Origin of the sequence: Croceicoccus estronivorus (assembly GCF_001625325.1) — a bacterium.
In the GTDB taxonomy this organism is placed as follows: domain Bacteria; phylum Pseudomonadota; class Alphaproteobacteria; order Sphingomonadales; family Sphingomonadaceae; genus Caenibius; species Caenibius estronivorus.
Genome location: NZ_JRQQ01000012.1, coordinates 1 through 56,841, shown reverse-complemented (window position 1 = coordinate 56,841; position 56,841 = coordinate 1). Strand labels below are relative to the sequence as shown.

49 protein-coding genes are annotated in these 56,841 nt (G+C 58.9%); 30 read left to right on the top strand and 19 right to left on the bottom strand.

What is annotated here, in order from left to right:
- Positions 1 to 47: 47 nt before the first annotated feature.
- The 3 genes from MB02_RS16020 to MB02_RS16010 are packed head-to-tail and all read right to left on the bottom strand — an operon-like array spanning position 48 to position 2,889.
- The gene (locus tag MB02_RS16020) at positions 48 to 851 is read right to left on the bottom strand and encodes a fumarylacetoacetate hydrolase family protein (protein ID WP_067540144.1); all 804 of its coding nucleotides are present in this window, start codon (positions 849 to 851) and stop codon (positions 48 to 50) included.
- Entirely contained in the window at positions 848 to 1,663 is an 816-nt protein-coding gene (locus MB02_RS16015; protein ID WP_067540140.1) for an alpha/beta fold hydrolase, read from the bottom strand. The genes MB02_RS16020 and MB02_RS16015 overlap by 4 nt, the downstream gene beginning before the upstream one ends.
- 11 nt (positions 1,664 to 1,674) lie before the next feature.
- A complete protein-coding gene (locus MB02_RS16010; protein ID WP_067540158.1) occupies positions 1,675 to 2,889 on the bottom strand; it encodes an acyl-CoA dehydrogenase family protein in 1,215 nt (404 codons plus the stop codon).
- A gap of 182 nt (positions 2,890 to 3,071) precedes the next feature.
- Here MB02_RS16010 and MB02_RS16005 point away from each other — a divergent pair, with 182 nt between their 5' ends.
- The 20 genes from MB02_RS16005 to MB02_RS15910 all read left to right on the top strand — a co-directional run bounded on the left by MB02_RS16005 (position 3,072) and on the right by MB02_RS15910 (position 21,935).
- Positions 3,072 to 3,839: an SDR family oxidoreductase gene (locus MB02_RS16005; RefSeq protein WP_067540136.1), complete on the top strand. Its 768-nt coding sequence runs from the start codon at positions 3,072 to 3,074 to the stop codon at positions 3,837 to 3,839.
- Positions 3,840 to 3,843: 4 nt separating this feature from the next.
- A complete protein-coding gene (locus MB02_RS16000; protein ID WP_067540133.1) occupies positions 3,844 to 4,752 on the top strand; it encodes a VOC family protein in 909 nt (302 codons plus the stop codon).
- 64 nt (positions 4,753 to 4,816) lie between these two features.
- Positions 4,817 to 5,680 carry a CoA transferase subunit A gene (locus MB02_RS15995; RefSeq protein WP_235829549.1) on the top strand — a complete coding sequence of 288 codons (864 nt, stop codon included), beginning with the start codon at positions 4,817 to 4,819 and terminating at the stop codon, positions 5,678 to 5,680.
- The gene (locus tag MB02_RS15990) at positions 5,680 to 6,471 is read left to right on the top strand and encodes a CoA-transferase subunit beta (protein ID WP_067540130.1); all 792 of its coding nucleotides are present in this window, start codon (positions 5,680 to 5,682) and stop codon (positions 6,469 to 6,471) included. Before MB02_RS15995 ends, MB02_RS15990 begins: the two co-directional genes overlap by 1 nt.
- Positions 6,468 to 6,899: a Zn-ribbon domain-containing OB-fold protein gene (locus tag MB02_RS15985; protein WP_067540126.1), complete on the top strand. Its 432-nt coding sequence runs from the start codon at positions 6,468 to 6,470 to the stop codon at positions 6,897 to 6,899. Before MB02_RS15990 ends, MB02_RS15985 begins: the two co-directional genes overlap by 4 nt.
- A complete protein-coding gene (locus tag MB02_RS15980; protein ID WP_067540123.1) occupies positions 6,896 to 8,077 on the top strand; it encodes a lipid-transfer protein in 1,182 nt (393 codons plus the stop codon). Before MB02_RS15985 ends, MB02_RS15980 begins: the two co-directional genes overlap by 4 nt.
- 67 nt (positions 8,078 to 8,144) lie before the next feature.
- The gene (locus MB02_RS15975; protein ID WP_067540153.1) at positions 8,145 to 9,059 is read left to right on the top strand and encodes an enoyl-CoA hydratase; all 915 of its coding nucleotides are present in this window, start codon (positions 8,145 to 8,147) and stop codon (positions 9,057 to 9,059) included.
- Entirely contained in the window at positions 9,059 to 10,135 is a 1,077-nt protein-coding gene (locus MB02_RS15970; RefSeq protein ID WP_067540119.1) for an NAD(P)H-dependent flavin oxidoreductase, read from the top strand. The genes MB02_RS15975 and MB02_RS15970 overlap by 1 nt, the downstream gene beginning before the upstream one ends.
- 10 nt (positions 10,136 to 10,145) lie before the next feature.
- Positions 10,146 to 10,895, top strand: a complete 750-nt coding sequence (locus MB02_RS15965; protein WP_067540116.1) for an enoyl-CoA hydratase family protein — start codon at positions 10,146 to 10,148, stop codon at positions 10,893 to 10,895.
- Positions 10,895 to 12,052, top strand: a complete 1,158-nt coding sequence (locus MB02_RS15960; RefSeq protein WP_067540113.1) for an acyl-CoA dehydrogenase — start codon at positions 10,895 to 10,897, stop codon at positions 12,050 to 12,052. Before MB02_RS15965 ends, MB02_RS15960 begins: the two co-directional genes overlap by 1 nt.
- 10 nt (positions 12,053 to 12,062) lie before the next feature.
- Positions 12,063 to 13,094: an acyl-CoA dehydrogenase family protein gene (locus MB02_RS15955; protein WP_067540109.1), complete on the top strand. Its 1,032-nt coding sequence runs from the start codon at positions 12,063 to 12,065 to the stop codon at positions 13,092 to 13,094.
- Positions 13,087 to 14,238, top strand: coding sequence for an acetyl-CoA C-acetyltransferase (locus MB02_RS15950; RefSeq protein WP_067540106.1), 1,152 nt, complete (start codon positions 13,087 to 13,089; stop codon positions 14,236 to 14,238). Before MB02_RS15955 ends, MB02_RS15950 begins: the two co-directional genes overlap by 8 nt.
- Before the next feature lie 39 nt (positions 14,239 to 14,277).
- Complete coding sequence (locus MB02_RS15945; RefSeq protein WP_067540102.1) at positions 14,278 to 15,186, top strand: SDR family oxidoreductase; 909 nt, start codon at positions 14,278 to 14,280, stop codon at positions 15,184 to 15,186.
- A gap of 3 nt (positions 15,187 to 15,189) precedes the next feature.
- The gene (locus MB02_RS15940; RefSeq protein ID WP_067540098.1) at positions 15,190 to 16,245 is read left to right on the top strand and encodes an acyl-CoA dehydrogenase family protein; all 1,056 of its coding nucleotides are present in this window, start codon (positions 15,190 to 15,192) and stop codon (positions 16,243 to 16,245) included.
- A complete protein-coding gene (locus MB02_RS15935) occupies positions 16,242 to 17,420 on the top strand; it encodes an acyl-CoA dehydrogenase family protein (RefSeq protein ID WP_067540095.1) in 1,179 nt (392 codons plus the stop codon). The genes MB02_RS15940 and MB02_RS15935 overlap by 4 nt, the downstream gene beginning before the upstream one ends.
- 25 nt (positions 17,421 to 17,445) lie before the next feature.
- A complete protein-coding gene (locus tag MB02_RS15930) occupies positions 17,446 to 18,228 on the top strand; it encodes an SDR family oxidoreductase (protein WP_067540092.1) in 783 nt (260 codons plus the stop codon).
- A gap of 3 nt (positions 18,229 to 18,231) precedes the next feature.
- Positions 18,232 to 18,693, top strand: coding sequence for a MaoC family dehydratase (locus tag MB02_RS15925; RefSeq protein WP_067540089.1), 462 nt, complete (start codon positions 18,232 to 18,234; stop codon positions 18,691 to 18,693).
- Between the two features lie 114 nt (positions 18,694 to 18,807).
- On the top strand, positions 18,808 to 19,185 hold the full coding sequence (locus tag MB02_RS15920) for a steroid Delta-isomerase (protein ID WP_170304768.1): 378 nt from the start codon (positions 18,808 to 18,810) through the stop codon (positions 19,183 to 19,185).
- Between the two features lie 9 nt (positions 19,186 to 19,194).
- Positions 19,195 to 20,397 (top strand): acetyl-CoA C-acyltransferase, encoded by a 1,203-nt coding sequence (locus MB02_RS15915; protein ID WP_067540083.1) that lies wholly within the window; start codon positions 19,195 to 19,197, stop codon positions 20,395 to 20,397.
- A 2-nt stretch (positions 20,398 to 20,399) separates the two neighbouring features.
- Positions 20,400 to 21,935, top strand: coding sequence for a FadD3 family acyl-CoA ligase (locus tag MB02_RS15910; protein ID WP_067540079.1), 1,536 nt, complete (start codon positions 20,400 to 20,402; stop codon positions 21,933 to 21,935).
- Positions 21,936 to 21,948: 13 nt separating this feature from the next.
- Here MB02_RS15910 and MB02_RS15905 read toward each other — a convergent pair whose 3' ends face one another.
- From MB02_RS15905 to MB02_RS15890, 4 genes are all read right to left on the bottom strand, one after another.
- Complete coding sequence (locus MB02_RS15905; protein WP_067540075.1) at positions 21,949 to 23,307, bottom strand: spinster family MFS transporter; 1,359 nt, start codon at positions 23,305 to 23,307, stop codon at positions 21,949 to 21,951.
- A gap of 188 nt (positions 23,308 to 23,495) precedes the next feature.
- On the bottom strand, positions 23,496 to 26,138 hold the full coding sequence (locus MB02_RS15900) for a TonB-dependent receptor domain-containing protein (RefSeq protein WP_067540072.1): 2,643 nt from the start codon (positions 26,136 to 26,138) through the stop codon (positions 23,496 to 23,498).
- Between the two features lie 448 nt (positions 26,139 to 26,586).
- Complete coding sequence (locus MB02_RS15895) at positions 26,587 to 27,495, bottom strand: hypothetical protein (RefSeq protein WP_082826261.1); 909 nt, start codon at positions 27,493 to 27,495, stop codon at positions 26,587 to 26,589.
- A gap of 22 nt (positions 27,496 to 27,517) precedes the next feature.
- Positions 27,518 to 28,684: a Gfo/Idh/MocA family protein gene (locus MB02_RS15890; RefSeq protein WP_067540068.1), complete on the bottom strand. Its 1,167-nt coding sequence runs from the start codon at positions 28,682 to 28,684 to the stop codon at positions 27,518 to 27,520.
- A gap of 222 nt (positions 28,685 to 28,906) precedes the next feature.
- Between MB02_RS15890 and MB02_RS15885 the strand changes: the two genes are divergently transcribed.
- Complete coding sequence (locus MB02_RS15885) at positions 28,907 to 29,650, top strand: helix-turn-helix transcriptional regulator (RefSeq protein WP_156495557.1); 744 nt, start codon at positions 28,907 to 28,909, stop codon at positions 29,648 to 29,650.
- A gap of 38 nt (positions 29,651 to 29,688) precedes the next feature.
- Here MB02_RS15885 and MB02_RS15880 read toward each other — a convergent pair whose 3' ends face one another.
- Positions 29,689 to 31,812: an oxidoreductase gene (locus MB02_RS15880; RefSeq protein ID WP_067540062.1), complete on the bottom strand. Its 2,124-nt coding sequence runs from the start codon at positions 31,810 to 31,812 to the stop codon at positions 29,689 to 29,691.
- A 113-nt stretch (positions 31,813 to 31,925) separates the two neighbouring features.
- Here MB02_RS15880 and MB02_RS15875 point away from each other — a divergent pair, with 113 nt between their 5' ends.
- Positions 31,926 to 32,573: a TetR/AcrR family transcriptional regulator gene (locus MB02_RS15875; protein ID WP_170304767.1), complete on the top strand. Its 648-nt coding sequence runs from the start codon at positions 31,926 to 31,928 to the stop codon at positions 32,571 to 32,573.
- 9 nt (positions 32,574 to 32,582) lie between these two features.
- On the opposite strand, the gene MB02_RS15870 is transcribed toward MB02_RS15875, so the two are convergent.
- Positions 32,583 to 33,398: a sterol desaturase family protein gene (locus tag MB02_RS15870; protein WP_170304766.1), complete on the bottom strand. Its 816-nt coding sequence runs from the start codon at positions 33,396 to 33,398 to the stop codon at positions 32,583 to 32,585.
- Between the two features lie 99 nt (positions 33,399 to 33,497).
- Here MB02_RS15870 and MB02_RS15865 point away from each other — a divergent pair, with 99 nt between their 5' ends.
- From MB02_RS15865 to MB02_RS15855, 3 genes are all read left to right on the top strand, one after another.
- A complete protein-coding gene (locus MB02_RS15865; RefSeq protein WP_067540052.1) occupies positions 33,498 to 34,388 on the top strand; it encodes a LysR family transcriptional regulator in 891 nt (296 codons plus the stop codon).
- 90 nt (positions 34,389 to 34,478) lie between these two features.
- Complete coding sequence (locus MB02_RS15860; RefSeq protein WP_067540049.1) at positions 34,479 to 35,249, top strand: SDR family NAD(P)-dependent oxidoreductase; 771 nt, start codon at positions 34,479 to 34,481, stop codon at positions 35,247 to 35,249.
- Between the two features lie 122 nt (positions 35,250 to 35,371).
- Positions 35,372 to 36,853, top strand: coding sequence for a flavin-containing monooxygenase (locus tag MB02_RS15855; protein ID WP_067540147.1), 1,482 nt, complete (start codon positions 35,372 to 35,374; stop codon positions 36,851 to 36,853).
- Between the two features lie 121 nt (positions 36,854 to 36,974).
- On the opposite strand, the gene MB02_RS15850 is transcribed toward MB02_RS15855, so the two are convergent.
- The 4 genes from MB02_RS15850 to MB02_RS15835 all read right to left on the bottom strand — a co-directional run bounded on the left by MB02_RS15850 (position 36,975) and on the right by MB02_RS15835 (position 41,261).
- Entirely contained in the window at positions 36,975 to 37,628 is a 654-nt protein-coding gene (locus tag MB02_RS15850) for a TetR/AcrR family transcriptional regulator (protein WP_067540045.1), read from the bottom strand.
- Between the two features lie 144 nt (positions 37,629 to 37,772).
- Positions 37,773 to 38,861, bottom strand: a complete 1,089-nt coding sequence (locus MB02_RS15845) for a helix-turn-helix transcriptional regulator (RefSeq protein WP_067540042.1) — start codon at positions 38,859 to 38,861, stop codon at positions 37,773 to 37,775.
- Between the two features lie 29 nt (positions 38,862 to 38,890).
- The gene (locus MB02_RS15840) at positions 38,891 to 40,057 is read right to left on the bottom strand and encodes an LLM class flavin-dependent oxidoreductase (RefSeq protein WP_067540038.1); all 1,167 of its coding nucleotides are present in this window, start codon (positions 40,055 to 40,057) and stop codon (positions 38,891 to 38,893) included.
- A 214-nt stretch (positions 40,058 to 40,271) separates the two neighbouring features.
- Positions 40,272 to 41,261 (bottom strand): quinone oxidoreductase family protein, encoded by a 990-nt coding sequence (locus MB02_RS15835; protein ID WP_067540035.1) that lies wholly within the window; start codon positions 41,259 to 41,261, stop codon positions 40,272 to 40,274.
- A 148-nt stretch (positions 41,262 to 41,409) separates the two neighbouring features.
- On the opposite strand from MB02_RS15835, the gene MB02_RS15830 reads away from it, so the two are divergent.
- Positions 41,410 to 42,348, top strand: coding sequence for an alpha/beta hydrolase (locus MB02_RS15830; RefSeq protein ID WP_067540032.1), 939 nt, complete (start codon positions 41,410 to 41,412; stop codon positions 42,346 to 42,348).
- 93 nt (positions 42,349 to 42,441) lie between these two features.
- Here the strand turns inward: MB02_RS15830 and MB02_RS15825 are convergent, their stop codons facing one another.
- Complete coding sequence (locus tag MB02_RS15825) at positions 42,442 to 44,373, bottom strand: flavin-containing monooxygenase (protein ID WP_156495556.1); 1,932 nt, start codon at positions 44,371 to 44,373, stop codon at positions 42,442 to 42,444.
- A gap of 209 nt (positions 44,374 to 44,582) precedes the next feature.
- Between MB02_RS15825 and MB02_RS15820 the strand changes: the two genes are divergently transcribed.
- The 3 genes from MB02_RS15820 (at position 44,583) to MB02_RS15810 (ending at position 47,375) form a co-directional block, all read left to right on the top strand.
- Positions 44,583 to 45,227 (top strand): TetR/AcrR family transcriptional regulator, encoded by a 645-nt coding sequence (locus MB02_RS15820; RefSeq protein ID WP_067540025.1) that lies wholly within the window; start codon positions 44,583 to 44,585, stop codon positions 45,225 to 45,227.
- Positions 45,228 to 45,342: 115 nt separating this feature from the next.
- Complete coding sequence (locus MB02_RS15815; protein WP_067540022.1) at positions 45,343 to 46,116, top strand: TIGR01458 family HAD-type hydrolase; 774 nt, start codon at positions 45,343 to 45,345, stop codon at positions 46,114 to 46,116.
- Between the two features lie 188 nt (positions 46,117 to 46,304).
- Positions 46,305 to 47,375, top strand: a complete 1,071-nt coding sequence (locus tag MB02_RS15810; protein WP_067540019.1) for a DUF1214 domain-containing protein — start codon at positions 46,305 to 46,307, stop codon at positions 47,373 to 47,375.
- A 73-nt stretch (positions 47,376 to 47,448) separates the two neighbouring features.
- Here MB02_RS15810 and MB02_RS15805 read toward each other — a convergent pair whose 3' ends face one another.
- The 3 genes from MB02_RS15805 to MB02_RS17740 form a co-directional block, all read right to left on the bottom strand.
- Positions 47,449 to 48,696 (bottom strand): MFS transporter, encoded by a 1,248-nt coding sequence (locus tag MB02_RS15805; protein ID WP_067540016.1) that lies wholly within the window; start codon positions 48,694 to 48,696, stop codon positions 47,449 to 47,451.
- A gap of 141 nt (positions 48,697 to 48,837) precedes the next feature.
- Positions 48,838 to 49,911: a TonB-dependent receptor gene (locus tag MB02_RS17745; protein ID WP_268872982.1), complete on the bottom strand. Its 1,074-nt coding sequence runs from the start codon at positions 49,909 to 49,911 to the stop codon at positions 48,838 to 48,840.
- 54 nt (positions 49,912 to 49,965) lie between these two features.
- Positions 49,966 to 51,027 carry a TonB-dependent receptor gene (locus MB02_RS17740; protein ID WP_156495554.1) on the bottom strand — a complete coding sequence of 354 codons (1,062 nt, stop codon included), beginning with the start codon at positions 51,025 to 51,027 and terminating at the stop codon, positions 49,966 to 49,968.
- Positions 51,028 to 51,206: 179 nt separating this feature from the next.
- On the opposite strand from MB02_RS17740, the gene MB02_RS15795 reads away from it, so the two are divergent.
- Positions 51,207 to 52,070, top strand: coding sequence for a helix-turn-helix transcriptional regulator (locus MB02_RS15795; RefSeq protein WP_067540012.1), 864 nt, complete (start codon positions 51,207 to 51,209; stop codon positions 52,068 to 52,070).
- A gap of 24 nt (positions 52,071 to 52,094) precedes the next feature.
- On the opposite strand, the gene MB02_RS15790 is transcribed toward MB02_RS15795, so the two are convergent.
- Together MB02_RS15790 and MB02_RS17860 are read right to left on the bottom strand one after the other, a co-directional pair.
- Entirely contained in the window at positions 52,095 to 53,171 is a 1,077-nt protein-coding gene (locus MB02_RS15790; RefSeq protein ID WP_067540009.1) for a DUF1214 domain-containing protein, read from the bottom strand.
- Between the two features lie 258 nt (positions 53,172 to 53,429).
- Positions 53,430 to 56,841 (bottom strand): beta strand repeat-containing protein (locus tag MB02_RS17860; RefSeq protein WP_067540007.1); only part of this gene is annotated, 3,412 nt, incomplete at its 5' end.

Sequence of the window (56,841 nt, the reverse complement as noted above, 5' to 3'; positions counted from 1 at the left end):
TTACCAGAACCAATTATCGCAGCCTTTATCCGTGCCATTGCCTGTCCTTACACAAAACGGGCGACGCAATTGCCGAGAGTGCGGCCGCCGTCGCCCGGATTTTTATCGCTCAAGATCATTTCGAAAGTATCGCCCTTCACGGCCGGAGCGAGGGGAACGAGCGAGCCTGACAGAATGATATCACCGGCATCGAGCGTCACTCCGTAGGCACCAAGCGTATTGGCCAGCCAGGCAACCGCCTGTGCCGGATCACCCTGGACTGCGTTGCCGTAGCCTTCGGAGAGTGGCTCGCCATTCTTCGTCACGGATACATGCAGGCCGGGCAGATCGAAATCGCGTGGATCGAGCCGTGCATCACCGACCACATATACTCCGCAGGAGGCGTTATCAGCCACGGTATCGACAATGCTGATCTTCCAGTCGGTGATGCGGCTGTCGACAATTTCAAAGCAGGGCGCGATGCTTTCCGTGGCGGCAACCACATCGGCGGCGGTCACGCCCGGACCATTGAGGCTGTCCTTGAGAATAAAGGCAATTTCCGCTTCCGCACGGGGTGCGATCAAGGCCTTGCTATCGACATCGATATCGCCTTCGACGAACATCCAGTCGGTCAGAAAGCCGAAATCGGGCTGATGCACACCGAGCATGTCCTGCACGGCTTTTGAAGTCACGCCGATTTTCTTGCCGATGACCTTCTCGCCATCCTTCGTCCGGCGGGAGAGGAAATCCAGGCTGATGCCGTAGGCGTCGTCGATCGTCAGCGTGGAATCACGCTCGATCAACGGGGCCACAGTGCGGCGGCCGCGCAGGGCATCGTAAAGTTCACGTCCGTATTGTTCAGCTTTGCTCATTGGAGAAAATCAATCGAATAGTGGTTGAACTCATCCGCCCGTTCGACCTGTACCCAGTGGCCGGTCCGGCCAAAGGTGATTGTGCGCACGTCCTGACATGCATCCAGAAACAGGCGGGTGTGGCTTTCAGGGCAGAACTCATCGTTCAATCCCCATAGCACAAAAATCGGCTGTGTGATTTCGTGCAACCGTGGCCCCAGATTGGGCGTTTTCATCCTGACGATGACGTCTTTCGGCTGAGTGCGGGCGACGGCGAAGCGTTCGGCAACCAGCTGCTCCGACACCAGCCCGGCAGAATCCGGGTGCATCAGGTTTGCAATCAATCTGCGCTGTTCGTCGATATTGAAGTCGGGGCCGCCGAACCCTGAACGCATCTTGGCGATTCCAGGCAGGGTGAAGTAGCTTTCCTGTTCCGCCACGCAGCCGGGAGCCATCAGGATCAGTTTTTCGGAAAATTCCGGATGGTCGAGCGTCATCTGCAGGGCGATGGCACCCCCCAGCGAGTTGCCGACCAGCGAAGCCTTTTCAATCCGATGTTGTTGTAGCGCGTCGTACAGCGTGTCTGTGAACAGCTGCAGCGTGTAATCGATGCCTTCAGGCTTCGACGACCCGCCGTAACCTATGAGGTCGGGCAGGATCACGCGGAAACCGGCTGCAACGAATGCATCGACATTGAGCCGGAAATTCGAGGCGCCGGATGCCCCCGGGCCACTGCCGTGGATGAATACCACGGCAGGGCCGGAGCCAGCCTCTTTCAGATGGATGTCATATCCGCCGGCAACCTTGTAGATTGCCTCTCTGAAGTCGGCCATTTTTGCGTTCCTTAGAGGAAGGTGAAGCTAGGATCGTTGCCCAGAATTCCCCCGACAAGGTCGGCAGTACGATTGTTGGGATCGTTTGCAACGTGGGCGCGGCCGGCGTTGAGATCCAGCCAGGGCTGGATGATATCGCTCGACATGTAGATCGCCCGTCCGCCGAGAAGCTGGACCATTCCGTCAACCATTTCGGCCAGGCGGCGTACCACGGAAGCCGAGTTGTAGGCATACAGAGTGCGCTTCTCCATCGGAATGGGCTCGCCGCGCTCGGCATAACCCATAAGATCGTCGAAAGTCAGCCGAAGCGTATTTTCCATCTCGATCATCTGCGCATGGGCCTTGGCGATGGCTGCATGGAGGAACGGATCCGCCTTGGAAGCCTTGCCGGTATTGGTCGATATGCGGCTCTGCATGATGTCGATTGCCGCGTTCACAGCAGCCCGAGCGCCACCGAAAGCCGCCGTGGAGACCGAGCGGGTAAATACCTGCGCCCAGGGGAGTGTATAAAGCGGGCCGTCGTTTTCTTTCTGGCCAGGATTGTTGCACAGGAAACCGTCCACCGCGCGGTGCGTGCGATATTCCGGAACGAACACATCCTCCACGATCACATCGTGGCTGCCGGTGCCCTGAAGGCCGAATACGTGCCAAGCGTCACGGTCGATGGTGTAGTCGCTGCGCGGCAGGAGAAAGGCGCGCATATCGGGCGGATCGCCTTCGTTCTTCGGGGGGACCATTGCGCCCAGGATTACCCACTGACAGTGAATGGATCCGGTCGAAAAACCCCAGCGTCCCGACAGACGGAAGCCGCCATCGACATGAGTGACCTTGCCGACAGGCTGATAGCTGGACGAGACGAGAGTGGAGGTATCCTCACCCCAGACTTCCTGCTGCGCTTCGTTATGGAACAGAGCGAGTTCGTAAGGGTGGCAACCGACCACGCCATACATCCAGCCCGTGGACATGCAGCCTTCAGCGAGAGTCTTCTGCACATCGAAGAAGACGTTCGGGTGCATTTCAAAGCCACCCCATCGCTTCGGCTGGAGGATTCGGAAGAAGCCAGCCTTCTGAAAATCAGCGATAGTTTCGGTGGGAACATCCCTGTCGGCGACGCATTTGCGTGCGCGCTCCTTGAGTACGGGAACCATTGCGCGGGCTCGCGCAACCATTTCCTCGTGCGTCGGGATGGATTCGGGGGCGGTGGTTGACGGCACGGCGCTAGCCATCTTAGCGTTCTCTCCCTTAAATTCGAATCGGAATGGCTTGTTATCGAAGCATTCGTAATTTTTCCTGCCATGCGATACGCAAATCGTCAATTGAAAAGCATCATGGCTTTGGATATGGGCATTTCGAATCTGCTTGTTCAGTGTCATTCTGTTCTAATTGTACAAAGTTGGGAGAGTAGCTTTTGTCGGGCAAGTTTGCCGTCGATCTGACTGGATGCGTGGCTATCGTCACAGGGGGTACGCGCGGGCTGGGCCGCATCGTTGCCGCAACCATGGCCGGGGCCGGCTGCAAGGTGGCCGTCTGCGGGCGTAACGAGCCTGAGGACCTGCCTGAAGGTGTCAGCTTCCATGCTGCTGACATTCGCGATCCCGATCAGGCCAAGGCTTTCGTCGATGCTGTGGTTGAACAGCATGGCAGGCTCGACTTCCTGATTAACAATGCGGGTGGTTCGCCGCCGGCGGATGCTGCGACGGCAAGCCCGCGGTTCTTTGATTCCATTCTCAAGCTGAACCTGCATTCCGCCATGTATATGGCGCAGGCGGCCTATCCCACCATGAAGGCGGCCGGCACGGGAAGCATTGTCAATGTCGCCAGTGTATCGGCCATTCGCCCATCGCCCGGCACTGCCGCTTATGGCGCCGCGAAGGCCGGTTTGCTTAACCTGACGCAGAGTTTGGCGCAGGAATGGGGCCCCGACAATATCCGGGTCAATGCGATCATTCTTGGCTTGATGACGACTGAAACGGCCGAGGCGACCTATGGCGACGCCGAAGCGCAGGCCGCTGTCGGGCGTTCCATCCCGCTTCAGCGGATGGGAATGGGCGAGGATCTGGCTGGTGCCGTGTTGTGGTTGTGCTCTGACATGGCGAGCTGGGTCAGCGGGTCGCGCATGAATGTCGATGGCGGGGGTGAGCGCCCCTATTTCCTGGATCTGGTAAAAGGAGGCTAGGCTCATGACTGTAAAAGCGCTTGGCTATGTAATCGTTACGACCGAGAAGATGGCGGAATGGGACAGCTATCTGGCCGATGTGGTCGGAGTTATGCGTGGTGAGGGAGCTCCGGAGGGAACCGCCTTCTATCGTATCGATGACCGTCCGTTCCGTTTCTGGGTGCGTCCGGGAAATGAAGAGCGTCTTGCTGCGGCAGGATACGAAGTCGAGGATGCTGCCGCTCTCGATGCGTTGAAAGCGGCCATTTCCGCCGCTGGTCGGCCGGTTGAGGACGGGACTGCCGAAGAAGCGAAGGCGCGCGGCGTTGCAGCTTTTTTCAGGACCAGTGATCCGGATGGCAATGGCCTGGAATTCTTCCACGGCGACACGCGCGACAATGTCGCATTCGTTTCCCCTGCCGGGGTGAGCGGCTTTGTCACCGGCGATATGGGAATGGGGCATGCGGTTTTCGCGGCTCCCAGTTTCGAAGCGACCCATGCCTTTTACAGGGACGTGGTCGGTTTCCATGATACGGACATTCCGCGCTTCCAGTTGACCGGGGCGGAAGACGATCCGGGGATGGGTTTCGCTTTCATGCATGCGGAAAACGGTCGCCATCACTCGATTGCGATCGGGGAAATGCCCATTCCGCCTTCGGGATGTGTGCACCTGATGCTTGAGATGAAGACGATTTCGGATGTGGGCAAGTGCCATGATCGCATGCGCGCGGCCAAGGTTCCGGAAAGCGCTTCGATCGGGCGGCATGTCAATGACCAGACCTTCGGCTTCTACATGCAGACGCCGAGTGGGTTCGATTTGGAGATCGGTTGCGATCCGCTGGTGATCGACCCAGAGTCGTGGGAACCCACCGCTCATCTGGTACCGAGCGAGTGGGGGCATGTCTGGGCGTGGCAGAAGGCCATGGAAGACTGAAAATACGACACTAGTAGTATTGATCGTGTCGTCTGAAGAAGGTTGAGCAATGTTGGATAAGCGGATGAGTGCGGCGGATGCCGTCGCACAAATAAAGGATGGGATGACCATCGGTATTGGCGGCTGGGGGCCGCGTCGCAAGCCCATGGGGCTGGTACGCGAGCTGCTGCGTTCTGACGTCAAGGATTTGACTGTCGTTGCATATGGCGGCGCGGATGTCGGCATGCTGTGTGCTGCCGGCAAAGTGAAGAAGCTGATCTTCGCGTTCGTTTCGCTTGACGCGATCCCGCTCGAACCCTGGTTCCGCAAGGCGCGCCAGGCGGGTGAGATCGAAGTGCTCGAACTGGACGAAGGTATGTTCCAGTGGGGCCTGAAGGCGGCGGCACTCGGCCTTCCGTTCCTGCCGACCCGGGTCGGTCTGGGTACTGACCTCGCCGAACTGGGCGGGCTCAAAACTGTCCAGTCACCGTATGACGATGGCGAGACGCTGATCGCCATGCCCGCGCTCAAACTGGACGTGGCGCTGATCCACGCCAATCGCAGCGATTGGCGTGGCAATGTCCACCTGTTCGGGCCGGACACCTATTACGACGACTGGTTCGCCAAGGCTGCGGCAAAGACTTTCGTATCTTGTGAAGAACTGGTCGATCGCATGGAAGACCATTATCCCGGCGAAGCGCACGCCAACATATTCGAGCGCTGCTTCGTGAGCGGTGTGGTGCATATGCCCTATGGCGCGCATCCGAGTTCGATGCCGCCTTCCTATGGCTGGGACATGAAGGCGTTCAAGGCCTACGCCGCTGCGGCGAAGGATCCGGGCGACTGGGCCGCTGTGGCCGACCGTTTCGTCGGTTCGAGCGAAGAAGCATATCTTGAAAGCATTGGCGGAAAGGAGGCGGTAGCGGCTCTCCCGTTGCCGATATTCTGATGAGTGAAGTAACCCTGACAGAACTGTGCATCTTTGCGTGCTCGGAAGCCTTCCGCAACAATGGTGAGATCGTGGCGACTGGCGTTGGCCCCGTGCCACGTCTGGGCGCGAGCCTTGCCAAGCTGACTCACACGCCGGAACTGATGATGACCGACGGCGAAGCCTATCTGGTCGAACAGCCGGTGCCGATCGGCCCGCGTGGTTACGACGACCGGAAGCCGGCAGGCTACCTGCCATTCTCGCGCTTCTTCGACAGTGCGGTGTGGACAGGACGCCGTCATGCAATGGTGACACCGACCCAGCTCGACCGTTTCGGCCAGATCAACCTGTCCTACATGGGCGGCACATATCAGCAGCCGAAGACCCAGATGCTGGGCGTGCGCGGTTTCCCGGGCAACACCATTTATCATACCAACTCCTTTTTCTTCCCCGCACACTCTCCGCGGGTGTTTGTGGAAGGCGAAGTCGATATGATTTCGGGTGTCGGATACAATCCGGCGAAGCGTGTGGCTGGCGGCAATTATTCGGGCGTCGACCTGCGCGTGATTGTCACCAACCTGTGCGTCATGGACTTTGGCGGCAAGGACAATGCGATCCGTGTCGTCTCCCTTCATCCCGGCGTGACTTTCGAGGAAGTGGAAGAAGCGACCGGCTTCCCGCTGGAGAAGGGTGATCTGGTCGAAACGCCCATGCCGACGGCAGAAGCGCTTGAGATCATTGCCCAGCTTGATCCGCACAATATCCGTGCAAGCGTGATCAAGGATAACCCGCCGGCCAAGAGGACTGCATGACCCAAGCAGCGAAGCCCGTCATCGAGGGATTCTTCACGACCGGCGACAAGCCTGCCTTGCTAGGCTCGCGCTGTGTCAAATGCGGCACGTTCTACTTTCCTTCAGTGGAAGGTTTCTGCCGTAACCCGGACTGCGACTGTTCGCAGTTTGAAAGTGTGGAACTGTCGCGGACGGGCAAGCTGTGGTCATTTACCAATGCTTGTTACAAGCCGCCGGAGCCGTATGTCGCGCAAGAGCCGTTCGAGCCTTACGCGATTGCGGCTGTTGAACTCGAAAAAGAGAAAATGATTGTCCTCGGCCAGGTGGCCGAGGGCATCGGCGTCGAACAGCTCAAGGCCGGACTGGCGATGGAGCTTGTTCTTGAGACGATCCCCGATGCCGTGGAAGCGGAAGGGAAGCTCGTTTGGAAGTGGAAGCCTGTGGCATGACACAAGAGATCGCAATCATCGGCGCAGGTATGCACCCGTGGGGAAAATGGGGCCGCAAGTTCGTGGACTACGGCGTCGAAGCCGCGCGCGAAGCTTTGGCCGATGCCGGTATTTCCTGGCGCGATGTGCAATTCGTATCGGGCGCGGCGACAATGCGCTGCGGGTATCCCGGTTATGTCGCTGGTGCGACTTTCGCGCAGGCGCTCGGTTGGCAGGGTGCGGAAGTCAACACCAGCTATGCGGCGTGCGCTTCCGGTTCGCAGGCACTTGCCGCCGCTCGGGCCAAGATTTTGTCCGGCCAGGCGGAAGTCGCGTTGGTGATCGGTGCAGATACGACGCCAAAGGGTTTCCTCGCGCCGGCGAAGGGCGAGCGGCCGGATGACCCCGATTGGGTCCGTTTCAGGGTCGGTATCACCAATCCCACTTATTTCGCTCTCTATGCGCGCCGTCGCATGGAAGTGTATGGCGATACGCAGGATGATTTCGCGCAAGTGAAAGTGAAGAATGCCGAGCACGGCTTCTCCAATCCGAAAGCGCGTTATCGCAAGAAATTCACGATGGAAGATGTCGCCGCTTCGGCCATGGTGGCCGATCCTTTGCGGCTGATGGATATCTGCGCAACCTCTGACGGTGGCGCTGCGTTGATTGTCTGCAGCCTCGATTACGCGCGCAAGATCGGCAAGGCGAGTGCTCCGCGGGTTGCTGCGATCTCGACGGTTACACCGACCTTTGCCTCCGCGGTCATCGAAATGCCCGATCTTGCTACGGATAGCGCTGTGGCGATGGAAGCACATAGCTTCCGCGCGGCTCTGCCACGCAAGGCATATGAAGAGGCCGGTATCGGACCGGAGGACGTTTCCGTGGCCGAAGTGTACGACTTGTCCACCGCGCTCGAACTGGATTGGGTGGAAGATCTGCAACTTTGCCCGCGTGGCGAAGCCGCTGCGTTGGTGCGGGAGGGCGCGACGCGCATTGGCGGGCGTATTCCGGTCAATCCTTCAGGCGGCTTGGCCTGCTTTGGCGAAGCCGTGCCGGCTCAGGCGATTGCACAGGTCTGCGAACTGACCTGGCAGCTTCGCGGCCAGAGTGGATCGCGGCAGGTCCAGGGTGCGAAGGTTGGCATCACCGCGAACCAAGGCCTGTTCGGGCACGGGTCTTCGGTGATTGTGAAGGCGTGATCATGCGCATGTGCGCGATGATCACGGCCGTGGCGGATTCGGAACTACGCGCGGCCAGGAGGAATTGATGAATGAACTCGACCGCTTGGTGGATCCCCCCCAGGCTGAAATTGTTTACGAAACTGACGAGCCTGTCCGCTACGAGGTAGTCGGGCCGGTTGCGCACATCATTCTGAATCGACCGAAATACAATAACGCCCAGAACAGTCAGATGACCTATGCTCTGGATGCGGCCTTTCGCCGGGCGGTGGACGATGACGATGTTCGCGCCATCGTCCTGCGTGGCGAAGGCAAGCATTTTTCCGCGGGGCATGACATCGGCACTCCCGGCCGGGATATTACCGCCAGCTGGGATCGTCAGGCGCTGGTGCCTGATCACACCAACAAGCCCGGTGTGGAATTTCTCTACACGCGTGAGCATGAGGTTTATCTCAACATGTGCCGGCGTTGGCGCGATGTTCCCAAGCCGACGATTGCGGCGGTGCAGGGCGCGTGCGTTGCTGGCGGCCTGATGCTGGCCTGGGTGTGCGACATCATCGTGGCGACCGACGATGCCTTTTTTCAGGACCCCGTAAATCGGATGGGTATTCCTGGCGTTGAATACTTTGCGCATGGTTTTGAACTTCCACCGCGCATCGCCAAGGAGTTCATCCTGTTGGGTGAGCGGCTCCCGGCGGAGCGGGCATACAATTTCGGCATGGTAAACCGTCTGAGCACCCGCGAAAACCTGTTGGATGATGTCCAGAAGCTGGGTGAGGACTTGGCGAGCCGTCCGCGTCTGGGCAATTGGCTGACCAAGCAGGCGCTTAACCACGTCGAGGAACTTCGCGGCAAGCGCAGCGCCACCGACGCTCACTTCCACATGCACCACTTCGCTCATGCGCAAAGCGACCTCCTGTCATCGAACAGTCTGGGCGGGATGGATGCGAAGGCGATGGCTTCAGCGAACAAGGCCGCAGCGGCCAAGACGGATAAAAAATAATGAGTAATGCATTGAACACAATCATGGTCGAGCGGCTGGGTTGCCGGGTGCCGATCATTCAGACGGCGATGGGCTGGGTCGCGGAACCCAGCCTTGTCATCGGATCTTCCAATGCCGGGGCATTCGGTTTCCTCGGGGCTGCGGTGATGACGCCCGACGAAGCGCGTGAGAAGTTGTTGCAGGTGCGGCGGGGGACGGACCGGCCATTCGGTGTGAACTTCCACTCGTTTCAGCCAGGTGCAGACAAGATCGTCGACCTGATTATCGAGAACAAGGATCAGGTTCGCGCGGTCAGTTTCGGGCGTGGACCGAATGCGAAGATGATCGGTCGCTTCAAGGATGCAGGCATTCTCTGCGTCCCCACTGTCGGTGCGGTCAAACACGCGCGCAAGATGGTCGAACTGGGCGTGGACATGGTCAGCGTGCAGGGCGGGGAAGGCGGTGGTCATACCGGTTCCGTGCCGACAACAGTCCTGCTGCCACAGGTTCTCGATGCAGTGGACGTGCCGGTAATCGCCAGTGGCGGCTTTGCCGACGGGCGCGGCCTTGTCGCTGCGCTGGCATATGGCGCGGTCGGCATCGCGATGGGTACGCGTTTCCTGCTCACTCAGGAGAGCCCGGTTCCCGATACGACCAAGGCAGAATATCTGAAGGCGTCGACGGATGGGATCGTGTTGACCACGAAGCTCGATGGTATCCCGCAGCGCATGGTTCGTTCGCCTTTGATGGATCGGATTGAAAAGTCCGGCAAACTCGGCATGTGGGCGCGGGCTATCGAAGCCAGCATGAGCATGAAGAAGCAGACGGGTGCGTCATGGTTCGACATGCTCAAGTCTGCTCGCGGAATGACGTCTCATGGCGCCATGCCGCTCAAGCAGGCGATGATGGCCGCGACCATGCCGATGTTGATCCAGAAGGCCGTTGTCGACGGCGATATCGAAAATGGTGTCATGGCCACCGGTGTGGTGGGCGGACGCATAAACGAAATACCCACCTGCCAGGAATTGATCGATCGTATCGTAGCCGAAGCGCAGGGACGCTTAGAGGCACTGTGCGCGTCGCACGCCGGAGCCTGAGGAGACTGAAATGCCGATTACCACAACCATCAAGGACCGGATCGCAGAGATCGTTTTCGATACACCGCCGGTCAATGCGTTCGACAGCGAAACCTGGATGTCGCTTCCCACCATTATCACGGAAGCGGCGCGTAATCCCGAGGTCAATTGCGTCCTCATCCGGGCCGAAGGGCGGGGCTTCTGCGGTGGTGTCGACATCAAGGAAATGCAGGCTCACCCAGAGCGGATCACTATTCTGAACCGCGGCAATTATCTGACTTTCAAGGCAATTCATGAAGCCGAAGTCCCGGTGGTTTCGGCAGTGCACAAATTCGTGATAGGCGGCGGCATCGGGATCTGCGGTGCATCCGATACCGTTATCGCGGCCGATGATGCCTATTTCTCGCTGCCCGAAGTGGATCGTGGCGCCATGGGTGGCGCCAGCCACATGTCCCGCATGCTGCCGCTGCACAAGGTACGGGCGGCCTTCTTTACCGGCGGGAACATTCCGGCCCAGGAAGCCTATCGTCTGGGCGCGGTTGAAAAGGTTGTGCCGCGGGCGGACCTGGAAACCGAAGCACGGGCATTTTGTGAAGTCATCGCTTCCAAATCGCGCAAGGCACTGGTGATCGCCAAGGAAGCGCTGAATGGTCTGGAAGCACGCGATGTCGATCGTGGCTACCGCTGGGAACAGGGCTTCACGCTCGAAATGTACATGCATGAGGATAGCCAGAAGGCGCGCGATGCCTTTGTTGAAACCGGCAAGGCGGCAAAGTTCTGATGGACCTGACGTATACTCCCGAGCAGCAGGCGTTCCGTGCTGAAGTGCGGGCATGGCTGGATGTGCACGTTCCTTCCGAGCCGCTGGAACATTTTGATGCCACTCGCGAAGGCTTCGAAGCGCACCGCGAGTGGGAAAAGACCCTGAAATCGGGCGACTGGGGCATGGTCACCTGGCCGAAGGAATATGGCGGCCGTGGCGTAGACCTGATCCAGTGGCTCATCTTCGAGGAAGAATACTACCGGGCAGGTGCGCCGGGGCGCGTCAATCAGAACGGTATTTTCCTTCTCGGTCCGACGCTGATGGAATTCGGAACGCATGAACAGAAGGTTCGCTTTCTGCCGAAGATGGCCTCAGGCGAGGAAATCTGGGCGCAGGCATGGTCTGAACCAATGGCCGGAAGCGATCTTGCCGGGGTTCGTTCGACGGCCGTACTCGATGGCGACGAATATGTGCTGAACGGTCACAAGATCTGGTCGAGCCGCGCGGTCTTTGCTGACTGGGCGTTTGGCCTTTTTCGCGCGCCTGGCAGCGAACGGCACCAGGGTATGAGCCTGATCTTCTTTCCGCTGGATGCGCCGGGTGTAACGGTCAATGCGATCAAGAAGATCAACGGGCATGTCGGGTTTGCCGAAATCTTTCTGGAAGATGTCCGGGTTCCGGCGTTCAACCGCCTCGGTGACGAGGGGCAGGGGTGGCACATCTGCATGGCGACCGCTGGTTTCGAACGTGGGCTCATGCTCCGTTCACCGGCCCGTTACCAGGTGGCTGCGTCCAAGCTTGCCGATCTGTGGGAACAGCACAAGGATGCTGCGGATCCGGCGCTGGAGGCGGAGGTCGTCCGTGCTTTCATGAATGCGGAAGCCTATGCATTGAATATCTATCAGACGGCGTCCCGCCTGATGGCTGGTGCGAAGATCGGGCCGGAAGCCTCGACGAACAAGATCTTCTGGTCGGAGCTGGATATCCACCTGATGGAAACCGCGCTCGCAATTCTGGGCCCCAAAGCCGAACTGACGCAGGAAGCGCCAGACGCATATCCATACGACTGGATCGACGACTACATCTTCGCATTGGCCGGGCCGATTTACGCCGGTTCAAACGAGATCCAGCGCAACATCATTGCCGAGCGTATGCTTGGCCTGCCGCGCAAGTAGGAGGGGCACGATGGATTTTACCCTCAATGACGAACAGCGGATGTTCGCTGAAACAGCGCAGACCCTGTTTGCTGACACTTGCACGCCTGATCATTGGCGCAAGCAAATGGAAACGGGCGAAGCGCGTGATGATGCACGTTGGCAGGCGATCGTGGAGACCGGCTTTACCCTGCTGCTGCTGCCTGAAGCAGTCGGCGGGCTGGGGCTGACCGAACTCGATTTCGCGTTGATCGCCGAACAGGCGGGCTATGTCGCCTTGCCGGAGCCGTTGGTTGAAAGTGCCGGCGTTGCGGCGCCGATGCTGGCCAGCCTTGCGCCGGACCATGAAGCTCTGAGCGACCCGTCCGCGACGATTGCGATACAGCATCCGTCCAATCCCTTCGTGCTTGATGCGGATCTTGCCGCAGCGATCCTTCTGCACAAGGATGGTGAGGCCTATCTTGCAACGCCGGATCAGGTTACTCTGACCCGGGAGCAGAGCATCGATCCATTCCGTAGGCTGTTTCGCGTGGATTGGGATCCTGCCAAAGCGACTGCGTTGGGTAAGGTGGACTGGGATCTTGCGCTGGACCGTGCGGCCCTGTTCTGCGCGGCGCAGGGGCTGGGTCTGGCTCAGCGTGCCGTGGATATGGCGGTGTCCTATGCGCAGGAACGGCAGCAGTTCGGCAAAGCGATCGGCACTTATCAGGCGGTGAAGCACCATCTGGCCTCGGCACAGGTCGCCATCGAATTTGCCCGTCCGGTCGTCGTGGCCGCAGCGGCCGACATCGGAAATTGCGATGTGCAGGCCCGCGCCCGTGTCAGCCATGCAAAGCTGGTTGCGCTCGAAGCGGCGGAAAAGGCTGCCCGCGCGTCTATCCAGGTGCATGGCGCTATGGGTTACAGCTGGGAAGTGGATGTCCACCTGTTCCTCAAGCGCGCGCTTGCCCTGACTCAGAACTGGGGCACTCCGAATTTTCATCGCAGCCGCATTGCAACGCGGATGTTCACTCAGCCCACCGGTCCCGATCAGACTTTTGCCCGTGAGACAGAAAATGCCTGAAGCCTATATTATCGACGCCGTCCGCAGCCCGATCGGGCGCAAGAAGGGCAGCCTGGCCCATATTCACCCTGCGGATCTCGGGGCCCATCCGATCCGTGAACTGGTGAAGCGCACCGGTATCGACGCCTCTTTGGTCGACGATGTTGTCTGGGGTTGTACCGATACAATCGGCGGTCAGGCGGGTGATATCGGCCGTACGGCGTGGCTGGTAGCTGGAATGCCGGAAGAAGTCCCCGGTGTCACCATCGATCGGCAATGCGGCAGCTCGCAACAGGCAGTTCATTTCGCGGCCCAGGGCGTGATGAGCGGAACGCAGGATATTGTCGTTGCAGGCGGCAGCCAGGCGATGAATGTCATTCCGATTTCGGCTGCAATGGCCGTTGGGACGCAGTTTGGTTTCAACACGCCGTTTGACAGTTCGCCGGGGTGGATCGCCCGGTACGGAGACGAGGAAGTCAACCAGATCAAATCTGCGGAAATGATCGCCAACAAGTGGAATATCAGCCGCGAGGCAATGGAAGAGTTCGCGCTCGCCTCGCATCAACGTGCGCAGGCGGCATGGGATGCCGGCTGGTTCGATGCGGAAGTGGCGCCGCTTGAAGGCCTGGAACGTGACGAAACCATTCGCCCGACCACTTCTCTTGAAGGGCTGGCCGGGCTCAGGCCGGTTAATGAGGGCGGGATCGTCACCGCCGGTATCGCCAGCCAGAATTGCGATGCCGCTGCTGCGCTTCTGGTGGCTGGTGAGAAGGCGGTGAAGGAATACGGTCTGAAACCCCGTGCCCGCATTCATCACCTTTCCGTGCGCGCCGCCAACCCGGTGTGGATGCTGACCGGCCCGATTCCGGCAACGCAATATGCGTTGAAGAAGGCGGGTATGACGGTCGACGATATCGACCTGTTTGAATGCAACGAGGCTTTCGCATCAGTACCGATGGCCTGGATGCAGGAACTGGGCATTCCGCATGAGAAAGTGAATGTGCAGGGCGGGGGGATTGCGCTTGGCCACCCGATTGGCGCCACGGGTGCCCGTCTGATGACGACCTTGCTCAATGCGCTGGAACGTACAGGCGGCCGTTACGGCCTGCAGACGATGTGCGAAGGCGGCGGTCAGGCCAACGTGACGATTATCGAACGGCTTTGAAGCCGCGGATCAGGACAAGAGAAAGAAGGGTAGCCTAAAATGGCGGGAATTTGCGAAGGACGCGTGGCAATCGTTACCGGGGCCGGCAACGGTCTGGGCAAGGCCTATGCGCTGGGACTGGCGGCTGAGGGCTGCAAGGTCGTCGTTAACGATCTTGGCGTCGGTACGCACGGTGAAGCGGGTGAAACCAAAGGCGCGGCGGAACAGGTCGTCGATCAGATCCGTGCGATGGGTGGCGAAGCCGTTGCCAACACCGACGATGTCGCGGACTGGGATGCGGGCAAGCGCATGGTCGAAGCGGCACTGGACAATTTCGGCGCGCTGCATGCCGTGGTCAACAACGCCGGCTTTGTGCGGGACCGCATGTTCTTCACCTGCTCGCCCGAAGAATGGGATGCGGTTATTCGCGTCCATTTGCGCGGTCATTTCTGCACCAGCCGTCATGCCGCCGAATACTGGCGTAGTGAATCGAAGGCGGGTCGTCCGGTCAACGCACGTATCATCAACACCACGAGCGGTGCGGGCCTGCAGGGCTCCATTGGGCAGTCGGCCTACTCCACGGCTAAGGGCGGGATTGCTTCGTTGACACTGGTGCAGGCGGCGGAGATGGCACGCCTCGGCGTGACGGCGAATGCGCTTGCCCCGAATGCCCGGACCCGGATGACCAACACGGGTGCTTTCGACATGGATGTGAAAGAAGGTGAGTTCGACGTCTTCGCTCCTGAGAACATGGCGCCGCTGGTGGCCTATCTCGTGTCGGAACAGTCGGATGGCGTGACCGGGCAGGTATTCGAGCTGAAGGGTGGCGAAATCTTCCTGTCGCAAGGCTGGAGCGACAGCCCGTCATACGACAAGGGCGCGCGCTTCGAAGCGGGTGAACTGGACCCGATCGTTCGCAAGCTGCTGGAACAGCGGGAACCGGCCAAGCCGGTTTACGGAGCCGGCTAAGCCATGGAATTCGCCTTCACCGACGAACAGGGTATGATTGCGGAGACGGTGCAAGCCTTCTTCCGTGAAAACGCCACCAGTGAGAAGACCCGTGCCGCCATGGAAGGCGACGGGGTTGATCGTGAGCTATGGACTTCGTTCTGCACCGAACTCGGGCTGGCCGGGATCGGCCTGCCTGAGGAATTTGGCGGAGCGGGGCTTGGCATGGTGGAATTCGCCATCGTTGCCGAAGCGGCCGGTGCTCAGGTCGCCGCATTGCCTTTGCTGGGGCTGGCGACTGCCGCGCAAGCGATTGCCGCGGGCGGGAGCGATGCGCAGAAGGCGGAATGGCTACCCAAACTGGTGAGCGGTGAGGCGATTGCGGCTGCCCAGGGTATTCACACTCTGGACGTAGCTGGCAATGTATTGTCCGGTGATGTCAAATATGTCCCGCATGGGGCGGTCGCTGACGTGTTCGTATTTATCCGCAAGGATGGCGCATGGCTTGTCCGTCGGGACATGCCAGGTGTTTCAGTTGCCGGTCATACCACGATGGACCAGACGCGTCCGCTGGCGACAGTAAGCCTGGTGAATGTGGAGGCTGAGCCTCTTGCCGACGCGCAAGCTGCTCGTGATGCGCTTCATGCTGGTGGCTGGATATGTCTCGCGGCAGAGGCTCTGGGAGGCGCGCAGGAAGCGTTGGATCGTACGGTTGCCTACTCGAAGGAGCGTGTGCAGTTCGGACGCCTTATCGGCTCGTTCCAGGCTTACAAGCATCGTCTGGCGGACATGATGATCGACATCGAGCAGGCTCGCTCGGCGGTTTACTGGGCGGCTTGCGCAGTGGACGAAGCGTCGGATGAGGCACCTCTCGCGCTCCATGCGGCGAAGAGTTTCTGCGGTGACACTTATTTCATGTGCGCCGGCAATATGATCCAGCTCCACGGCGGCATCGGTTTCACTTGGGAGCACGATGCGCATCTGTTCTTCAAGCGGGCACGTTCGATCCTGACAATGCTGGGCAACGGGGATTGGCATCGTGAACAGATTGCCGGACTGGTCGTAGGAGAAGCGGCATGAAGCTGGGCTTTTCGCAAGCGGAAGAGGACTTCCGCACCGAATGCGCAGACTGGCTCCAAGGCCAGATGGCTGGCGAATTCGCTGACATCAAAGGCATTCCGGGCCTTAACGACGAGATTGAGCGCCGCAAGGAATGGGAACAGCAGCTTGCTGCCCATAAGTGGTCGTGCATCGGCTGGCCCGAGGAGTGGGGCGGTCGAAATGCGACGCTGGGTCAGCAGGTTATCTTTGCGGAGGAATATGCACGGGCCGGCGCGCCGGGGCGTGTGAACCACATCGGTGTCGAACTCGCAGGGCCGACCATCCTTGCTTTTGGGACCGAAGAACAGAAAGCCAGGTTCCTGCCGGGTATTGCCGGAGGGACACAGATCTGGTGCCAGGGTTATTCGGAGCCGAATGCCGGTTCTGACCTTGCCAATGTTCGCACCAAGGCGCGGCTCGATGGCGACGAATGGGTGGTCAATGGCCAGAAGGTCTGGACTAGCCTTGCGCATTATTCCGACTGGATCTTCGTCGTGGCGCGGAGCGAGGAAGGATCGAAGGGGCCGAAGGGCATTACCTTCCTGATGATGGATATGCACACGCCGGGAATAGAGGTCCGCCCGATCCGGCAGATTAACGGCGATGCCGAATTTAACGAGACGTTCTTCGAAGATGCCCGTTGCCCGGCAGACAGCCTGATTGGGACACCCGGCGATGGCTGGCGTGTTGCGATGGGCCTGCTGGCTTTCGAACGCGGCGTTTCGACGCTTGGTCAGCAGATGGGCTTCCGCAACGAGCTGGATGCGATCGTCGAGGCGGCCAGAGCCAATGGGCTGGCGAACGATCCGCTGGTCCGGCAGCGCATTGCCAAGGCGGAAATCGGCTTGCGTCTGATGCGTTACGGCGCCTTGCGCATGCTTTCGAATACCGATCCTTCACAGATCGATGGTGCGGCTCTCACGTACAAGATCCAGTGGGCTTCCTGGCGCCGCGATCTTGGTGAACTGGCCATGGATGTGCTTGGCCAAGAGGGTGAGATTACCGAAGGTGAAGATTACGAATGGAGCATGTTGCCAAACATGTTCCTGTTCAGCCGCTCGGACACCATTTATGGCGGCACCAATCAAATCCAACGCAATATCATCGCGGAACGCGGACTGGGCCTGCCCCGGGAGCCGCGAGGCGACCGATGATCAAGCTCGAATCGAGGGGAAATATATGAGTACCGTTGCTGTCTATCCCGAACCGCGCGGCCTGCTGAAAGGCAAGACCGTCGTCGTTACCGCAGCTGCCGGCACCGGCATCGGCTTTGCTGTTGCAAAGCGGGCGGTGGAAGAAGGCGCGAAATTGCTGATCAGCGATTTCCACGAACGGCGCCTCAACGAAGCGGCCGATCGGATTGCGGACGAAGTAGGCGTGGAACGCCCGGCGACGTTCATTTGCGACGTCACGAGCGAAGAAGCTGTGCAGGGGCTGCGTGATGCCTCGCTTGCCGCGCTTGGCAGGGTCGATGTGTTGATCAACAATGCCGGTCTTGGCGGTGAAGTCGATGTTGTCGACATGACGGATGAGCAGTGGAGCCGCGTGCTCGACGTTACATTGACCAGCCTGTTTCGCATGACGCGGGCCTTCCTGCCTTCCATGTATGCCAACAAGTCCGGTGTGATGGTCAACAACGCCTCGGTGTTGGGCTGGCGGGCGCAGAAGGGGCAGGCGCATTATGCTGCGGCAAAGGCTGGCGTGATGGCTTTCACCCGTTGTGCGGCAATCGAAGCGGCCGAGCACGGTGTGCGCATCAATGCGGTTTCGCCCTCGCTGGCGATGCATCCGTTCCTGGCCAAGGTGACGACGCAGGAAGCGCTCGACAAGCTGGTTGAGCGAGAAGCGTTCAAGCGCCCTGCGGAAGTCTGGGAAATCGCCAATGTCATGCTGTTCCTGGCATGCGACCTGTCGTCCTATATGACGGGTGAGATTGTTTCCGTTTCCAGCCAGAGAGCCTGAGCCATGCCCACGATTTTCGAAAGCCCGCGTGATCTTCTGGGAAAGGAAGGCACGAAGCTTGAGGCGAGCGAATGGCTGACTGTCGAACAGGAACGGATTGATGCGTTTGCCGATTGCACCGGCGACCACCAGTGGATCCATGTCGATCCGGTCAAGGCCAAGGACGGCCCGTTCGGTGCGACGATTGCCCATGGCTATCTGACGCTCAGTCTCGTCAACATGTTCATGCCGCAAATGGTCGAAGTGCGCGGGTTTTCCGCTGGCGTAAATGTCGGGATGGACAAGACGCGCTTTCTCAATCCGGTCGTTGTCGGCTCGCGTATTCGCGGCACGGCAGAGATCGTTTCGGCTGAAGAAGTGAAAGGCGGCGCGATTCAGGCGGTCATCCGTGTCACTGTCGAAATTGAGGGCAAGGATCGTCCGGCCTGCGTAGTCGATACGATCAATCGTTATTTCCCCGAATAGGGCCTTGGGCACAGCACGTATTGCCAGACTGCCGCTTGGCCGAATACGGTGTGGGCGATACGATGATATTTGATCCGATGGATGCGACTTCCTCGGTTTTTGGAGAGTATGACAATGCCTGATCCAATGAAAATGACTGCCGCCGTGCAGGAATACGTTGCTGCGTTTGATGCAGGCAGCCCGGATCGGGTTGCGGCTCTGTTCGCCGAGGACGCGACGGTTGAAGATCCGATCGGGACGCCGAAGCATGTCGGGCGTGATGCCATTCGCGCTTTCTACGCTGAATCGATGAAAACCGGTGCGAAGCTCAAGCTTGAAGGGCCGGTTCGCGTGGCAGAAGACTATGCTGTGTTCCCCTTCTCGGTTAATCTTCATTTTGAAGGTTCGGACAAGCGGATCGACGTGATCGACACCTTCCGCTTCAACGAAGCCAACGAAGTGATCGAAATGCGGGCTTTCTGGGGCCCGACCAACATGCACGGATTTGAATAGGAATTGCACATGCGCGAAGCAGCTATCGTTTCCACCGCACGTACTGGCGTAGGCAAGGCGTATCGCGGTGCGTTCAACGACACCGAAGCCCCGTTGATGGCGGCACACGTCGTCAATGCAGCGATTGAACGCGCAGGAATCGACCCTGCCCGTATCGACGACGTCTACATGGGTTGCGCCAATCACTGGAACACGCAGAGCTACAATCTCGGTCGTCTCGCAGTGCATGGCTCGGTCCTGCCGGACACGACCGCCGGCTTCACGATGGACCGCAAGTGTTCGTCGGGCCTGAATGCGATCGCTTTCGCCGCGCGCGGAATCATGACGAACGAGATCGATGTGGCACTCGCGTGCGGCACCGAGAATGTTTCGCTGACGATCAACAAACATGCGCCGCAGTGGCGCAATCGTTCCGAATTCGTGAAGGAACACGATCCCTACGCCTACATGGTGATGATCGAAACGGCCGAAGTGGTTGCGGACCGTTACAGCGTCAGCCGTGAAGATCAGGACCGTTTTGCCGCACAGAGCCAGCAGCGTGCCGCTGCCGCGCAGGAAGCGGGCAAATTCGATGACGAAATCGTGCCGATCACCGTCAACAAGGCGTTGTTCGACAAGGAAGGCAACGAAACCGGCAAGGAAGAGGTCACGCTGACGAAGGATGAAGGTGTTCGTCCCGGCACGACCTTCGAAAAGCTTCAGGAGCTCAAACCGGTCTTCAAGAACGGTATGATGATTCAAGAAGGCAAGCACGTGACTGCGGGCAATGCCAGCCAGCTTTCCGATGGTGCCTCTGCTCAGGTCGTGATGGATCTTGCCACTGCGCAGAAGGAAAACCTGCCGGTTCTGGGCATCTATCGGGGCTTCCAGGTTGCGGGTTGTGGCCCGGAAGAAATGGGCATCGGCCCGGTTTTCGCCATTCCGAAGCTGCTTGAGCGTAGCGGCCTGAAGGTGGACGACATCGGCTTGTGGGAAATCAACGAAGCTTTCGCTTCGCAGGCCGTTTACTGTCAGCAGAAGCTCGGCATCGACCCTGAAAAGCTCAACGTCAATGGCGGCGGCATCGCTATCGGCCACCCCTTCGGCATGACCGGGAGCCGCTTGGTCGGCCACGCCCTGATCGAAGGCAAACGGCGCGGCGTTAAATACGTTGTCGTTTCGATGTGCGTTGCCGGTGGCATGGGTGCTGCAGGGCTGTTCGAAGTCGCCTGATCATGGCCGAAGGGCTGCCGCTGACTATTCCGCACGCGGCGGCCTTGGCCGCCCGGCGCTGGGGCGATGCCCCGGCGCTGGTAGAACATGGAGAGACCTGGAGCTTCAATGAGCTCTGGGCACGGTGCAGGGCGGCTGCGTCTGCCCTGCTGGCCCGTGGCGTGGAAAAGGGCGACCGTGTCGCCATATGGGCGCCCAACAGCCGGGAATGGATCGTCGCGGCTGTTGGGCTGATGACCTGCGGCGCCACCCTGATTCCCATCAACACGCGTCTGAAGGGGCACGAAGCGGGCGATATTCTGCGTCGGACGCATTCCCGGCTGCTGTTCACCGTCAAGGGATTTCTGGACATCGATTATCCCGCCTTGCTCGCGGCGGAGGATCTGCCCGAACTGGCAGAGACAGTGCTTCTGGACAGCGAATTTTCGGAATTCGTCGCCAGCGGGAATGGGGCCGATGATCCTGCCGTTGCCGCCGCATTCGATGCGCTGACGCCGGATATTGTCTCCGACATGATCTTTACGTCCGGTACGACTGGTGCCCCGAAAGGCGTGATGATGACCTATGGGCGGGTCATTCCCCAGTGCGAGGTCTGGATCGAAAACACCGGCCTCTCGCGGGGCGAACGCTACCTGATCGTCAATCCGTTCTTTCACAGCTTCGGCTTCAAGGTCGGCTGGGTAGCCAGTCTGATCGCGGGCGCGGTCATGTATCCACTGGCTCAGTTCGACGTTAAGGAAGTGATCCGCCTGATCGAGCAGGAACGCATCAATTTCTTCCCCGCGCCTCCGACGGTCTTCCAGACATTGCTGGCGGAACGGGAACGGCATCCGTTCGATTGCAGTTCCCTACGTGGAGGGACCAGCGGTTCGACCACGGTTCCGCCCATACTGATCGAGCGGATCCGTAGTGAACTGGGGATGCAGGACATCACCACTGCTTATGGAATGAGCGAATATACCGTCATAACCAGTTGCCGGCGCGGCGATCCGGCAGATGTAATCGCGAATAGTGTCGGGTGTGCTTTGCCTGGCACCGAAGTGAAGATCGTGGACCCGGGCGGGCAGGAAGTGCCGCGTGGTGATACGGGAGAGATTTGGGTTCGCGGGCCGAGCGTAATGCTCGGTTATCTGGACGATCCAGTGGCAACAGCGGAAGCCATTGATGGGAATGGATGGCTTCACACGGGTGATGTCGGGACGATGGATGAAACGGGCTATGTCCGCATCACCGACCGGTTGAAGGACATGTATATTTCCGGCGGATTCAACGTCTATCCAGCGGAAGTGGAGGCATTGCTCTCTCGCCATCCGGCAATCGCGACAGTGGCGGTGGTCGGCATTCCGGATGAACGATTGGGTGAAGTCGGCAAGGCTTTCGTGATCCTGCGCCCCGACATGCAGGTGGATCAGCAGGATCTGCTGGCCTGGGCAAAGGATAACATGGCCAATTACAAGGTACCGCGCAGTGTTGCTTTCGTTGCCGATTTTCCCCGCAATGCGGCGGGGAAAGTTTTGAAGGACAAGCTACGGGACTGACTGGCAAACGCCGTTAGGCCATTGCCGCCGCTTCCTTTGCAAGGCTCGCCTGCCTTTTCGCGAGATCCCCATATTGTTTCAGGCCGGAACGAGCGATCAACCCGGCCAAGGTGCAACCGACAGCCGCGATGACGCCAAGCGCCGGACCCAGTTCGCCGGTGCCGCCAAACATGTATTTGTCCGTCATCGGCACGGCCAGCATGCCGATGGTGAGGCCGACGAAGCTGTTGGTCAGCAGGAATAGCGCGGCGTTGGTGCCGCGCATGGAGGGAGGCGAGGCCAGCTGGATCGCGGCAACCGAGCACCCGAAGTAGCCGTTAAAGAGGAACACTGCCGGAGCGAGCATAATCAGCAGCAGCGTGATATTGGGCATGAGCGGAGTGAGAGTTGCGGGAATGACCACTGCTGCGGCAATCCAGGAAATGACCCGCATATTGGAATCAAACCGCCCCTTGGCTGCCAGTTTGTCTGCCAGCATGCCGCCACAGATCGAGCCGAGGCTGCCCAGAAAGAGGTGATAGAGGCCGAGCGTCGTTCCGGCCTGTCCGGGGGTGAGGTCGAAGCTGCGGATCATCAGGGTCGGGTACCAACCGATCAGGCTGTAGCCGTAGATTCCGAATACGGCAGAGCTGAAGTGAATGCTGGCGAAGGCCCGGCGATGGGCCCAGAGGTTACGGAACACGTCACCGAGCGGCGGAACCTGTTTTTCCGTATCGGCCACTCGGGGGCGGGGTGGTTCCTTGGTTGCCAGTGCCAGCAATGCGATGAAAATGCCGGGCAGCGATACGGCCAGGAATGCCGTTTGCCAGGAACGCAATTCGCCGAAGAACGGAAGCTCGATATTGCCGCTCCGTGCGATGAGAGCGACAACGGAACCTCCGATAATCAGCGCCATACCGCCACCGAGCGTGATGCCGAGATTGTATATTGCCATCGCCCGGGCGAGCTTTTCCCGTGGGAAGGCATTGCTGAGATAGGAATGCGCAGCCGGTGACAGGGCGGCTTCGCCTACGCCCACGCCGATGCGTGCGATAAACAGATGCGCAAAGCTTCGCGCGAGGCCGCACATGGCGGTGGCGAAGCTCCAGAATACGATACCTGCGGCGATCAGCTTACGTCGCGATGCCCGGTCGGCGAGCATTCCGAAAGGAACGCCCATGGTCGCATAGAGAATGGCGAAGGCAAATCCCTGGAGCAATCCGATCTGAATATCGCTGAGGCCAAGATCCTGCCGGATGGGATCGACCATCAGGCTGAGGATCTGCCGGTCAACAAACGACAACACATATGCCAACAGGAAGACGGCCAGTGCAAAGTTGGCTTGCCCTGATGTCAGCGTGGTCGATGGCGGGCTCGCCTCTGATTGCTTCATGAAATCAACCTATCCCAATGGCTGGCCTTGCAGGCTTTGCGTGTGGATTGCCTATGCACGATTGCACCGCTTGGGAATATCCAATGATGCCAAAAATTGGGGAAATGCGGGGCTGTGCTGCCAACCCACCCGCAGGCAGGAAGCTTCCACCCCCGCTGATGCAGCGAGGGTGGAGCAGATCAACGGTCTTAGAGTTTCTGGTTGATGCCGACGTAGATCACACGGCCACGCGGGTCGTGCACCGTCGGGTCGAAGCCGAGAAACAACTGGGCGACCGGCGGATCCTTGTCGAAGACGTTGATCGCCCCGACTGACAAGGTCGTACCATCCAGCCCGATCAGGTCGTCCAGCATTACGCTGTATTGCAGGTCGTAGGTATTCTGCGACTTGATGTGGGTACCCGTACGGTCGTTGTCGTAACCGCTGATATAGTGACCCAAGACGTTCAGCCTGTGGGCACCGGACGACCAGTACACACCGTATTCGACCCGGTCTTGCGGCATTGAATGGCCCAGATTGTTGAAGTTCACATTTCCGAGGCCGTCGATCACGGTGCCTCCGGCAACTGTCTGGATGTCGTATTTGACGACATGCGACCAATCCGCCTTTACCTCGAAACGTCCGGCGTCGCTATCGAACCACATGCGCGCGCCTGCGTCGAAGCCTTCGACTTCCACTGACGAAGCATTGATGAATTTGAGGTCCACCCGCTGCAGGTTGCCGTTCACGTCGCGTGTGATGCGGCTTTGCGCATCAGTATCGCCAGCCCACGCGGCATTCAGGATCTGCTGCGGATTTTCCTTAACAATGAGATCTTTGTACTTGAAGTTGTAATAGTCGAAATTGAATTCGAAATTGCGTGTGGGCGTGAATGTCGCGCCCAGATTCCAGTTGGTCGAGCGTTCCGGATCAAGGCCCTTGTCGCCGTAAGCCACGGTGTTGACGAAGACGTAGGCGTTGCTCAACGCCGGGTCCAGAACGCCTGGCTGGGCAGCCTGGACCGCATATTGCTGATACACGCCGGGGGCACGGAAAGCCTTGCCCCAGCTTGCCCGCAGGGAGAGCATGTCGATGGGGTGGGCGAGCAGTGAAATCTTCGGCGTGAAACGGCCGAAGCTGTTGGCGTACTTCTCATAACGGCCGGAGAATGTGGCTTCCGCAATGGAAGCGAAGGGGACCCGCAGTTCGCCGAACACGGAATAGACGTCCTCATTGCCAGAAAAATCAGGTGCTTGGCCAAGGGTGACGAGTTCCCCGGCATTGATCAGGTCGCCCCAATTATGGCGAAATGTACTGCGCCGGTATTGAGCGCCGATAGCCGCCTGAACGGTTTCGCCGCCAAAGTCGAACAAGTCGCCCGAAACCACACCATCGAGAGTGACGAGAGATGTTTTCCCGTGCAGGTCGCTCATTCCGATCAGGCTTTGGACCAGTGCGTCGCTGTTGGCTGTGCCGGTTCCGAGGTAGGCTGATCCGAAAGGATTGAAGTACATGCAGTCGCCCACGCCGGGCGTTCCGCTGAATGAGTCACAGTTTGGTCCGCCAAGGCCATTCAGGGCATTGATGAAAGCGGTCTTGATCGTGTCGGGTTTGTCATAGAGCACGGTCTGCTGGCTGTAGGTCGCATTCAGCGACCAGTTCCATGCCTTGCCCAGTTCTCCGTCCAGTCCCGCAGCGAGGCGGAAGGTGTCGTAATCGTTGGCCGTGATCGAAGGGCCGTATTCGCCATTCAGCAGGCGTCCACGGAAATAAACGTCCTGACCGAAGGGATTGTCGGGATGGGACGCGGGCACGATCGGGGAGATCGCCAGCATAGGAAAGGACGGTGAAGATGCGGTCCGTGTCTTCGTATTGGCGTAGGCCGCCTCGAGGTTCAGATTGATGCTGTCGCCGATGGTGCCGCTATAGCTGGCGAATGCCTGTATGCGCCGCTCCTTCGGGATCAGGTCGTAGTAGCCTGAAAAGTCGAACCGGCACAGGTCAGTGGGTGATCCCTGATAGCTATCCGGGAAGGCCGGGTTGGTGCAATCCGGATCGGGCAGATACGCAGTGCCGCCCACTGGAAGGTACGAACCCGGCTGTCCATAACTTGAGACCGAGTGCCACCAGGGGCGGCCGAATGTCGCGGCGGTGGAGAATTTACGCTTGGTCGATGCCAGTCGCGTGCTCTTGTAATACGAAGCAGCCACGATGAGATGGCCGTTGTCGCCCACGTCGAAACCCGCGATGCCGTCCAGATTGTATTGCTCCGCACCGTCGATGAAATTTACGCGCGCTGATATTTCCGGGCGATCCACGTGCTTGCGGGTGATGAAATTGACCACGCCTGCCACTGCGTCGGAGCCATAGGTAGCTGCTGCGCCGTCCTTTACGACCTCCACTCGCTCAACCGCGATCAAAGGCACCAGCGAATTGATATCGACGAAAGTGCTGCCGTCGTTGTTGGCCACGGCAGCAAGTGTCTGGCGGCGATTGTTGACCAGAACCAGAGTGGAACCGAGGCCGAGGTTGCGGAGGTTGAACTGGGCCGTCCCCGAAGTCAGTGGCTGTCCGAGTTGGTCGGTCCCCGCTTCGGAGCCGGAATTCGAAGGCAGGGTGTTTACCAGTTCTGCCGCATTGGTCAGCGCGCGGGCGGCTATGTCTTCGCTATTCATCACCGCCAGGGGGGACGAAGTCACCGTTTGGCGGATCAGGGTGCCCGTAACGATGATCTCCTGCGTGTCGACTGTGTCCGTTGCATCCTGGGCCAATGCCGGCTGGGCCGTTCCAATCGCAGCCCATGATGCAGAGGCACACAGTGCGAGCTTCCAGAGTTTTCCATTGTCAGGCATATTTTCCTCCCTTTCTTCGCAAAGCTCTTTGCAGTCGATTTGATGCTCGACTGCCGGGCTGATCCAGCCTCAGCAGATCAGAGCCTGACTGTTCCATGCATTCATGATGTCGGTCATGGAGATGCGCTGAAACCTGGCATCTCCGCACAGAAGAAGTGAGGGGTGGTGCGCCTTCCCGCCGGGTGGGCTTGTGTTCGGCAGCCTGCTGATGGCGGCCTAGACCGCGCGATGTCACATTCGCGTATTCGCATGGCATGGAGGCGCTATGCCTCCCCAGAGCAGCGTGTCTGCGCGTATCGCCCGGTTTCCGGAAATGGCAGCCTGCATCAACGATGCGCATTGCCGATTCCTCCCCTCATTATCTTATCCGCATTTAAAAACATGCGGATAACAGGGAAGTCAATCAAAATTGTTAGCATGTACTTACGTTGTAAGTCGGCGCTGAAGCTCAGATGATTTCGTATCCCTCGCCAAAAATGCGGGAGGCGGCGCGGCTGTCATTCGGGCCTTTCCACCCGCGAACACCCAGGGCATCTCGCGCTTCGGCTGGTGAAAGGTGCCAGATGTCCTCCACCTTGGCTGTAAACAGCATGTCGGACTGTTGGCCCACTTCGTAACCATGGTTGAGGTTATGCCACATCATCGGCCATGCTTCGGGATAGTTCAGCATGCAGCGCATGAACCATGGGAAGATGATCATGGTGTTCGTCGCCAGCAACTGACCCGCAAGCTCGGGGCTGACATGCGCAAACATGTTGCCGGTACGCAGGCCGGTCGGGAAGATTTCGGCAATCACGTCGAAGCCGACTTCACCCAGCAAATGGTCGAGATCGTGGGTCTGGCCCGTACGCAATGTGAAATAGTCGAAGTCGCTTTCCGGGGCCCACTCGGGGTTTTCCATCCGCTGATGCATGAGTTCTGGGGAGAGCCCTAGTTCGGCCATATGATCGTATAACATGCGGCCAACCGAACCCTTCGGGTTTTTGCCAAGATCCTCGAGCGTGAAGGTGGAAATGAAACGTTCCTCGAACCAGGCATCAAGCTTGGGATTGATCTTCCGCTCGGCCTTGATCAACGCGTCGATCCGCTCGTGGTCGCGGGTTTCGTCCAGCCCTTTCACGGCGGAAGCCATGCCGAACAGCAGAGGGTAATCGTTCCCGTTGCGGCGCAGGCTTTCGGTCGCCACCCATTCACGGACGCGTGGTTCGTTGAGCCAGGGGGAGGAGCTGACCAACACACTGCTTTCCGTACGGATCAGCTTGCGATTGTTCATGTAGCTGACGGCGTTGCCGGAGGTTACCTCAACCTCTTCGGTTGCGCGCTCTTTCAGATCGGCGGACTCTGTCTGGGCGTTCATGATTGCTGTCCTCTCCACTTCATCAGGATTGTGTGTTTGAATGACTATCGGCCTCGATCAACGTCGCATCAATTGCGGTGACGAGCCTCTGGATATCGGCTGCGTGGGTGAAATCCGGGAAGACGGGGCCGTCAGTGCGAATGGCCTGATCGAGTTGCCGGTACAGATTTCCGACCGAAGCAAGCGCCGCGCGGGATGCTTCGACGCCGGGGTAGGCGGAATAGCGCTGCGGTTCGGCCGGGATGTCGGCACAGTCCAGATGGCCGGGAATTCCCAGCGGGCGGATATCATCGCCCAGCCTGCCGCCCGAAATCGTCAAGGCTTCCATGGCGGGCATGTCGGCTGCGGCGGAATGGAGTTGGATCGTGCCTTCCGTACCGCCGATGCGCCAGTGAGAGCCCATGCCGGCCATCGACATGCTGCCGAGATCGAGACTGAACAGACTGCCGTTGGCAAGCTCGCCCTGGATCAGGACATGATCGGGAGCATCGCGTGTGCATGGCAGGCCGGTTTCATCGTACGGAGGTAAATGAATGGCCCCACGTGCGGACCAGTCGATGATCGGGGCAAAATGGCTTGTCAGGGCGCCGAGAAGGTGGCCGCCATAGATTGAAAGCAGATGGGTGCCGCTGGATCGTGTCGCCATGGTGCGGGTGATAGAGCCCGGTACGCGTACATGCAGGTTCACATCCTGCATGGTGCCAATAAAACCATCCGTCACCAGTTGCGCGGCATGTCGCAGGGCTGGCGCGCCATTGAGGTGCAGACCAATCATTGCCTTGAGACCGCGATCCGTGGCCATGGCGGCGAGTTCTTCCGCCTGCTCCACAGTGAAAGCCAATGGCCATTCGCAATACACATGCTTGCCCGCAGCCAGTGCTGCCCGGGCGATATCATAGTGATGGGGAGCAAGTACGCAGACCGCCACAAGATCGACGTCAGGATGGGTCACGAGATCCGTTGCGTCGATAAAGGCGTGAGTGGCACCGAATTCGTGGGCTGCGCGCTCCGCCGTTTCCCGCTTGGTGGTGCACACGGCGGACAATTCGAATTCAGGCAGGAATTGTATGACACGGCGGTGGACACCCGAACCCCACCCGCGGTCAGGGTTTGCTCCGACGATCCCGACACGGATCGGCCTGCTTGTCTCGATCTTCTCGCCCATTTTAATCTTGTCTGTCTTGTGCATCGTTATGCTTGAAAGCTATACTAATCGACAGGCGCATACACGGCAGAAACTTTAGGGATATGGCCTGAAGTTAGGGAGAAATGCACAGCACTATGGACTGTTTCCGGTTTCGGAATTGTCGGGGGTGCGGTTTCCACATCAGAAAGGTCCTAGCCAGTGGAGTATGATTTGCCGGGATTAAGTGTGCGCATTGAGGAAGCGCGTTTTCGGCATGAGTTGGAGATGGCGCCCGGCGACCGGCATGTCGTGGCATTCAACCTTGCCCGTAAGCCGGTCGACATCCGTGCCTGCTACATTCTGGATGGAGTGCGCAGCGATTATCGCAGGTTCGGTGCGGTCAGTTATCTACCTGCCGGAGTGGGCATGCATGCGGTGGGAAGGGAGGCAGGGGCACGAATGCTCATGTGCCGGTACGATAATGCGCCGCGTGGGCCGCTGTTCGAGAAAGGCGATGGGATTGATCTGGATCGGCTGGCGCGATGCGTGGATATCCGAAATCGCGATATTGTGCGGGCGCTTGAAAGAATTGCAGAAGAAACCCGCAATCCGGGCTCTGCAAGTGGAGCTTTGATTTCAGCTATCGCGACTGCACTGGCTATCGATCTTGTGCGGTTGACGGCAAGCGATGCGGCGGGGGCTCTCTCGGAAGAGCTGCTGCTGTTGGTCGAAAGCTATTGCATGGAACATATCGCGGAAAAACCCGGCCTGCCGGAAGTCGCGGTCCTGTGTGGTCTGTCCCCAAGGCAGCTTGCCGCCGCGCTCAAGCGGACGACCGGCCTTGGTTTCAGCCAATATCTTGCATCGCTCCGCTTCCGTCAGGCACGTCAACTGCTGCTCGATACCATGCTCCCGATAAAGGAAGTGGCTTACCGTTGCGGGTTCAGTCACGTTACCAGCTTTACGAACGCCTTCCGCGAGGCCGTTGGCATGACTCCGGCCCGATACCGTACCCGGCGTACTCATTGAAAAACGGCCGGAGATCGCCTCCGGCCGTTTCTGCATTGCTATGCGGCTATTTCGGCGACCGCCTGGGCCGCACCGCGCATCGCGCCTTCGATGTAGCCGACACCATTCGCATCGCCCACGGTTTCCACCGCAAACCCTTCGGCCCGTAGCCGGTCGGCAAGGGTAAGGTTCCCTTCCGCTCCCTTGGCTACGATCACATGGTCGGCCGGAACGGTTTGTTCCGTGCCCGAGGCGTCGGTAAAGCGTACCACGCCTTCCTCAATCGCAATGTCGGACGCCCCCTGCTGCAGGGATGCGCCATGCTCGGCGAGTTCTGACAGGATACGCATGCGACGTACCAGGGTGAGCCCTTTGCCGAAGCGCGGCGCCTCATCAACGACAGTGACTGTGCGACCGCGTTCGATCAGGAACTCTGCCAGTTCGATCCCCACCAGTTCGCCGCCGATTATCACGATGTTCTGGCCCAGCGGCATCCAGCTATGTGTTGCCTTGCGGACCAGGGCGAGGTTCGACGTCGCCCCCGTCGCCGCGCCGATCTTGGTGGCCATGCGGGTGAGAAGGCCGGTCTTGCGCTTCAATTCCGAGGAGCTTTCGCCCAGCATCATGTTGCGCATATCGTCGCCGGAGAAAACGTGTGGCAGATCATGGCCGGGAATGGGCGGCATTCCGCGAATTGCACCGGTAGCGACAATTACCTTGTCGACGCCCAGTTCGCGAAGCAATTCGGGAGTGGCCTCTGTCGAAAGGCGCACGTCGATGTCGGCTTCTGCCACTTCTGCGCGGAGCCAGTTGAGCAGTCGTTCGTTGGGTTCATAGGCGAGCGAGGCAAAGCGCAGTGTGCCACCCAGCCGGTCGCCTTTTTCGATCAGAGTGACCTTGCTGCCCATCGCGGCCAGTCGGCGGGCGGATTCCATGCCGCCAGGGCCACCACCAATGATGGCTATATGCTTTGGCGCCGTCGTGTCGGCAGGCTTCTGTTCAAATTCGTGGGACAACTCGGGGTTGACCGCGCACCGCGCGTGGTCGCCCATGTAGATCGCGCTGATGCAGGTGTAGCAGTAAATGCAAGGGCGCACTTTTTCCGGCGCGCCTGCCTTGAGTTTGTTGGGCAGGTGCGGGTCGGCCAGCAGCTTGCGCCCCATGGCTACGAAATCGAGTTCGCCCTTGCCGATTGTCTGGTCGCCGAGTTCCGGTTCCACCCTCCCAGATCCGATCACTGGAATGGAAACGGCCTGCTTGACCATTGCGGTGGCCGGCAGGTTCCATCCGTCGATGTGGGGGGTGTGGGATTCCGAGTGGAGCTTTCCAACGTCGGTGTCGTGGTACGTCGTCATCGTGATAGCGTCAGCACCCGCCTGCTCTACCATTCGCGCAGAAGCCTGAGCGGTTTCCACCGTGATGCCGTCCTTGCCGATTTCGCGGGTGTCTAGCTTCATCCAGACGGGGAAATCGGGCCCCACTTCTTCGCGGATGGCGCGGATGACTTCGAGGGGCAGCCTCATGCGGTTTTCCAGCGAGCCGCCATATTCGTCGGTACGGTTGTTCGTGTACGGAGAAATGAACGACGACAGCAGGTAGCCATGGCCGCCATGGATCTCGACACCGTCAAAGCCCGCCTGCTTTGCGCGGGCCGCGCCGGCCCGGAACTGTTCGACGACCAGAGCGATATCGGCTTTTTCCAGAACCTTGATCTCTGGCACCTTCATTCCAGCCATTCCGGCCATTTCTTCCATCAGGAAGAAATCGGCAAAACTGCCTTTTGGCGCTGGTGGAATGGCGGGAGCCCACAAGGGCAGACCCCAGCGTCCCGCCGAATAGGCGGCGACCAGGCCGCCATGATGTAACTGCGCGGCGATTTTGGCGCCATGGGCATGAACCCGTTCCGTCAAGCGGGTAAGGCCGGGAATGAAGCGGTCTTCGGAAATGGCCGTCTGCTGCCAGGAAACACATCCTGTCGGCCACGCAACTCCGGCCACGCCGGAGATGATCAGCCCAACCCCGCCTTTCGCCTGTTCCTCATGATAGGCGATCAGGCGTTCCCCGACAGTGCCGTCGTCTTCCGAAAGGCTGACGCCCATCGCGGTGACCACGATGCGGTTGCGCAGTTCCATGGTGCCGATACGGCCCGGTGACAACAGGTGGGGAAAACGGTTGGACGTCATGCTTCAGGCTCCCAGTTGTGCTTATCCGCTCTTCCGTGGGGGCCGGGCATTTTTACCGCAGGGCCTTGCCGCCGGATTCGGTTGGTGACTATACAGTTTGTATGGGCGATGCAATGGCAATGCAAAAGGCGTTCAGGGAACCGGCAGGGGGGCGTGGCAATGCGCTTCAGGCCGCGCAGCGCGAAGCAACTCGCGACCGGCTGGTCGAAGGGGCTGTCCGTGTTTTTACGCGCAAGGGTTATGCGGCATGCGTCGTGGCGGATGTCTTGAAAGAGGCCTGTGTGAGCCGGGCATCTTTCTACGCCCATTTCAATTCGATGCAGGCGCTGATCGAAGAAATTGCCGACCGTTTCGCTCCGCTCTGGCAACCGCATTTCGCAAATCTTGCACGCTTGCAGGGCAAGACTCTCGCGGAGTTGACCGACTGGTGTACGGGCATGGTGCGCTTCTATCGCGAAAATGAAGCGGTCTGCGTTATTCTGGCGCAGGCGGCATTGCTGGATCAGGAGATCTACGGAAAGACAGCGGGCTATCAGGATGTCCTGATCGACCTGTTGGCAGACGGCGAACCGCGCCTTGCACACTTGCGGGACGATGGTGATGCACGGATGAGAACAGGGTTGATATTGAGCCAGCTTGATCGTGCCTGTTACTACCTCGGCGTTCGGAAGTGGCAGGACGATCCCCGGGCGGGGATCGAAACCATGGCGGCGCAACTCCATCACTTCCTGCATGGAGAGATGGAGCGCAGTGGGGCCTGACCTGTCGACTTAACCCTTCTTGGGGGAATGGCGAACGAACGGATAGAAGACTTCCTCTGTCCAATGCGCATCGGCGCCCGGAACGCCATAACGCCAGGGACGCCCTTGGGGGATGTGGAGGGTCCCGAACATCGTGTCGAAGATGGAGAAAACGACTCCGAAGTTGCGATAGTTCGCTCCATCCTTGCCGTATCCGTGATGGGTATGGTGCACTCCCGGCGAGACGAAGATGTGTTCGGCTGCATAAAACAACCGGCCGATTACAGGTGCCCGGCGGACGCTGTCATCCCAGCGGAAGTTGCTGTGGGTAATGACGTTCCATGCATAAGTGGTCAGCGCGACGAGCGCTGCGGCAATGGGCTGGCCAGCGTAAAGGGCAAAGGCGGTCGTCCAGGTTTGTGGTTGCAGAATAGCCCAGAAGGGGTTGATCCGGATCATCAGCATGAGGTTCATGTATTTGCCGGAATGATGCGTACGGTGGAGCCGCCAGAGCCAGTCCCGCCCCGGCTTGTTGCGTCCTTCGTGTGCCCATCGGTGTACCCAGTAAAACAGGAATTCCGTCACGAGCAGGGTGACGAGGAACACGAGCCAGAAGGGGGCATCTGCGAACATGCCCTGTTCGCCGGGCAGCAGTGTCACGAAGAGAAATGCGAGACCGATCGAGAGGATGGGGCGCACGATTGCCATGCCGAGTGCGCCGCAAAGCAAGTTCACCAGCCAGTCGGAGCGCGTGTAGATGTCGCGATGTCGCCCAGCGATTACTTCGACGGCGAGAACGCCCAGGCCAAAAAGCAGGTAAAATTGCCCATATGAACCGTAGCCCATGAACGACATCCTCTCATCTTGTTCTGATGCGGGAATATCATGCGGTAGGCCATCAAGAAAATGAATTGATTTACGCACATGTATGAATAATATTCACTTATGAATTTGCGCCGCCTCGAACATTTCGTGACTCTTGTTGAGCAAGGGAGCTTCGTGCGGGCGGCCAAGCTGCTGCATGTCACCCAATCGGGCTTAAGCCACAGCATTCGCATGCTGGAAGAAGAACTTGGTCTTGTTCTGCTGGATCGGAGCAGGAGCGGGACAAAGCCCACTCATGTCGGCGCGCAATTGCTGAAGGACGCGCGCAGTGTGCTGCGCGAAGCGACAACGCTACGCCGTAATGCCCAGTCGCTTGCCCAAAAGACCGGAGGAGAAGTCCGATTCGGCTTCGCACCTTTACCTGCGATGCTATGGCTCGCGGACATACTCGGCACTCTTGCGCGCGATCATCCCGGGGTGTCCGCGACCGCGCCGGTTGGGGCGGTTTCAGAGCTTCTGAACCAACTTGCATCCGATTCCATAGAGTTCTTCATCTGCGCGCGGCTCGCGCTGCAGGATGTGGATGGACTGGATATCCAGCAGTTCGCAGAACTGCCGATGAACTTCATCGCTCGCCAGGGACATCCTCTGGCAGGACGTGGAACTGTCGAGTCAGATCAGCTCAAGGCTTTTCCGATTGCCTGTATCGCGACCGATTTTCCCAAGGAAGGTGAGGATAACGGCATGCCGTGGCTGCGCGATCACCATATCTCTACAGTATGTGACGATTGTGGCGTGCTGTTGGAATTGACAGCTCATTCCGACACGGTGTGGTTGGCATCTGGGGCGATAGTGACCAGATCGCCGGATATTCTGACTACTCTGCCAATCAGGTTCGCCGGCTTTCCCGAGGCCATCGAACTCGTGGTGGTTTCCCATGCGGGCCGGTCCCTGTCGCCTATCGCGGATATGGTCCTCGATACTGCGGTGGCTCTTGCAAGCAATCAATAAAATCCAATGATTTTCGTAGGATAGTATGAATCGGCCCTTGCGCCCGGAGAATGTGCGAGTTAGCAGAGGGCTGAAATGTGGAGATAGGGAATGAGTGAACGCCTGGAAGGAAAGTGTTTTATCGTCGTTGGTGCCGGGACCGGTATCGGCGCGGCAACGGTCAAGCGTCTCGCGTCGGAAGGCGCCAAAGTCTGCGTGGCCGACATCAATGGCGATGCGGCCCGCGGCGTGGCGGAGCAGGTCCTGTCGCACGGTGGCAGTGCCTTTGCAGTGACTGTCGACATAACCGACGCAGATTCCGTCAAGGCGGCTTTTGATGAGGCGGTGGCGCGTCTTGGACGGCTGGACGGTGCCCACATCAACGCGGCCGATCTGAGAGTGATATTCGAAGACAGCAACGCGATCGATATCGACATGGCGGTGTTCGACCGGACGATCGACGTAAACCTCCGTGGGCACCTGCGCTGTGCGAAAGAGGCTTTGCCCCACCTGCTTGCAAATGGCGGCGGGGCGTTGATCTTCACGACGTCGGATGCGGGCGACGCGGGTGAGCCGGTTCGCCCGTCCTACGCCACTTCAAAAAGCGGGTTGAACGCATTGATGCGGCATATCGCGAGCCGTTGGGGTCGTGAAAGCATCACTTCAAACTGTGTGGCCCCGGGTTTCGTGATGACTCCCGAAATGATTGCCGGAGGGCAGGTGCCGAAGGAGGTTCTGGAAGAATTTTCCCGTGCGACGCCCGCTCCTCGTGTCGGAAAGGTAGAGGATATCGCCGCGATGGTGGCTCTGCTGTTGTCCGAGGATGGCCGCTGGGTCAACGGGCAGGTGATCCACGTAGATGGTGGCGCAATCATGAAGTGAAGGCCAATTCAGGCCGGAAATTTCATCATATTACCGTTCCTAACCCCAACGGGTGATGCACGCGATTTGCGACCATGCAAATTCGTGCATCACCGAACAACGAAAGGGATGAGGATCGAAAAATGCCTTCAGTAGACAATGGTACAGGACGCCAGTTGCGATACGCGATCGTGGGCGCGGGAATGGCGGGCATCCTTGCAGGCATAAAGCTGAAAGAGCGTGGCGAGGACTTCACCATATATGAAAAAGCCAATCGTCTGGGCGGGACCTGGCGGGAAAACCGGTACCCTGGCCTGACCTGCGACGTACCGGCACATGCCTATACCTACAGCTTTGAACCCTACCCCGAGTGGAAGGCGAACTATGCCACCGGGGATGAGATCGAGACGTATTTCGAGATGGTCGCGGAGAAGTATGGTATCATGCCCTACATTCGTTTCGGTCAGGAGGTGGTCTCTGTTGTCTGGGATGAAGCCGGGTCATACTGGAAGCTGGGGCTTGGCACAGGCGAGCAGATCGAGGCGGACGTCGTTATTGCCGCCTCCGGCGTGCTTCACCACCCCAAGATACCGGCGATTCCGGGCCTTGAAACTTTTGAAGGTCCTGCCTTCCATACCGCTCGTTGGGATGATGAGGCACCGATTGATGGCGCGCGGGTCGGGCTGATTGGCTGCGGATCCACCGGCATCCAGATCGTTACTGCGATCAACAAGCGGGTCGAACGGCTGGTTCATTTCCAGCGATCGCCGCAGTGGATCATGCCGGTGCAGCAGTTCGAGTATTCGGACGAGGAACGCGAAGCATTCCGGAAGGACCCGTCCTTGATGGACGCGATTCGTTACAGTGACGAATATATTGGCAATGTGCGCCGTTTTACGAATGCGATAATGGATATTGAGGGCCCTGAAATCAAACAGATCGAGGAAGTCTGTCAGCAATATCTCGATATGAAGATTACAGATCCGGAACTGAAGGCGAAATTGACGCCGGATTATCGGGCGGCCTGCAAGCGGTTGATCTATTCCTGGTGCTATTACGACGAAGTCCAGCACCCGGCTGTTTATGTGGAAACTGGCGGTATCGCGCAGGTCGAGCCCAAGGGCATTCGGATGCAGGACGGCACCTTCCACGAACTCGATACGCTGGTGCTCGCCACGGGATTTGAAGCTGATCGCTTCATCCGCCCCACAACGGTGCTGGGGCAGGGGGGGCGTTCGCTCGATGAGGCATGGGCGGTGCGGCCCACTGCATATTACGCCGTCACCATTCCCGGCTTTCCCAATTTCTTCATGCTGAATGGTCCGACTGGCCCGGTCGGGAATTTCTCGTTGATCGACATTGCCGAGCGGCAATGGGAATATATCGATCAACTGATCGATCTTCTGCGCAAGGGTGAGGCAAAGGCGATTGCGCCCAGCACAGCCGCGCACGATAATTATGAAGAGCGGCGAATTGCGGCTGCGAAGACAACCATTTTCGGCTCCGGTTGTGCGAGTTGGTACTTGGATGCGACGGGCGTGCCGGCAAGCTGGCCGTGGAGTTACGATGCTTTTACAGAAGCGATGCTCGCACCGATGATGGAAGACTACACGCTTCAGGCTTAGCAGCAGCGTTCAGTCAGATCGTTTTGGGAATATGTCCGGGCTCTTCTGGCGGAGAGTCCGGATTTTCCGGGCAGCGCCGACGTGCCTTGCGATAGGCCCAGTCTTCGACTGAGGGTCAGGTCTATTCGTCAATATAGCGGGCAATAGCTTCGTCTGTCAGGCCGATGCCACGGCAGCAAAACCACACTGCGTCCATCACCAGATCGTGCCCGTCGGATTCATATGGCCGGGAGCCAGGATCCAGCGCTCGGATCGCGCAGATCATGGTGCCGACATGTTCTATGAACATTGCGGTATTGGCGATGTTGAGCGGCTTGCCCGTAAGGTCACCTGCTTCGCGGGCGTTTCTGTGGGCTTCGTTGACTGCCTTGTTGTTGAGCCTCTGCGATCGTCGGTAGAGTTGGCTGGCATAGTTCCCATCGCCTGAAAGGCTTGTCAGCATCATGCGGAAACGTTGTTGGACATCGCCTTCCGTTTCGGCAACGACCGTACAAAAGTAACTCTTGAGGCTTCTCACCAGACCGGCCGCGCTCGCCTCCTGTATGCCGAGTATCTCGAGCTGGTTGTCCTGCTCGCTGAACACTTGCTGCATGACCGCGCGGTATAGGGCGAGCTTTGAAGGGAAATGCCTGTAGACCAAGGCTTCTGAAACCTTGGCTTCCCGGGCGATTTGCAGGGTCTTTGCGCCATCGTACCCGTGCAGTGAAAAGACACGTCTTGCTGCCGCCAGGATCAGCGCGCGGCGCTCAGGACCGGAAATTCGCTTGCGGGTCATCGGCACTCACTTATTTCAAAGCGAACTTAAGTCAATGCAACGTGCATTCCGGAGTACAAGGATTAGCAATGCTTTTTCAGGGTTGGAGTGAGCAGATTCCTACTTACAAGTAAATCGGTTCACTCACTTTGGAACTTGCCCGACCTAGGCCCCCGCAGAGGCAAGAATGCCGACGAGTTGTGATTGGCGATGGGCGCCCGTCTTGGCAAAGATTGCCCGCAACTGCGTCTTGGCTGTGTTATGAGTGATGCCAAGGCGTTTGGCCGCTTCAACCAATGACACGCCCTGGCCCAGGATGACTGCAAGCCGGGCCTCGGCCATGGTCAGTCCAAACAATTCCCGGACTGTCTCTGGTTCCAGCGGGGATTCTTCGCCGGGAAGGGCGAGAAACAGCGCCAGTGCACCCGTGCCTGAGTGAATAGCGGGGAGGTCGAGTGTCCGCGCAGTGGCGATCAGGTCGCCGCGCTCCGGCCGCTCGACGCGAAAGCGGGTGACCTTGTCCTGCTTTTCGGGTTCGGCCAGCAGCCGGTCGATTGTTTTTCGTGGTTCGGCAGCCTCGATGGTGAGACGCTCGCCGGAGCGCTTGAGCCCTTCACCTTCGTCCAGAAAGCGCTCTGCCAGCGCATTGCTGCTGACAATACGGTAGTTACGGTCGAGGACAAGCAGCGCAAGGCCAAGACCTTCGGTTGCGCTCTGAAACACGCCATGCTCGGCCCCGGCGAGTTGCAGTTTCTCGAACAGCGTCACCGCGATGCGCAAATGTGGGATAAGCGCCTGCAATGCAGATCGTTCCTGTCCGGTAAAGTCGGGCAGGGCCTTGTCCCTGGTCACTCGGAAACGGGCTTCGAACCGGCCATCGAAACGAAGATCGACCGCCAGCACCTGCTCTCCGGCCGCCAGAGCGAGATAGTCGCGGTAAGCCGCGTAGTCTTCCGCAGCCTGTTGATTGATGAATTCGCTGAAGGTCGTCACCTTGCCTTCGGGAAGATCCCGGAAGGGATCGTCGGCAAAGAACGATTCCATGTAGCTTTCGCTGTAGCGCGGATTGGCACCGGGTGTGATGAAAGTGCCCGGAAGCCGGGTCCCTGGTGCGGTAATGATCAGCGTAGCGTATGACGCTTCAAGCCATTTGGCGAGCGTCTCGAGAAAAGCATCCCAAGGCCGCTCGCCATCCAACTCGCCGTAAAGGCAAATCAGTAATTCAGAGAATTGGGGATCGACACGGACATCCATCCCCAACCCATAAGCGCATTTTTCTGGATTCAGCTAGCCCCGGCGATTTCAGCCTGCTTTTCCGCAGCCTTTTCGCCACGGAAATGCGGGATGACCTTCTCGCCGATGTTGCGGATCGTTTCCATGATCACGTCATGCGGAATGCCACCCATCTGGAACATGAACAGGATTTCGTCGGCTCCAGCGTCGATCAGGCGCTGAACGTAGCGGATGCAATCTTCCGGTGTACCGTAGGCGTCCTGTGCAATATTGTAGTTCGACAGGTGGTGATCGCCGACGGGAATGGCTTCTTCGGAAAGATAGGCAACCGTCTGCTGCTTTTCCTTCTCGAGGATGGCTTCCTGTTCCTCGGCCGTCATGTTTTCGTCGATCGTCGGCTTCGGGCCGCCCTGATACCAGTAGGCGATCGATTCCGCGAAGAAGCGCTGGCCGCGCAGGCCGATCTTGCGGGCAGTTTCGCGATCGTCCAGGACCGTGGCGGCGCACAGTGCGGCGAGGTGCTCGGTCGGGCGGAAACCGACCTGGTCTTCTGCCTTGCGATTGCGGAAAGCGTCACGATAGATCGCATTCTTCTTCGCGATTTCATCCGGGCCCGAGAAGCCAAGTACGAGAGCGCCGATGCCGCGCGAACCGGCGGCCACCAGCGTGTGTTCCCGGGTGCAGGCCATGTACATCGGCGGATGCGGATCCTGATAGGGCTTGGGATGGATCGGACGCTTCGGGATCTGGATGTAGGTGCCTTCGTGTTCGATTTCGTCCTGCACCATGATCTTGGGGATCAGGTACATGCTTTCGTCGATCATCGGCTGGAGTTCATCCAGGTTGTAGCCGAACGTCCCGGCTTCCTGCTGCGTACCGCCCTTGCCGACGCCGAAATGCAGACGTCCCTTTGAAAGGATGTCGAGCGTGGCGATGCGTTCAGCGACCTTGACGGGGTGATTCATCGCAGGCGGCAGGCAGACGACGCCATGGCCAACGTGAATGCGGCTGGTCGCACCGGCGATAAACGCCAGAACGGTTTCCGGCGCCGACATGTGCGCGTACTGGGTCAGGGCAGTGTGTTCGACGCACCAGATGCAGTCGAAATCCATTTCTTCAGCGAGTTTCGCCTGCTCGACGATCTGCTGAAAAACAGCCTGTTCGTTTTCGCGCGAGGTATCAACCATCTGCGCTTCGTAAATAATCGAGAATTTCATGCAGTGCTCTCCCTGGCCCGGTGGCCGCTATTGACTCGGGCACACTATCCCCGCCGTTTTACCCGCGCATAACCCAAATGGGTGATGCGGGCCCAAGGCGAGCTTTTTTCCGGTTATCCGGATATCTGAGCATACGCTAATGAACCGGTGAGGCAAGCGGGCCTTCGTTGGGTTTTCAGCCACCTTTAGAACGTCGAACCAGATAGCCGAGCTGTCATTGTCCCAAGCTCTCGTCAACGACGAGAAGTATCTTCCCGCGCACATGCCCCGCTTGCACAAGGCGATGGGCCTCCGCAGCTTCTGCGAGAGGCATCACAGTTTGATCGGGGACGCTGATTTTACCTGCGGCAAGCGCATCGACCAGAGCACGCAATTGCCGTGGTTGATTGGGGAATTGTGAGATGGTTGGAATCACGCTGACGCCAGCGGCGGCGGCACGGGCCGGGTCGATTGCAGGTTCATCAGGGATCAGTGTTCCGATCGGTGCCACGATGCCGCCCCGCTTCATGACATCCACGACATCGACGAACGTGCCCTGACCGACAGTGTCCACTACCAGATCTACCCCATTAGGGGCCCATTCCCGGATGCTGTCGTAAACGTTGCCCTGCCTGTAATCGATCGGATGATCGGCACCCAGCCTGGTTACATAGTCGAAGTTATGCGCGCTGCAGGTTGTGGCCACGCTGGCTCCGGCCATTTTGGCAAGTTGAATGGCAAAGCTGCCAGTGCCTCCCGCGCCGCCGTTCACAACGACAGTCTTGCCCGGAGCCGCCTGCCCGACGTCGAAAGTCGCTTCCCATGCGGTCATTCCCGCAGTGGGCAGGGTGGCTGCATCGCTGAGACTTACATGATCGGGCAACTTCACCACACGTTCGGCGTCGGCTCGTACGAATTCCGCGTATGATCCGCGCTCGCCCAAACCCTGGTTGCCGGGTGTGACGACGCGATCGCCGACCGCCAGGCCTTCGACCCCTTCGCCCACTTCCGCAATCACGCCGGCAGAATCGAACCCGACGACAAACGGGAACGTGTATTGAAAGTAGCGCGAGAGCCAGCCTTCGCGCGCTTTCCAGTCGGCAGGATTCACGGCGGCATAGGCGACCTGCACGATGACATTGCCAGGACTTGCCGCAGGCCGCTCTATCTCCGCCATATGCAGCACTTCCGGGCCGCCGAAATCATCCAGGACCATCGCTCTCATGTTGTTGTCTCCTTGTCGCCGATTGACTGAAAATCTAATCAACCTATGAAAGTGGGTAAACACTTATTTATATGGTTGAACGCCTCTCCGAGCATTCGGAAGGTATCGTTTATACCGCCAGCTAACTTTGAGAGGGGCCCGTTCCAGCATGCCGATCGATCCTCAAATAGATGCCATGCTTGGCGCCGCGCCGCCATGGCCGGGCGTTCGCAATGTTCCGCTCGATACACTGCGTCAATCTGTCCGTGATAGTTCCATTGCCATTCCTCCGGCGCAAGATGCGATAGTGTCAGTGGTGGAAGATCGGACGATACCGGGGCCGGGCGGTGCTTTGCCAATCCGCATTTACACGCCGTTAGGGCAGGGGCCTTTCCCGGTTACACTCTATATGCATGGTGGTGGTTATGTGGTCGGAGACCTCGATACACAGGATATGATCGCCCGCGCGCTTTGTGCCTGGGCCGGTACGTTGCTCATCTCCGTCGATTATCGACTGGCGCCTGAACATCCCTTTCCGGCCGCCCCGGACGATACCTATGCGGCTCTGGAATGGGTGGCGGAAAACGGAGGCGAACTGGGCGGCGATGTGTCGCGCATCGCTCTGGCGGGCGATAGCGCGGGTGGCAATCTTGCCTGTGCCGCCGCCTTGCGCGCCCGGGATCATGACGGGCCGGCACTCCGGGCTGTCATCGACATTTACGGGCCATGCACTTACCCCTTCGCGGAAACGGCCTCCTCACGCGAATTCGCGCAGGGCCCGATCCTGACACAGGATGACGTTGCCTGGTTCTGGGAACAATATCTCGCGGACCCTGGCACACAAAAGGTCGATCCCCAGGCATCGCCTGTTTTGGCTGAAACACTGGCAGGGTTTCCTCCGTGCTTCGTTGCCACTGCGGAGTGCGACCCATCGCGCGACGATGCAGAGGCGTTTGCAGCCCGTCTGGCTGAGGAAGGTGTGGAAGTGATCGCCAAGCGTTATCCGGGCATGGTCCACGGGTTTGCCTCATGGGTGGGGTTCCTCCCCGGCGCACGAGACGTTCTCAACGACGCGGCGCAATTTCTGAAGGCGCACTTCAGCAGCTGACACGGAATGCACTTAATAGTGGCCACCCGCTGGATTGTGGGTGGCCACACCTGCTTTCGAACAGGTCGGGAATCCGCTCCCGTTCGGGCAACCTTAGCTGTGCAAGGTATAGCTGCCTTCCTCTGGCTTGCGGGTTTCGACGTAGAAATCGACCAGCCGCCATGGCCAGGACAGAAAGACTCGTCCCTTGGAATTGTTGTAGTAGCTGTTGGCTTTGGGATGGGACCAGATCATCTGCGGCATGCGTTCTTCGACTTTACGGTTCCATGCGTCGAAGGTTTCCTGCTTCACTTCGAATGACTTCGCGCCAGCTTCGATTACACGGTCCAGGGCTTCGATGATCCAGTTCACCTGGCATTCCGAAATGAGATTCTGACCAGCGGCATGATTGGGTGCGCTGTTGGGCCCGACAGTCCAGAACAGGTTCGGATAGCCCGGCATGACCATGCCCATGTAGGAACGTGGATCTTCTTCGCCCCATTCTTCGCCAAGGTCGCGGCCGCCAATTCCCTTGATAGTCAGGTTGCCGATCATCCGGGCAACCTCGAACCCGGTGGCGCAAACGATGATGTCGCATTCGTAGAAATCGCCATTCTTGCCTTCCACGCCATTCGGAAGAATACGGGCGACCCCATTCGTTTCGAGATGAACATTATCGTTCAGGAGCGCGTCGAGCCAGCCATTGTCGAGTATGATGCGCTTGGAAAAGATCGGGAAATCCGGGGTTAATTTCTCGATCAGGTCCGGTCGCCCGGCAAACTTGGCTTGAATATGGCTTAGCGCGAACTGCCGGATCGCCTCATTGGATGCCGAAACCGCCAGATCGTTTCCTGCATAGGCAGGGTCTCTCAGGACGTTTTCGAACAGCCCGTCCGCTGCATTCCAATAGACGCGAAAACGGAACCATTCGAGGAATGTCGGAATGTTGACCAGGGCCCACTTCATGCCATCGGTCACATCGTCGGCGACTTCGCGGTTATGGATCACCCAGTGCTTGGTGCGCTGGTAAACCTTCATATCCGCGACCTGCGGTGCGATCGCGCCGACAAGCTGGGCGGAGCTCGCTCCGGTGCCGATGACGGCCACTCGTTTTCCGGAAACGTCCAGATCCTTGGGCCACGCAGCGGTATGGACGACAGGCCCTTTGAAATCCTGCAAGCCCGGAATATCCGGCCACCGGAAGCGATTGACCGGGCCGTGCCCATTGATGACTGCGTTGGCGACGATATCCTCGGTCGAACCGTCCTGATTGCGTACGGTCACCGTCCAGGTGCCGGCCTTTTCATCATATACCAGCGTTTCAACGGTGGTGTTGAAGCGCATTTTTTCCCGCAAGTTGTACTTGTCGGCCACTTCCAGCATGTAACGCAGCATGTCGGAGCCCGACGGGTGATATGTGCTCCAGTCCGGCCAGATTTCCCAACTGAAGCTGTAGAAGTGACTGGGGGTATCGACGCCTACGCCAGGATAGCGATTTTCCCACCATGTACCGCCGACTTCGGGGTTCTTTTCGATCACCACGTGGTCATAGCCAGCCTCGCGGAGCTTCATCGCGGCTTCCATCCCGGTAAGGCCGGCCCCGATCACGAGTACCTTGAAATCGGCTGGCGGCTGAACCCGGCCTTCTATTCTGGAGCGGTCGATCCACGGGCGGAATCCGCATTGATCGAAGACGAGATCGACGAATTCGTCCTCGACCTTCTCACCGACGGTGACCGACATGATCTGCTGGATCAGATCATCGGCGGGCATGTCCTTGTGGAGCCCTTCGCCTGTGGTGAGCAGGTGATGCATCTTGCCGCGCAGTTCTTTGGTCAGTTCCCCCGGGATGACGGTTGGAAGCCCCGAAAAAGCAGGCTTTATGTGAGGAGCGAAGCGCTCAAGCAGATCGGTATCGTGCGACAGGTGGACATATGCGGCCAGCAAAGTGGGTTCGTTGGCCTCTGCCAGCGCAGCAGCAAGTTCCGGGCTGTTGCTGAGGGGGAGAGTGTTCAAGGAATCCATCAGTCTCTTGGTGGTGGTCATAAGGCATCCCGAATCTGGCAGTTGTTTTTAGTTAGTATGCACTCACATTCATTCGCCCAAGTTTCAAGAACTGATTATTCGCGCCCTGATCTCAGGTTTCGAATGTGCAGGTGCAACGGTATGTGTGAGCCGGAAATGTGCCTCTGGGCATGATACGCCGGGCCTGGCCCTTCTATTGCCCTTGAATCACAGCTCTGTAGAAAGAAGGCATGGCTGCAACTTCCGTCATATTGGAACCCAAGCGTGGTCGACCCAGCGCCGCGCGGGCCAGCGCAATTGATCGTGTGATCCTCCAGACGGCTCGCGAACTGTTTCTGGCGGAAGGCTTTGATCCGGTTTCGATGGAGCAGGTGGCAAGTGCCGTGGGTATTTCGAAGGGCACGCTCTATGCTCGCCATTCTTCGAAAGAAGAACTGTTCGCCGCCGTTGTTCACGATGCAATCGCCGAATGGTCGACGGAAGGGGGCAAGCGAACCGATCCCGCACACGACGATATAGGCCAGCGGCTTCGTCACTATGCCCGCACTTTGGCTGACGCCTTGATGCGGCCTGATATCCTGATGTTTCAGCGCGTACTGCTATCTGTCAGGCATCGTTTTCCGGAACTGGCCAAAACGGTTTCCGACATAGGTTATGGCCATATGGTCGAGGTCATTGCCGCCGATCTGGCTGCTGCGGGGAGGTCGGATGGCACGCGGGTGGAGGATGCGCAGGGCGTCGCGCGGATGGTGGTTGCGGCAATCAGCGGATATCATCTCCATGAAATGCCCAACGGCAGATTGTCCGCCGACAGGTTGCGCAAATATGCCGACCGCACCGTGGATATGGTGATGGCTGCGCGCCCCGCCTGGTGATTCAGGCGCTGCCCCCCGGCGAGGGTGGGTATTTGCATATTTCGTTTGGCGCTTTGCGATCGGGCAAGCCTTGTTTTAGAATGTCGTCGTTTCACGCAAACATGGGACTTGGCGCATGCAGCTAGAGGGCGTGCTGCTCGATATCGGTGGCGTAGTCTACATCGGTGATCGGCCACTGCCGGGTGCGGTCGATGCCATAGGTCGATTACGCGATGCAGGCATTGCCATCCGCTTTCTGACCAATTCCACCCGCAGTCCGCACCGGGTACTGCTGCGCAAGCTGCGGGACATCGGTGTGGACGTGGCCGCAGAAGAGCTCTTTACCCCGGCTTTGGCCGCAAGGCGCCTGATCGAAGAGGAGGGGTTGGCCCCACACCTGTTGATTCACCCTTCTCTGGAAGAAGACTTTGCCGGGCTCCCGTCCGGCGACAGAGAAGCTGTGATTGTTGGCGATGCTGGCGAAGGTTTCTCCTACGCGGCGCTCAATGCCGCATTTCGTGCACTTGATCGCGGTGCGGCGTTTCTCGCCCTGGCGAATAACCGGAGCTTTCGCGATGTCGATGGCGAGCTCAGCCTCGACGCCGGGCCATTCGTCGCGGCATTGGCCTTCGCAAGTCGCCGGGAACCGATAGTGCTCGGCAAGCCTGCCCCAAACTTCTTCGAATCCGCGCTTGCCAGCATGGCTTGTCCTGCTGGTGCGGCCGTAATGATTGGAGATGATGTGGAATCCGATGTGATTGGCGCGATGAAGTGCGGCCTGTCGGGAGTCCTCGTACGGACGGGTAAATACCGGGAGGGAGCCGAACGGGATGCCGGACTTCCTCCGGACGCAGTTGCCGATGACCTTGCTGCGGCGGTGGACTGGTTATTGCAACGCCGCTCGGTCTGACGAGGTCGGATTTTCATGCTGAAGAGCGCGCATGCTGTCTCGGTCGTGATCGCCTGAATGAATCGGACGGCGTGCAAAATGAAAGATGCTGTCAAAATTTCGCAAGACCGCCACAATCGTATGAGGGGCTCTTGTCTGTGCCTGATGCGGTCCTGCATGGGCGGCGAGATGCTTGATGGAGAGGAAGAATGACCGAACAATTGCGCGACGTATGGAGTGATTTCTGTGCCCGGCTGGCGGAAGCCGGGGAAGTGCTTGCGCGACCGGAAACCCCAACAACGCTGCTCGACCAGGCAGAAGGGCTGCGTTACCTCAGCCGCCTGACACGCACTGCGCTCAATATGCTGGTGGATTCCGGTGATCCCGATTTTCCACGGATTTTTCAGCTCACCGACGACAAGATCAAGATCGGTGCCGACAATCCGGACAACATCTACCAGCAGGTCGTCGTACGTGGCGATCGCGAATATCGCATCTGGGGCAAGCGTGGAACGGTGCCCTATCTCAGCCTTGGGACGAAGGCCAACCGCTATGCAGTCGATGGCACGATGAGCTCTACCGGGGAAATCGAATTTGCGGATGTGGAACTGGGCCCGGACGGAACCTTCGAGATTATTGTCAGTGCGCAGGAGCATCCGGGCAACTGGTTGCCGATGGACCAGGATTCGACCTTCCTCATCATCCGCCAGACATTCGATGACAAGAAGACCCAGATCCCTGCCGAATTTCATATCGAGCGGATCGGGGATGGGCCGGCTGCGCCGGCACTGTTGACGCCTGAGGCGATCAAGGGCCAGCTTGAAGGCGCGGCGGCGTGGGTGCGCGGCACGGCGAATACATTCGCGGACTGGTCGGAATGGTTCAAGAGCCAGCCCAATCGCATTTACGACGGGGATCAATCAGTCTTCTACAAGGCCGGAGGCGATCCCAAGATCTGGTATGGCCATATCTATTTCGATCTGGCTCCTGACGAAGCTCTGGTGATCGAAGTCACTCCGCCGAAAAACTGCCGGATGTGGAATTTCCAGGTCGACAACTGGTGGATGGAATCGCTCGATCATGTGCACCAGAAGGTGTGGCTGAATAACTCGCAGGCGAAGTACGAGGATGATGGCAGCGTGATTCTGGTCTGCGCGGATAAAGATCCCGGCTATGGCAACTGGGTGGATCTTGCCGGGCATCGCCAGGGGACCGGCCTGTGGCGCTGGATCGAAGCGGATGAGCATCCGGTGCCGGCCTGCCGTATCGTCAAGGTCTGACAATCGAGACTTCATGGCCACCCCATCCCCCCTTGGAAAGGGGGGATGGGGTGGTGATTGGCCTCGTATCCCGTCAGGTGGCGGCCTGGCGATCCAGATCGCGCCCCCGCGTTTCCGGAATCATGAACAGGACCAGCGGAATCGCAAGCCACGCCACTGCGGCCAGCAGTGATGCGGCGGGGCCGATGCCCCCCACCTTGCTGCTGAGATTGCCGACTATCGCCGGGGCGAAAACCACGCCCCAGCGACCGATCAGATTGTTGCACCAGCCATTTGCCGCCCCGCGCAGTTCCGTCGGGAACAGTTCGCTGTTGAGAGTATAGGCAATCACCCAGACACCGAGCATGGCCTGCAGACCGATGAAAGATGCGGCAATCGCATACCAGTCGGTGGATGCATAACAGGTCATCGTCAGCGCGCCGAGCAACGCCATGAAGATGCACACGGTCCATCGGCGACCAATGGCATCGGACAGCAATCCTGCCCCCAGATAGCCAACGAATGCGCCCACCAGCCCGAACGGGGCGATATGGGCGAAGTCGCTTGCGGGCCAGCCGCGTTCCTGCACGACGTATAGCGTGAAGAACAGACCGCCGGTGGAACTCGCGAAATTGACAATGAGCCAGAACAGACTCATCGCAATGAAGGAGCGGCGTACGCCAGGTGCAACCAGTTGCTTCAGTTCGTCCAGTGCCGATGGCCGGGGCAGGCCACGTGCGCGTGCCGCGAGCCAGACGGGGGTTTCCCGCAAGTACAGGAATAGCAACGGCATCAGCAGGAGAGGGGCCGCGCCAATAACGAACAGCAGGCGCCAACTGAGCGCCGTCTCCAGCGCGGGACCAATTGCGATGAACGGCAAGGCCGAACCGAAACTGCCCATCGCCCCGAGCAGGCCATTTGCCCGTCCGCGCAGCTTCGGAGGCAGTGTTTCGCTGGCAACCATGTACGCCAGGGCAACCTGACTGACGAGCAGGGCCCGCGTGACGAACTGGATGCCGGTGTAAGATGCAACCCCCGTCGACAGGACTGTTATCAGCGAGCCAAGGGAAAAGCCTGCCGCCGCCAGCAGCAGCATAGGGCGCCGGCCAAAGCGGTCTGCCAGGCGTAGCAATATCCAGGCCCCCATCGAGCCGAGAGCGATCACGGCCAGGGCATCGCCCAGCCGTTCCGTCGGTGTACCGAACTCCGCGCTGAGATAGGGCAGGACAACGCTGGTCGCACTGATGTCGAAGCCTTCGAACATGACGATGCTGGCCAGCAGGACCAGAATGACGACATGCCGGCGGGTCAGGCGCTCATCGCCAGTTGCTTCCGCCGTCATGCGTTCCCGATCTCACAAATGGTCACTGGCCTCTCCATCATGCCGTTGATTGCTGCATTGCGATCCCATGCTTCCGGTTCTCCATCGCCATGATCAAGCCGATGGAGTTGCCAGTTTCCGGATCTTTCGATTGATCCAATGCTAGAAATCGAAGGTCAGGTCGACCCCATAGCTGCGTGGGGAACCAAACTGAGCGCCAGGAACGAAGAAGTTGCCGTGATTGATGTAATACTCCTTGTCGGTCAGATTCTTGCCCCACAGCGACATTTTCAGTTCGTTGTCGAGGAACGGAATCTCCGCCAGAGTCAGCCGGGCATCCAGCAGGCCATAGGACGGTATGATATAGCTTGCGTCCCCGGTCTGGCTGAACTGCTTGTCAACGTAGGAATAGCTGACATTTGCGCTCAATGTACCAACCGTGGTCTGCGCGATCTCGTAGTCTGCACTGGCGGACAGGGTGTGCTCAGGAGCTTGCACAAATGGGAAGCTGCCGGAAATGTCCACGTCATTTGCGTTCAGGACTTTCGTGAATTTCGCATCAAGATAGCCGTAGTTCACTGCCAGCGTCAGGCCAGGGGCCGGATAGGCGGTGAGATCGACTTCGAGGCCGCGGATCCGCGATTTCCCGGCATTGATGATGTCGACCAGGATGGGATTGACCGGATCGGCAACGCCTACCTGGATGTCCTTGTAATCCATCCAGAAAGCGGCGGCATTGAATCTCAGTGTGCGGTCGAACAGTTCCGATTTGAAGCCCACTTCATAGGAAATGACATCTTCAGGTCCGAAGCCGTCGATGAACTTCTCCAATGAAGAGGCGTTCACATTGAAACCGCCGGTCTTGTAGCCTTTGACGACTTTGCCATAGACATTGATCCGCGGTGTCACTTCGTAGGCGAGAGTCAGCGATGGGCTGAAATCGTGCGATTTCAGCGTGCCTTCGCCGAACGGCCCGATGATCTGCGCACCGGACGCCTGGGTTATGTTGCGTTGATAGCTGCCCTGGCGTTTGTCGTGCGAATAACGTGCCCCAACCGTGATGTGCAGCCGCCGATCGAGTGAATCCGGGCTGTAAGTGGCTTGAGCGTAAGCGGCATAGGCCTGGTTCTTTGCCGTTACGAACCGTTCGTTGAAATTGAGGTCGGGGTCGGTGAAATTGAAATTGAATATCCGCGACGTGTCATAATTTTTTGCCGATTCTTCAAAGTAATACAGGCCAGTAACGTATTCGATCTGTCCATCGGCAGCGCTTCCGATCAGTTGCAGTTCCTAGGAAAACTGGTCCTGCGACTGAAAGAACTGGCTTCTGTTGGCGGGGAAGGGGCCGAACACGCCGGGGGCGAAGTTCTGGTTATATTGCACGTTCATCTTGCGATAGCCGGTCAGCGACTTGATCTGTACCGCATCCGAAACGTCATATGCGATGATCAATGAGTGCCCTTGTGCAGTGATGTCATTGCGTTCGAGATCACGGACATAGGGGGAGGATTCCGTGGGGCGTTTGGCCTTGCCGGGATACAGGGGAACGGGCGTCAGTGCATATGGGGCGGTATCCCCGACTTCGCTGCGGTCGTAACTGTAGCGGATGTCCAGCCCATCCACGGGTTCCCACCGCATGGCAAAGCGATAGGCGTCTCGGCGACGATCCCCGAACCGCTTGGACCCGGTGCCGAGATTCTTGACGTAGCCATCCTTCTGCGAATGCATGTAGCCGAGCTGGAGCGCGAGTGTATCGCCCACCGGAATATTCAGGGAACCGCGTGCTTCGAACAGATCGTCATTGCCGGCGGAGGCCCTCAGGCTGCCTGAAAATTCTCCGAATTGCGGGGCCTTTGTGACAAAGTTGATAGCTCCGCCCGTGGCATTACGGCCATAGAGCGAACCTTGCGGACCGCGCAGCACCTCCACACGCTCCAGATCGGCGACATCGGTTGCCTGGCCCTGAATGCGAGCGGTGTAGATCCCGTCGACATAGACGGCCACGCTCGGGTCCTGAGTGATCTGGTCGTTAACGTTGCCGATGCCGCGGATGAAGATGCGTTGGCTGGTCGCGACGTTCGGGAACGGGGTGAACTGGACATTGGGCACGGCCCCCTGAAGGTCTGCGATACCCGTGATGCGCTTGGTGTCGAGCTGTTCGTCAGTGAATGCGCTGATCGAAATGGGAACGTCCTGCAGATTCTGGCTTCTGCGCTCGGCCGTCACGATGATGACATTGGCATCGTTCCGCGTGATTTCGTCGGCGTCTGTGCCATTCTGCGCCCAGACGATCTGGGGAGTGAATGCCGCGCTCGACAGCATGAAGCCCATGAATATGGAAGATTTCCGCATAACCCTGTCCCTATATTTGTCTTTTCCGGCTTCCTCTGACTGCGGTGTTTTTTGGGCGCAGCAAATATCTGCTCCCGGTCGCAGGCGGAAACCTCGTTGGTCTGGCCTTGACCACGCACTTGCCGAACAATCAACTGGCGCTTGCCTTATAATGGCGCTGGGGAGATAATTTGGCGTATATGGGAAAGATGGATCTCGCCAGCCACGGTTGGGAAATTATCGGGGAGCTGAGTGCCGGTGACACGGAGGTCGTGCTTGCCGATCATCCTGCGGCAGAGGGTATAGATCGGACTTTCGTCCGCGACTGCATGGCGTTGAGCTTTCTCATTTCTCCGCAGCATAATCCATCGCGGGGGTGCTTCGTGGCGGGCCTGAAAGCTGACACGGAACTGCATGTTTCGATGGGAAATATCGTCTTCATTCCCCCGCATACGCCGATCCACGTGCGAGCGGATGCGGTTCCCCCGCGGCGCCTGCTGACCTGCAACATGCCGATACGCTACGACATGGAGGCATTTGACCAGGCAGTAAGGCTCGAGAGATGCCTGAACATACGGAATGGGTCCGTCCGTTCGGCCTTGCTGAGAATGGTTTCCGAACTGATGGAACCGGGCTTCGCATCGGGAGCTGTCATTGAGGGGCTGGGCATTTATCTGGGTGGGGAACTGGCGGGTTTCCTGGCCAAAGGAGGGCATGAGGTCCGATCCGGCGGTCTGGCTCCGTGGCAACTGCGCAGGATCGACGAATACTTGCTCGCCGGTCATTGGGATTGCAGGATAAGCGACCTTGCCACCCTGTGCGGTATCAGCACGCGGCATCTCATGCGCGCCTTCCGGCAAAGCATGGACAGGTCTCTTGCCGAGTATATTGCGACGCTTCGTGCTGATCGGGCGCGGGCATTGCTGCGGGATGAGACTCTTTCGATTGCAGAGATCGCCAGGGAACTGCGCTTTTCACGTCCGGCGGGATTTACCACGGCATTCCGGCGGCTGACCGGATTGACGCCGAGCGCTTACAGACAGTTCCAACGCGGGCTCCTGTAGGCGGGTTTCCCTGCCTGCTGCCAATCACAGTTCATCGGATCGCATCACCCGGCAACGTGGCACAGGGTGATGATCGGCACTGATCCAGCGCAGCAGGGCAGTGCCGCTGGTGTGGCCAGTTGTGTCGATCCAGTTGCCTGTTCCCGGGTCCGTTGGTGCAACAACGATCCGAAGCATCCCGTTGTCTTCAATTTTGGCCGTATGCTTGTTGACATAGGCATTGGGAATATTGGTGTAATCGGCTGATTCCATCCACCAGTTCTGCAAAACGAAATTCCAGAACCGGCAATCGGGCACTTCGGTTTCGATCACCCAGACTTCCCCGGGTTTCAGCTGCCAATAACCGTGCAGATAGTGGATATTGGGATCTCCACCGACATTCTGGAATATCGTCTGATCCCAGGGGAGCAGTTCGTTCGGCCTGGCCATGAACATTTCAGCCCAGCCGGCAAACGCCTTCGCTGTCTGGGTAACGAATGCTCCGGCGGTGGTTAGCGCCATGTGGGCCCGCTCCGGGCTGAGAGGGCTCGGCAAAGGCGGACCATTGAGGCATTCGATGTGAATATCCGCAGGCGTCTCGGTCTCGCGGTCGAGAAATGTCTGCCGCACCAGCAACATGGATGTGTCGGATTTCATGGGGAGCCAGTTGCGACCGCGTTCGACCTCGCTCACCACTATTTCGAAACTGCCGTCTTCTTCGATGTGCATGGCGGAATCTTCCAGCTCTCCGGTGGAGGCCATTCGCCCGTCTATCGCAAAGCGGTTCGCTTTCGTTCCGAAGCTTAGATAGGAAACGGAGCCGCGATTGCCGCAGATAAGGTATTCGCGGCTGCCGCTGATTGTCGCATTGAGATAGAGATTGTCCGGATTGTCGCCGCCGATCTTGAGAGTGTCGCTGGTCAGACGGTAGAATCTCGGGAAGTCGGGATCTCCGCCTTCAATGATGGACTCGAACGAAGCGCGGGTCAGACGTGTGAGATAGCGCAGTCCTTCAGCCTGGTCGATCGGCGTGTCCGGTGCATCCGGTCGCGAAAGGACCGCCCCCGCTTCGGCCAGCTGCTCGCAGAAATGTGCCCACTCATGGGTAAGCCGCGATTCCATCGTACCTCTCCTCCACCCAGAAGATTTTTCATCTTGAGATTGGGGGAGGATCTACTTGCTTACCAGCGACGGCAAGCTACCCGCGCAATTTATGGCGGACTGGCGAAATCGTGACGCCCTGAAAATAGCGCAAAGGTTGCGATTGCATGTGGGTCAGTGGGACGGGCGTGTCGCAGCCTGTGCTGTTTGGGGTAACGAAAAAGGAAGGGCGGGGAAAGGTTAGCCTTTCCCCGCCCCATCCGTGTTGCTTACGATCGATTACAGGCCGGGCGTAATCGCGGACGCGACGTTGTTGCCGGCGGCGGTCGCCGTGGTCTGGTTGCCTGTCACCGACAATGCGCTGCCGGCAACTGCACCTACACCTGACGTAATGCCGAAGCTGACCGTCGTTACGGCAGCGTTCACTGCGCTGGCGTTGATCTGGCGGCTGCCGATGGCAGCAGTGGGCATTCCGGTGTTGAGCGCGGCCACTGCAACCGCATTGGAGGCAGTGTTGCCGTAACCTGCGGCCGAAACGCTGTTGCCGATCACCCCGACAGTGGCACTGGTGGCTGCGTTTCCGGTCGTCCCGTTCAAGGCTACGAGATAGCTGGCATCGGTGCTCGAGGCGGTGACCGGGGACGAGCTGTACTGGATGTTCAGTACGCTTGCCTGCGCTCTGGAGGAGGCATTGCCGAAGCCGGCAGTCGAGGAAACCTGTGCCGGACCAGCAGGTGCAGAACCATAGTCGGCGCCTGCCGAATAGTTCAGGGCATTACTGGCTGCGTTGCCACGGGCCAGTGCGCTGGTGGAATTGCTGCCCAGCAGGGCGCTCCCGCCATTGAGCGCCGCAGTCGGGCTGGTGAAGTCGCCCTGCAGGGTCAGGCTGGCCGAGGTGGTGGCCGTGGCGACGACGCTACCCGAGTTGTGTGCCTGCGCGTTCTGGATGCCGGCACTCGCACCGAGACTGGAGGCCGCATCGACTGACAGCGTATTTGCGGAACGATTGGATGTGGCTTCGGCCGCAGTGCTGTTGCCGGTCATCGTCATCGAGCTGTTTTCGCTGCTGTCAGTATTCGTCGACCGGTAATCGTCATTGTACAGCTGCGTCGATGCGTCAGCGCTTACTGCATAGTAGGAAAATTGCACATTCAGCATACCATGGTCGGCATTGGCGTAGAAACCGAGGCTGTTGGTATAAAGGTCGGCATTTGAGGCTGTCCCATCCACCGGGTCGATATTCGTTGCGGAAACCGAGCCGGTGTTGGTGGCATTGTTGACCACGCCAACCGCGAGATTGGTATTGTCCGATATGCTGACACTCGAATTGAGCATGGCTGCAGGAGCGATGACATCGAGATCGGAGAAGGCAGTGACCGTCCCATAGCTGGTCTGGAATGACGCCAGCGCGGATCCGGCAGACAGCTCATTCGCTGACAGATCGAGGTTGTTGGTCGCCGTGTTTGCAACAGCGCGCGAGCTTTGAGTATTGCCGTCAACTGTCAGGGTCGATCCATCGATATCTGCAGAATCGGCCATATCGATGACAAAAGCGCCATAGACATCGCTTTGCAGGTCGCCCCCTACATTCACGACTTGCCGGTTCGTCAGGCTATGATCTGCGGTGATAGCCACCGTGTTCGGAAAAATGACTTGCGCTGACGCTCCGCTGAAGCCGCTGCCATCATCAATGGTCGTACCTGATGCTGTCAGGCGGTTGGCTGCATTATTGCCCGTGACGGAACCGGCGATGGCGTTATCGTCCACCGAAACGGTGGATGCTGTCAGGTCTTCCCCGATCGAGACGACTACGCCACCATCGTTGGGAGTTCCGGGCAGAGTCGCGTCTGCAGAGAAAATCCCGCCATTCCAATTGAGAGGAACCGACCCGCTAGTAACCGTATGGCGATAAGCGGAATATGGTCCAGCGCTCTCAAACGTCCAACCATTGTCGAGCAAGTATGCGATCTGATCCGGCGTCAGAGTATTGTCCGATGGAGTGCCGGTGATACCGATTGCGATGTATAATGAACCGGGCTCGCAACTGGTGAGATCACACGCGCCCGCGCTACCACCATTATAGAAGTAGGTGTAACTGAAGGGTTGGTCGTCAGACCCTTCAGCCCCGATTTCCGAAACCACATTGGCGCCGGAAACCTGGAAGCTGCTCAATGCGCTGGTCGAAGCCAGAGTGTTGGCGCTCAGGTCGATCAGATTGTCGGCGCGGTTGCCCGTGCCGCCTGCGCTCAACGTATTGCCGTCGCTGACGATCGATGCCCCTTCGACATTGCCAGTGACGTAGGTCGCAATACCGGCAGCTGCGGGCGTGATGTCATCCGTCAACAGGGAGGCGGTGATTGTGCCTGCCGCTGCCTGCACGTTGTTGAGCCCAAAAGATGCATCGCTAATGGCCAGTTGATCGCTGGAGACAGCGGCTTGGCCTCGGGGCGTGCCGGACACTGCGGTGTCGATGTCGGTCCCGCTTACGGTCACGTCGTTCCCGACCCGGTTGCCGTAGGCCAATACCTGCACAGTGTTGGTCGATGTGGCTACGCCTGAATTCGTTGCGTCACCATCGACAGTAGTCACGATCACATCGCCGCCAGTGGCCCTGGCCAGAATCGAAGAGTCGTCCGTTGCCGTCTGGGCGTTGGTGAGATTGACAACCGAAGCAAAACCACCGGCGGACGTATCGAGCGTGCCGATGTCGAGGGCGGCACTGTTCATTGCGTCAGTGCCGTATGCCGCCGCCACGAACGCATTGCTTTCGTTGATGACGTTCGCGCCATCGGATACGTTATCGGCATTGACCGACATGGCACCCGTACTCACCGTTGTTGCAGTGATGCCAGCGCCGACCGACTGGACATTGAGCAGCCCATATGCAGCAAGCACTTGTGGCAGGGTCGTGGAGTCAAGCACGAAGCCGTCCGTCGCACCGCTATCGTAAATGACAATCGAAGCAACTGGGCTGATCGTATCATCGACAGTGAGAGTTTCACCATCGATCGCCAGCGCGTTGTTTGCCGAACCGCCATAGGCAATCGCCCGTTGCAGGTTGTCGCTCACTTCGAGAGTGCTGCCGGAAACGTCGAGCGCTTCCACTGCGGCAAAGCCGCCGCTCGAAGCGCTGACTGCGGAATCGTAATCAACAGTCTGGACGCTGACAATGCCTGCGCCGGTACCGAGCGTAGTGCCGGAAAGTGAAAGCCCGTTTGATCCGGAGCTGCCGAGAGCAACCGCTTCCTGCGTGTTGTCCGTTACCGCCAGAGTGCTGGCAACAGTCGTATCCGCATCGGTCAGGATGCGGATCAGGCTGGTTTCGTCGGCCGAGACATTGCTGCTGTACTGGGTTTGAAGGCTGGTGACGATCAGATTGCCGTCTGCGGAGATATTGTTGCCACCCAGCCCCGTGCCGCCTGAAAGGTCGACGCCTGCTGAGAGCATGTCGACAACTGCTGCGTCGAGGGCGAGGCTCTGGTTCACCTGGTTGCCGTAAGCCGCAGCGGCAACGCGATTGCTGTCCACCGCTACCGTGCTGCCCGGAAGGTCGCCTGCATTGGAATCGACGACTTCGACACCGATTTGGGCTTCGCTGTTCAAAGCCGAAATGTTGACTTGAAAATTGCTCTGCTGGTTGGCGAGGGCGGCGGTGCCGGCGAACGAGGCAGCCCCGTCACCGTTGGCGAAC

Bases quoted from the DNA above. Each gene is read 5' to 3' on its own strand.
- MB02_RS16020 (WP_067540144.1), bottom strand. From the start codon at position 851: ATGAGCAAAGCTGAACAATACGGACGTGAACTTTACGATGCCCTGCGC.
- MB02_RS16015 (WP_067540140.1), bottom strand. From the start codon at position 1,663: ATGGCCGACTTCAGAGAGGCAATCTACAAGGTTGCCGGCGGATATGAC.
- MB02_RS16010 (WP_067540158.1), bottom strand. From the start codon at position 2,889: ATGGCTAGCGCCGTGCCGTCAACCACCGCCCCCGAATCCATCCCGACG.
- MB02_RS16000 (WP_067540133.1), top strand. From the start codon at position 3,844: ATGACTGTAAAAGCGCTTGGCTATGTAATCGTTACGACCGAGAAGATG.
- MB02_RS15995 (WP_235829549.1), top strand. From the start codon at position 4,817: ATGAGTGCGGCGGATGCCGTCGCACAAATAAAGGATGGGATGACCATC.
- MB02_RS15990 (WP_067540130.1), top strand. From the start codon at position 5,680: ATGAGTGAAGTAACCCTGACAGAACTGTGCATCTTTGCGTGCTCGGAA.
- MB02_RS15985 (WP_067540126.1), top strand. From the start codon at position 6,468: ATGACCCAAGCAGCGAAGCCCGTCATCGAGGGATTCTTCACGACCGGC.
- MB02_RS15980 (WP_067540123.1), top strand. From the start codon at position 6,896: ATGACACAAGAGATCGCAATCATCGGCGCAGGTATGCACCCGTGGGGA.
- MB02_RS15975 (WP_067540153.1), top strand. From the start codon at position 8,145: ATGAATGAACTCGACCGCTTGGTGGATCCCCCCCAGGCTGAAATTGTT.
- MB02_RS15970 (WP_067540119.1), top strand. From the start codon at position 9,059: ATGAGTAATGCATTGAACACAATCATGGTCGAGCGGCTGGGTTGCCGG.
- MB02_RS15965 (WP_067540116.1), top strand. From the start codon at position 10,146: ATGCCGATTACCACAACCATCAAGGACCGGATCGCAGAGATCGTTTTC.
- MB02_RS15960 (WP_067540113.1), top strand. From the start codon at position 10,895: ATGGACCTGACGTATACTCCCGAGCAGCAGGCGTTCCGTGCTGAAGTG.
- MB02_RS15955 (WP_067540109.1), top strand. From the start codon at position 12,063: ATGGATTTTACCCTCAATGACGAACAGCGGATGTTCGCTGAAACAGCG.
- MB02_RS15950 (WP_067540106.1), top strand. From the start codon at position 13,087: ATGCCTGAAGCCTATATTATCGACGCCGTCCGCAGCCCGATCGGGCGC.
- MB02_RS15945 (WP_067540102.1), top strand. From the start codon at position 14,278: ATGGCGGGAATTTGCGAAGGACGCGTGGCAATCGTTACCGGGGCCGGC.
- MB02_RS15940 (WP_067540098.1), top strand. From the start codon at position 15,190: ATGGAATTCGCCTTCACCGACGAACAGGGTATGATTGCGGAGACGGTG.
- MB02_RS15935 (WP_067540095.1), top strand. From the start codon at position 16,242: ATGAAGCTGGGCTTTTCGCAAGCGGAAGAGGACTTCCGCACCGAATGC.
- MB02_RS15930 (WP_067540092.1), top strand. From the start codon at position 17,446: ATGAGTACCGTTGCTGTCTATCCCGAACCGCGCGGCCTGCTGAAAGGC.
- MB02_RS15925 (WP_067540089.1), top strand. From the start codon at position 18,232: ATGCCCACGATTTTCGAAAGCCCGCGTGATCTTCTGGGAAAGGAAGGC.
- MB02_RS15920 (WP_170304768.1), top strand. From the start codon at position 18,808: ATGCCTGATCCAATGAAAATGACTGCCGCCGTGCAGGAATACGTTGCT.
- MB02_RS15915 (WP_067540083.1), top strand. From the start codon at position 19,195: ATGCGCGAAGCAGCTATCGTTTCCACCGCACGTACTGGCGTAGGCAAG.
- MB02_RS15910 (WP_067540079.1), top strand. From the start codon at position 20,400: ATGGCCGAAGGGCTGCCGCTGACTATTCCGCACGCGGCGGCCTTGGCC.
- MB02_RS15905 (WP_067540075.1), bottom strand. From the start codon at position 23,307: ATGAAGCAATCAGAGGCGAGCCCGCCATCGACCACGCTGACATCAGGG.
- MB02_RS15900 (WP_067540072.1), bottom strand. From the start codon at position 26,138: ATGCCTGACAATGGAAAACTCTGGAAGCTCGCACTGTGTGCCTCTGCA.
- MB02_RS15895 (WP_082826261.1), bottom strand. From the start codon at position 27,495: ATGAACGCCCAGACAGAGTCCGCCGATCTGAAAGAGCGCGCAACCGAA.
- MB02_RS15890 (WP_067540068.1), bottom strand. From the start codon at position 28,684: ATGCACAAGACAGACAAGATTAAAATGGGCGAGAAGATCGAGACAAGC.
- MB02_RS15885 (WP_156495557.1), top strand. From the start codon at position 28,907: ATGGCGCCCGGCGACCGGCATGTCGTGGCATTCAACCTTGCCCGTAAG.
- MB02_RS15880 (WP_067540062.1), bottom strand. From the start codon at position 31,812: ATGACGTCCAACCGTTTTCCCCACCTGTTGTCACCGGGCCGTATCGGC.
- MB02_RS15875 (WP_170304767.1), top strand. From the start codon at position 31,926: ATGGCAATGCAAAAGGCGTTCAGGGAACCGGCAGGGGGGCGTGGCAAT.
- MB02_RS15870 (WP_170304766.1), bottom strand. From the start codon at position 33,398: ATGGGCTACGGTTCATATGGGCAATTTTACCTGCTTTTTGGCCTGGGC.
- MB02_RS15865 (WP_067540052.1), top strand. From the start codon at position 33,498: ATGAATTTGCGCCGCCTCGAACATTTCGTGACTCTTGTTGAGCAAGGG.
- MB02_RS15860 (WP_067540049.1), top strand. From the start codon at position 34,479: ATGAGTGAACGCCTGGAAGGAAAGTGTTTTATCGTCGTTGGTGCCGGG.
- MB02_RS15855 (WP_067540147.1), top strand. From the start codon at position 35,372: ATGCCTTCAGTAGACAATGGTACAGGACGCCAGTTGCGATACGCGATC.
- MB02_RS15850 (WP_067540045.1), bottom strand. From the start codon at position 37,628: ATGACCCGCAAGCGAATTTCCGGTCCTGAGCGCCGCGCGCTGATCCTG.
- MB02_RS15845 (WP_067540042.1), bottom strand. From the start codon at position 38,861: ATGGATGTCCGTGTCGATCCCCAATTCTCTGAATTACTGATTTGCCTT.
- MB02_RS15840 (WP_067540038.1), bottom strand. From the start codon at position 40,057: ATGAAATTCTCGATTATTTACGAAGCGCAGATGGTTGATACCTCGCGC.
- MB02_RS15835 (WP_067540035.1), bottom strand. From the start codon at position 41,261: ATGAGAGCGATGGTCCTGGATGATTTCGGCGGCCCGGAAGTGCTGCAT.
- MB02_RS15830 (WP_067540032.1), top strand. From the start codon at position 41,410: ATGCCGATCGATCCTCAAATAGATGCCATGCTTGGCGCCGCGCCGCCA.
- MB02_RS15825 (WP_156495556.1), bottom strand. From the start codon at position 44,373: ATGACCACCACCAAGAGACTGATGGATTCCTTGAACACTCTCCCCCTC.
- MB02_RS15820 (WP_067540025.1), top strand. From the start codon at position 44,583: ATGGCTGCAACTTCCGTCATATTGGAACCCAAGCGTGGTCGACCCAGC.
- MB02_RS15815 (WP_067540022.1), top strand. From the start codon at position 45,343: ATGCAGCTAGAGGGCGTGCTGCTCGATATCGGTGGCGTAGTCTACATC.
- MB02_RS15810 (WP_067540019.1), top strand. From the start codon at position 46,305: ATGACCGAACAATTGCGCGACGTATGGAGTGATTTCTGTGCCCGGCTG.
- MB02_RS15805 (WP_067540016.1), bottom strand. From the start codon at position 48,696: ATGACGGCGGAAGCAACTGGCGATGAGCGCCTGACCCGCCGGCATGTC.
- MB02_RS17740 (WP_156495554.1), bottom strand. From the start codon at position 51,027: ATGCGGAAATCTTCCATATTCATGGGCTTCATGCTGTCGAGCGCGGCA.
- MB02_RS15795 (WP_067540012.1), top strand. From the start codon at position 51,207: ATGGGAAAGATGGATCTCGCCAGCCACGGTTGGGAAATTATCGGGGAG.
- MB02_RS15790 (WP_067540009.1), bottom strand. From the start codon at position 53,171: ATGGAATCGCGGCTTACCCATGAGTGGGCACATTTCTGCGAGCAGCTG.